Source organism: Actinoplanes sp. NPDC023801 (assembly GCF_040639655.1).
In the GTDB taxonomy this organism is placed as follows: domain Bacteria; phylum Actinomycetota; class Actinomycetes; order Mycobacteriales; family Micromonosporaceae; genus Actinoplanes.
The window spans coordinates 171669-229339 of the sequence record NZ_JBFAAI010000013.1 but is presented as its reverse complement, the minus strand read 5'-3'; the positions used below and the strand labels follow the sequence as shown (position 1 = coordinate 229339).

Below are 57671 nucleotides of genomic sequence, written 5' to 3'. Positions count from 1 at the left end.
CCCGGCTCGGGCGGTGGATCGTCGAGGGTGGTGAGTACCTGATCGAGGTCGGCGCGTCGTCACGCGACGTGCGGGCCTCGACGACCGTGCACGTGGCCGGCGACCCGGCCCGGGTACCGCTGACCACCGAGTCGAGCGTCGGGGAGTGGCTCGCCGACCCGCGCGGCGCCGAGGTGCTGGGTGCGGCGTTCGCCTCGGCCGCCGGTGACGGCCCGACGGCGGCGATGACCGTGAACCCGGAGATGCTGATGATGCTCGGGAGCCTGCCGCTGAGCCGGATGGCGGCGTTCCCGGGCAGCCCGCTCGACGCCGCCAGCCTGGACAAGATGGTCGAGGCAGCGAACTAGGACGTCAGATCACGCGCGAGCCCGCGTGAGCAGGGCCTGGATCCGGGACACCAGCTCACGCGGGCTGAACGGCTTGGTCACATAGTCGTCGGCGCCGGCACTGAAACCGCCCTCGACGTCCTGTTCCTGGACGCGGGCGGTGAGCATGATGATCAGCATTCCGGCGGTGGCCGGGTCGGCACGCAACGTCCGGCACACGTCGATGCCCGAGAGCCCCGGCATCGACACGTCCAGCACCGCGAGCGCCGGAAGGCGACTACGAGCCGTCTCCACGGCGGCCTGACCGTCACCGACCGCAAGCACCTCGAGTCCGGCCTGTTCCAGTTTGAAGGCCACCAGATCCCGGATGTCGGCGTCGTCGTCGGCCACCAGAACGGTCGTCACGCGGTTTCCCCCGATCCGTTGGCTATGTGTGATCGGACCATATCCCGATATACCGCATGGTGCGGGTGATGTCTACAAATCTGGCCCGCAACCCGTCCGCAACCCGAAGGGGCCCGGCCTGCAGCCCGCAGACGGTGTGCTGAATCCCGAACACGCCACCGCGCACGACAACGGCTGGGAGGAACCGATGAACGCGACGATCGACCACATCCGCTGCGAAGCCCTCTTCGCCTCCGATCTTCAGCGCTCCTGGAAGCCGACGCCCGAACTGATCCGGGCCGCGGTGACCGACGTAGTGGACCGGATCGGCGAGACGGGATGCGCCGAACGGGTCGCCCAGGAATTCGGCGAGCACCCCGACTGCGCGATCGGGCGCATGCGGTGGGCCCGCGACGCCGTCCGGCTGGCCTTCGCCGCCTGAACGGACCTTTCATCTGTACGGGCCCGCGACGCCCGTACAGATGAAGGGTCTGGCGCCGGCCCCCGGCCCGCCGTAAGCTTCCCGCCATGCGCGTGAACTTGACCATCCCCAACTTGACCATGTGGTGGCCCGCCTGACCGGCGGCCCACCTTCCGCGCGCACCACACGCGGCCGCCTCGCTGAGGCGGCCTTTTTCATGGCCGGATCTCGGCCCGGTGGCCCTCACCGAAACGAGGGACCATGCCATTCGCCCTGCTGCACCGCGACGGCGCCGACCACGTCGAAGTCCTCACCGGCGACGTCGTCACCGTCGCCACGCTCGACGAGATCCCGATGAACCCCGGCACGCCCGTGCTCGCCGTCATCCCGTACCGGCAGATCACCGAACGTGGTTTCGACTGCGTCGACGACGGCGCTCCGCTCGAGTGCCTGCTGGTCAGATCGCGGCACCGTGAGCCGCTGGCGAACTTCCCGGCCGGCGACATCACGCTGAGCGACGGCGGCTTCGACCTGTCCGACGACGAGTACGGCCGGATCGTCGAGGAGGTGCTCCGTGACGAGATCGGGCACGGCGAAGGCGCCAACTTCGTCATCCACCGCACCTACACGGCCAGGTTCTCCGGGGACCCGCGTGCCGCCTTCGGCCGGCTGCTCGCCGGTGAGCAGGGCACCTACTGGACCTTCCTGGTCGACACCGGGAACCGGATCCTCGTCGGCGCCACCCCGGAACGGCACGTCAGCGTCCTCGACGGCATCGTCATGATGAACCCGATCAGCGGCACCTTCCGCAACGGTTCCGGCGACATCCTCGACTTCCTGCGCGACCCCAAGGAGATCGAGGAGCTGTACATGGTCCTCGACGAGGAACTCAAGATGATGGCATGCGTCGCCGAGCACGGCGGTCAGGTCGCCGGCCCGTATCTCAAGGCGATGGCCCGCCTCACCCACACCGAATACCTGCTGGCCGGCCGTGGCTCCCTCGATGTCCGCGCCGTCCTCCGCGAGACCATGTTCGCCCCCACCGTCACCGGCAGCCCCATCGAGAACGCCTGCCGGGTCATCGCCCGCCACGAGCGCCGCGGCCGCCGCTACTACGCCGGCGTCCTCGCCCTCCTCGACCACGACGCGGCCGGCCGGCAGACCCTGGACGCGCCGATCCTCATCCGTACCGCCGAGATCACCCCCGACGGCGTGCTGCGGGTGCCGGTCGGTGCCACCCTGGTCCGCCATTCCACCCCGGCGGGCGAGGTCGCCGAGACCCACACCAAGGCGGCCGGCCTGCTGTCCGCGCTGGGCGCGGTTCCGTCCACCCCACTTCCGGTACGCAGTGCCACGCGCTCGGCGGAGGTCCAATCCCTCCTGGCCGCCCGCAACGACGAGCTGGCCCGCTTCTGGCTCGACTCCCGTGCCCCCGGCGCGCTGACGGTCCCGTCCCTCGCCGGGCGGCACGCCGTCGTCGTCGACGCCGAGGACACGTTCACGGCGATGCTCGCCCACCAGCTCAAAGCACTGGGCCTGACGGTCACGGTCCGCCCCTGGAACACCGTGACGACTCTGACCGACGCGGACCTCGTGGTGTTCGGCCCCGGCCCCGGCGACCCGTCCGACCTCGCCGATCCGAAGATGGCGGCGCTCCATCGCATGATCGGCTCGGTACTGGCAGCGGGCCGCCCGCTCTTCGCGGTCTGTCTCGGCCAGCAGTTGCTCGCCTCGCTGCTCGGCCTGCCGCTGGCCCGCCGGGACTCCCCCTACCAGGGTCTGGCCCGCGACCTCGAGCTGTTCGGCACCGTCCGGCGGGTCGGCTTCTACTCGTCGTTCTCCGCGGTCGCCACCGCCCCGCCCACCGGGCCCGCGCCCTCCGGCACCACCATGCGGGTATCCACCGCTCATGGACCGGTGGAGCTGGCCGTCGATCCCGTGGATCGCACCGTCCACGCACTCCGCGGTAACGACTTCGCCGGTGTCCAGTTCCACCCCGAGTCGGTGCTCAGCCGCGACGGCGTCGAGATTCTCCGTGAACTTCTGCCGCCACTTCTGTCGCGGGCGGTTAGCCCCGCGATTCCCGGGTAGCGAAAGGATGTCGGTGGTCCAAGGCGATCGAGAGCCTCTCCTTGGACCACCGACCCGTCTCTCCGGCGGCTTGTTCACCTCTTACCGACGGCTTGTTTACTTCTTAGAGGTGAAACACGGGCGGAGCAGGCTTGCGCGGGTTTACCGTCGCCACGTGTACGGGTATCGGGGCTGGCGTTGCTGACCACCGGAGGACAACCTTGGCCGAGCCGCATGTGACTCTCGACCCGCAATCCCTCAACCCCGTGGAGCAGAAGCTGCGCGGCCCGTTGGAGGATCAGCTCAGTTCCGCACTTCAAGCCGCAACCGTCAAGGTCGAGCAGCACTACGCCGGGGAGAGTGTCGAGCAGGTCGTCTCGATGCTCCTGGAGCAGGCGAAGGCCGGTCTGCACCCGGACATCGCCGCCGGTTTCCACCCGGACCACGAGCAGTTGCGCCACGTGGCCGAGGTGATCGTGACCCGCTCGCACTGACCTCTGCGCGGATTCCGGGTGTACCGCACCCGGAATCCGCACAGACAAGATCAGGAGCGCAGTATGTCGGCGGCGGGCGGCGCCTTGACATCCACGGGAGCGACGCCGAAGTCCGTGAACTTCACGGCGGACTTGGCGGCCACCTTCGCCGCGTCGCCCTTCGGCGTGAACCGATAGTCCACCAGCCGGCCCGTGCCGTCGAAACTCGCCTCGAACGGCATGCTCCGCAGAGCCGGGTCGTCAGGGGCGCCAGGGTTCTGGCCCATCGACTGGGCCAGCTTCGTCAGGTCGATCGTGCCCGTGACGGTGTCGGCGTCGACCCACTGCACGTCGGCGGCCATCTCGAGGCCCTTGGTGGTCTGGGCCGGGTCGAAGTCGGCGAGCGGCCCCATCGGACCGGAGGCGGCGACCTTGCGCCACTTCCTGCCGTCCAGGCCGGGCCCGCCCTTGCCGTTCGCCATCTCGATCTTCACGTAGGCCGCCCCGTCGACCACCCGGACGATGGTCGTGGCCTCCTTCCCGGGGGTCGTGCTCGTGAGCACGAACTCAGAGTTCCGGCTCGACGGATCCACCACGCCGGTCATCGACCCCTGCCCGCCCATGGTCGTGGTGAACCGGTAGCTGTCCTTCTTCAGCGCTTCGAGGGACGCGGCGAGTGCGACGGCCGCGTCAGCCCGCTCCACCGCTGCGCTCGTCGGCGCACTGACGACCGTGGCGCCCGGCTTCACCGCCCCGTTGCCGTTCCCGGCATCGCCGGCAGCACAGCCACCGGCCGCAAGCATCGCCACCAGCAGCACGCCGGCACCGCCGCCGCTCATGGTGCGCCCACCCATTCGTTCCTCCCCCGCTGACGCTCCGGTCGACCCCGCCGGCCGAGCCGAACTGTATGCCGCCCACCGACTCACCGGCCGCGGGGCCGATTGCCGTCCGTGGCCCCTTGCGGACCACCGTTGCGCGCGCAGCCGCCGGCCGCGAGTCCGCGGCCAGCACGACGGCAATCAGCACCCGGCCGTTCATGATCCTCCCCGTCCGAAGGGGCCACTCCAGCGACGACCCGGTGGACGGAGTTGAGCCGTTCAGGACTTCATGACGTCCTTGGCGGGCGGGGCCTTGATGTCGACGGGCGTACCGAAGTCGGAGTACCTCATGTCGAACTCGTAGGCCGCCTGGTTCCCCACGGCCGGCATCGTGAACTTGTAGGCGACCAGGCGCCCGTCGGCGATGTCGGCCTGGAACGGCAGCTTCGTGGAGGACAGCTTGCCGAGGACCTCGGTGCCCATGCCGAGCTGCTTGGCCGACTTGGCGAGGTCGATCGTGCCCTTGACGGTGTCGTCGTCGACCCACTCGACCTCGGCGGCGGAGTTCAGGCTCTTGGTCATCTCGGTGGCGTCGAAGTTGCCGACGGTGCCCATGGCACCGGAGTTCTCCAGCTTGCGCCACTTCTTGCCGTCGAAGCCGGGGAGCCCGGACGACTCCTTCAGCTTGATCTTGATGTACGTGACCCCGCCGACGACCCGCAGCGTCGTGGTGCCCTCGGCGCCGGCCGACGTGCTCTCCATGACGAACTCGGCATTCTTGCTGGCCGGGTCGGCAACACCGGTCATCGTGCCCTGGTCGCCGAGGTTCACGGTGGTCTTGAAGGTGTCCTTCTGCAGTTCGGCGGCGGCCGCGGTGAGCGCCGCGGTCGCGTCCTTCTTCGCCGGAGCCTCGACGCCGGTGCCGGTGCCGGTGCCGGTGGTGCCGCTGTTGCCGGCACAGCCACCGGCAGCGAGCAGCGCGGCCAGCATGACGGATGCCATGGTTCGCTTGTTCATGCGTCCTCCCCGTTGAGGCACGGCCCGTACGACCGGCCTCCGAGTTGGCCACTTTAGCGACAAATGCCGATCTCTAGCGCGCGGGGCCGGACCTCAGGTTGAAGACGAGGTCGAGCACGAGCGCCGACCATCCGGTCTGATGCCAGGCACCGAGCCCCGCGCCGTTGTCGCCGTGGAAGTACTCCGGGAAGGCGATCAGATCCTTCCAGTCCGGATGGGTCTGGAACAGTTCGGTGGCACCGTAGATGGGCCGCCGCCCTTCGGAGTCGGGCACGAAGAGGCCGATCAGCCGGCGGGACAGGTCGTCGGCGATCTCACCGAGGCCCCGCTTGCACTGTGAACCGGTCGGATACTCGGCCTTCAGGTCGTCACCGTAGAACTCGGCGTACTCGCGCAGCGCCTGCACGAGCAGGTAGTTGACCGGCATCCACACCGGACCACGCCAGTTGGAGTTGCCGCCGAACAGGCCGCTGGTGCTCTCGGCCGGTTCGTAGCCGACGGTGAAGTCCGAGCCGCCGAGCGAGACGGTGAACGGCTTCTCCAGGTGGGCGCGGGAGAGCGTGCGCAGCCCGTACGGCGAAAGGAACTCCTCCGGGTCGAGGAGTCGGGCCAGGATCCGCAGCAGCTGGTCCTGGCCCACCATGCTGAGGAGGCGCTGCTGGCGCCGGTCGGCGCCGCCGAGCCGCCGCGCGCTGATGACGTCGCCGAACTCGCCCTGGTGATGCAGCATCCAGCGGACCCGGGCGTTGATCTCGGGCAGCCGGTTGAGGGTTTCCGAGGTGAGCCGGGTGGTGGCGGCGAGCGGCAGCAGGCCGACGATGGACCGCGCCTTGAGCGGCAGCCTGTGACCGTCGGGCAGGCGCAGCACGTCGTAGAAGAAGCTGTCCTCCTCGTCCCACAGGCCCTGGCGGTAGGCCGCCTCGGCGATGTAGGTGAAGTGCTCGAAGAACTTGGTGGCCATGTCCTCGTAGGCCCGGTCGTGCCGGGACAGCAGGATCGCGATGTCCAGCAGGTTGAGCGCGTACATCGCCATCCAGCCCGTGCCGTCGGACTGTTCGAGCACACCGGCGACCGGCAGCGCCGCGGACCGGTCGAACGGGCCGACGTTGTCGAGGCCGAGGAAGCCGCCCTCGAAGACGTTGTTGCCGCCGACGTCCTTGCGGTTGACCCACCAGGTGAAGTTGAGCAGCAGCTTGTGCATCACCCGGGACAGGAAGTCGAAGTCGCGCGAGCCGTCGATCTTGAACACCTGCAGGGCGGCCCAGGCGTGCACCGGCGGGTTGACGTCCGAGAACGACCACTCGTACGCCGGGATCTGCCCGTTGGGGTGCATGTACCACTCGCGGAGCAGCAGCGTGAGCTGACCCTTCGCGAAGCCCGGGTCGACGCGCGCGATGCTCACACAGTGGAACGCCAGGTCCCACGCGGCGTACCAGGGGTACTCCCACGGGTCGGGCATGCTGATGACGTCGAAGCTGTTCATGTGCCACCAGCCGTTGTTGCGCCCGTAGCGCCGGCCCGGTGGCGGCGGCGCGTTGCCCGGGTCGCCGCGCAGCCACTGCTTGACGTCGAAGTGGTAGAACTGCTTGCCCCACATCAGACCGGCGACGGCCTGCCGCGCGACCTCCTTCTCGTCGTCGGTCGCCGCCTCCGGCAGCACCTCGTCGAAGAACTCGTCGGCCTCGGCATGCCGGGTGCGAATCACCTCGGCCCAGCCGTCCCCGAGGTCGGCGGGCGGCAACGGGCGGTCACTCTGGGTGAGACGAAGCCGGAGGGTACGAGTCTCCCCCGAGCCCATCCACAACCGGTAGTGCAGCGCGCCCTTGGTTCCGGTGCCGGCCGGGTTGACGGTCGGCGTCCGGTGGATCAGGTGGTCGTTGATGCCGTCCTTCGGGTACGGGCTACGGCCCGGCAGACCCCACAGGCGCTGGGCGTTGGTCTCGTTGTCGCACATCAGCGCGACCGGTGCGCCCTGTCCGTCGAGGGTGATGTGGCCGAGCGACCGGTGTTCCCCGGCGAGGCGGCCGGGTGTGCCGGTCATGGTCGGCTCATGCCGGTTCGGCAGCCCCCACGACCACGTGTTGCGGAACCACAGGGTGGGCAGCACGTGCAGGGTCGCCGGGTCGGGCCCGCGGTTGCTCACCGTGATCGCGATGCAGACGTCCTGCGGCCCGGCCTTGGCGTAGTCGACGGTGACCGCCCAGAACCGGTCGTGGTCGAAGACGCCGGTGTCGACGAGTTCGTACTCGCCCTCGTTGCGGGACCGGGCCCCGTTGACCCGGACGAGCTGGTCGTACGGGAACGCGGCCTGCGGGTAGTGGTAGCGCCAGCGCATCCACGAGTGGGTGGGCGTGGAGTCCTGGTACCACCAGTACTCCTTGGCGTCCTCGCCGTGGTTGCCGCCGTCACCGCCGAGGCCGAACATCCGCTCCTTGAGGATCGGGTCCTTGCCGTTCCACAGGGCGAGCGCGAATGCGAACGTCTGCCGGTCGTCGCAGAGGCCGGCCATGCCGTCCTCGTTCCAGCGGTACGCCCGGGAGCGCGCGTGGTCGTGCGGGAAGTAGTCCCACGCCGTGCCGTGCTCGCTGTAGTCCTCGCGAACCGTCCCCCAGGCACGCTCGGCGAGGTAGGGACCCCACGCCCGCCACGGCTGCTCCCCGGAGTCGGCCTGAGCCAGGCGCACCCGCTCCGACACGTCCGTTCTCACCCCCACTATCCCGGAGTCGATCACACTGAAGACTGTCACGCTCATGTGTCAAGTGAGGGTTGTTCGCGACCAACCTTGATTTCGCCCACGGGAAACCAATGTACGTAGGCCTCCACCGTCGCGAACAATCCTCATCGTGTAAGGCTCCACGCGATTGAGGGGTTTTCCGTGTCCACGGCCCGCCCGATCACTTTCGGTCCTCAGGTTTGCGCCCGCCTCAACGAGGGCGCCACACGGGAGTGGTTGGTACCCGACGGGGTCGGCGGCTATGCCATGGGAACGGTCAGCGGTCTGCGGACGCGCCGCTATCACGGCCTGCTCGTGGTGGCCGGAGACACACCGGCGTCCCGCCATCTGGGCCTCGCGTCCCTCGATCCGGTCGTCACCCTGCCGTCCGGCGCGGTGGTCCGCCTCGGCGTGCACGAGTGGGCCGACGGTGCGATCGCCCCGGCCGGGCACCGGCTGCTGGCCGGTTTCGCGCTGATCGACGGGGTACCCCGGTGGCGGTGGCGGCTCGGCGGGGTGGTGATCGAACGGGAGATCGCCGCGGTGCACGGCCGGCCGGCGGTCGCGATCGTGCACCGGCTGGTGTCCGGCGGCCCGGTCCGGCTCACCCTGGAAGCCCTCTGCACCTGGCGGGACGCGCACGGCGAGCGCACCGCGAGCGGCCCGCCTCCGGCGGTCACCGCCACCGCGGATGGATGCGTCGTCGAGAACGCCTACCGGATCAGCGGGCCCGGCTTCATTCCCGGAGGCGCATGGTTCCGCGACGTCCGGTACCGGACGGAGGACGAGCGAGGCCTCACCTCGACTGAGGATCTCTGGTACGCGGGAAGCTTCCACGTCGGCCTGACCCGCCCCGGGGAGATCGCCGAGGTGTCGGCCTGGGCCGGTGATCCGGACGATCCGCCGCCACCGGCCGGGCCTGCCGTGGCCGCCGCCCGGGTCCGCAACCGGGCGGTCGTCCTGGCCGCCGCACCGGCCGACGAGACACAGGCGACCCTGGCGCTGGCCGCCGACGCGTTCGTGGTCCGCACCGGCAACGGCCCGGACGTGGTCGCCGGGTACCCCTGGTTCGGGGCCTGGTCCCGGGACACGATGATCAGTTACGAGGGGCTGTTCCTGGCCACGAACCGGGCCGGGCAGGGCCGGCAACTGCTCCGGGCGTACGCCGGCACGTTGTCGGAAGGCATGCTGGCGAACACCGCCGACACCGGCGCCGTCGAGTACAACACCGTCGACGGCACCCTCTGGTTCCTGCACGCCGTCGGCCGGCACGTGACGGTCACCGGCGACGACGACCTGGGCGCCGAACTGCTGCCGTTCCTGCGTGACGTAGTCGACTACCACCTGTCCGGCACCCGGTACGGCATCCGCACCGACCCGGCCGACGGCCTGCTCCGCGCCGGTGCCCGGGGACAGGCGCTGACCTGGATGGACGCGCGCGTCGACGGGATCCCGGTGACCGCTCGTGCCGGCAAACCGGTCGAGGTCAACGCGCTCTGGATCAACGGGCTGGCCACCGTGCTGGAGCTGTCCGCGCGTACCGGGATCCCGCCCGGAACCGCCGAACGTGCCTGCCCGCAGGCCCGGGAAGGATTCGCCCGGCTCTTCCCGGCGCCCGGCGGCCTGCTCCACGACGTCGTCGGCGGCACCGGGGACGACCCGGTGCTGCGCCCCAACCAGCTGCTCGCCTGGTCGTTGCCGCACGCCCCGGCACGCCCGGACCGGGCCGCACTTGACCGGCTCGGCGCCGCCCTGCTGACGCCGCTCGGGCCGCGCAGTCTCGCGCCCGGTGAACTCGGCTACTCCGGGCGGCACCGCGGCACACCGGCCGAACGCGACCGGGCGTACCACACCGGAACCGTCTGGCCGTGGCTGACCGGCCCGTGGGTGACCGCCCTGCACCGGGCCGGGGCGAGCGGCGAGGACCTCCTGGCCGACGCCGAGGCCCACCTGTCCGAGCACGGGCTCGGCTCGATCTCCGAGACCGCCGACGGCGACCCCCCGCACCGGGCCACCGGCTGCCCGTTCCAGGCCTGGTCGGTCGCCGAGCATCTGCGCGCCCGCCGTCTCTGACCCTCCGCACCCGGACAGATCGCGATCCGCACCCGGAAAGCAACCCGATGCCGGGATGCTCGGAGGGTGCGACGTGATCAGTGGGCCGCCCTCACCTGGCCGGGTGTGCTGGCGGTCTGTGTCGCCCTGCGGGTGTACCTGGGGGCTACCGACGCTCCCTACCTGGTCATGAGCATCCCGTACATGGCCGTCAGCGCGATCACGCCGGTCGTCGTCCTGATCGGCATCCTGTGGCACCGTCCTCCGCACCGGGCCGGCTGGTTCCTGCTCTTCGCCGCCCAGGTCGTCTACGCGATCGCGGACGGGATGACCGTCGTCAGCAACTGGCTCGGTGACTTCCTGGAACCCACCCCCGCCGACGTCGCGTACTTCCTGTACTACCTGTTGCTGTCCGCCGCCGTGCTGTTGTTCGTCCGGCGCCGTGCGCCCGGCTGGGACATCCCGAGCGGCGTCGACGCACTCGTCGTGGCGATCAGCGCCGGCCTGCTCAGCTGGGTCTACATCCTTCAGCCGCTCACCGCCGACTCCGAACTGCCGCTCAACGCGAAGCTGACGCAGGCCGCTTACCCGGTCCTCGATCTGATGGTCTTCATCCTGGCGATCCGTCTCGTGATGGGCACCGGTACCCGGGGGCCGGTGCTGTATCTGCTGCTCGGCAGCATGTCGCTGATGTTCGTGGTGGACACCGCGTACGCGGTCGAGGGCATCGCCGACGGCAGCGCGGTCACCGAGTCGTACCTGGACGCCATGTGGATGACCTCGCTCGGCATGCTCGGCTCGGCCGCCCTGCACCCCGGCATCCGCCGTTTCGACCAGCGCAGCGACACCGCGCTGCCGGACGCGTCCCCGGCCCGGCTCGCCGTGCTCGCCGTCGCCGTGCTGATGGCGCCGGGCGTGCAGTTCATCCAATGGCTGCGCGGCGAACCGATCAGCGTGCCACTGATCAGCGCCGCCTGCGCGGTGATGTTCCTGCTCGTGCTGGCCAGGATGTCCGGCCTCGTCGCCGCCCAGCGCCGGGCCGCCGTCACCGACTCGCTCACCGGGCTGCACACCCGGCGGCACTTCACGCACGCGCTGGCCGTCGAGTGCCGCAGGTCCTCGCGTACCGGACATGGGGTCGGTCTTCTCGTCATCGACGTCGACCATTTCAAGCGGGTCAACGACGGGTACGGCCACCCGGCCGGCGACCGTGTGCTGCGCGAGGTGGCCCGCCGGCTGACCGCGGGCAGCCGGGCCGGTGGCGCCGTGGCCCGGTACGGCGGCGAGGAGTTCGTGGTGCTGGCCCCGCACACCGGCCCCGGCGAGCTGATGGCCCTGGCCGAACGCCTGCGCACCGAGGTGTCCGGCATGCCGGTCGACGTCGGCGGTGAGCTGCTGGCGGTGACCGTCTCGATCGGTGCCGCCGCCCGGACCCGTCCCGACCCGGAGTCGCTCATGCGCGCTGCCGACGAGGCGCTGTACGCCGCGAAGGCGGCTGGCCGCAACCGCTCCGTCCTGTCCCCGCCGGCTCCTCTGGCCGCCGGCCGTAGCCCGGCCGGGTGACCGCGACGCCGATCGGTGGCTGAGGTACGGCCGTCGGGGCCGGTCAGCCGAGCCAGCCCGGACGGATCAGGCCGGCCTCGTAGGCCTGGACGACCAGCTGGGCCCGGTCACGCGCACCCAGCTTGATCATCGTCCGGCTGACGTGGGTCTTCGCGGTCGCCGGGCTGATCACCAGGCGGGCGGCGATCTCGTCGTTGGACAGCCCTTCGGCGACGAGCACCATCACCTCGCGCTCGCGGTCGGTGAGCTGGCCGAGTTCACGGGGCGGCTCGGGCTGCCGGCCGGTGGCGGCCGCGGAGACGAACGAACCGATCACCCGCCGGGTCACGCTCGGCGACAGCAGGGCGTCGCCGGCCGCGACCGCCCGCACCCCACGCAGCAGATCCACCGGTTCGGTGTCCTTCACCAGAAACCCGGACGCGCCGGTGCGCAGCGCCTCGAACACGTACTCGTCCAGCTCGAACGTGGTCAGGATGACCACCCGGGTGGCGGCCAGCTCCGGATCGGCGGTGATCCGCCGGGTCGCCTCGAGGCCGTCGACGCCGGGCATCCGGATGTCCATCAGTACGACGTCCGGCCGGGTCTGCCGGACCACCTCGACCGCCCGCAGGCCGTCGGCTGCCTCACCGACCACCTCGATGCCCGGTTCCGCGTCGAGCAGGGCCCGGAAGCCGGCCCGCACCAGCGCCTGATCGTCAGCCAGCACCACGGAGATCATCCGGCCGCCTCCCGGGGAGGGTCGGGAACGAGGTCGTCGCGGCGCGGGGCGCACGGCCGGGGGACCGGCCCGGTGGCGGTTCGGGGGCACGCGCCACCGGCGTCTCGATCGGTTCGGCCGGCGGGACGGGGACGGGCACCCAGGCCGGCGTCTCCACCCGCTCGGCAGCGGCCGGCGGGGCCGCCTCGTTGACGCCGGGAGTTCCCCACGGCGACGGTGCCGGACCGGTCGACTCGGGCAGCGAGCCCTCCGGGGGCGGGCCGGCGCCGGGCACCGGCGGGGCCGGCAGGAGCACCGTGACACCGAAGCCGCCGGCCGCGTGCGGGCCGGCGGCGAGTTGTCCGCCCAGGCTCTCGGCGCGGGCCCGCATTCCGGTGATGCCACTGCCCGGGGTGAAGCTCTCGGGGGAATCGCCGGTGCTGGTGATCGACAGGGCCAGGGCGTCCCGCTGGTAGGTGATCTCGACCAGCACGTGCGGGCCGGGGCCGGCATGACGCCGGACGTTGGTGAGCGCCTCCTGCACGATCCGGTAGGCCGCCCGGTCCACCTCGGCCGGCAGCACCCGCGGATCGCCGCCGATCCGGGTACGCACCGGGAATCCGGCGTCGGCGGTCAGACCGGCGAGCCGGCTCAGCCCGAGGGCCGGCTGTCGGGGCGCCGCCTCACCCTCGGTCCGCAGTACGCCCAGCACCGACCGGACCTCACGCAACGCCTCCGCGCTCGCGGCCTTGATCGCCGACAGCGCCTCCCGGGCCTGTTCCGGCCGGTTGTCCATCAGATGCAACCCCACTCCCGCCTGTACGTTGATCAAGGACAGGTGATGGCCGAGGACGTCGTGCAGCTCCTGTGCCATCCGCAGCCGCTCCTCCGAGGCCTGCCGCCGCTCCTGCTCGTCGTGGGCCCGCTGCTGCTCCGCGCGGGCCCTGGCGATGGCGGCCAGCTGCTCGTGGCGCACCTTCGACACCGTGCCGAGCAGCACGGACGCCGCGATCCCGACCGCGGCCAGCATCGCTTCGCGCAGGTCGGGGCGGGCGTCGGCGGGCAGCCCGAGCGGCCCGGCCAGGCCCACGGTGATCAGCAGGTAGACCGCCCACGCGACGGCCCCGGCGATCGCCGCCTCGGTCCGCCGGCCCAGCTTGGCCAGGCTGAACAGGGCCAGCGCGGGGGCGACCGCGTACATCCAGTAGGGCTGGGCGTGGCTGGCGAACGCGATCGACGCGGCCGCGGCGACGCCGAACGCGACCATCGGAGCCTTGCGCCGCCAGAGCAACGCGACCGGGCCGGCGAGCAGGAGCAAAAAGTAGAGCGGCGCCGGGCCGATGTGGACGAGGCCACGGTCGGCCAGGTCGTCCGTACCGGCCAGGTGGAAGATCGAGGCCGCGATCGCACTGCCGGGCGGCCAGTCGCTGTGCCGCCGGGCACGCGAACGCCGCCCGGGCCGGGCAGCCCCGGGCGGGTCGCACGCGTCCACTCGGCCGACCGGCTTCATGCCCCGAACCTACGGCACCGGCGCCCTCGCCGGCATCGGCCCGCGGGCGTCCCCGGCGGGTACCACCACGGGCGCATCCGGACCGTGCCGGGTACGCCTCCGGGCGTACCCGGGCCATCGGGTCCGGCGCCAGCTGCGCCCCGCGGATGGTTCCCCGGGCCGACGCGCCGAGCCGCCGGGCGGCCGACTCTGGAGGCAGGCAAGAACGCCCGTCCAGCTAAGGAGAGACCCATGCAACCCCATGCGAGCGTCCCCGGTACGGCCCTGCTGCGAACCTCCGATGCCGAGCGCGAGACCGTCGCCGAGATTCTGCGCGCCGCCATGGCCGAGGGCCGGCTCGACCTGACCGAGGGTGAGGAGCGTCTGACCGCCGCGTACGCCTCGAGGTACCGCGACGAGCTGGCCCCGCTGACCGCCGACCTGCCGGACGGGGGACGCCGGGCGCTGGCCCGTACCCCGCAGGCCAGGGCCGCGACACGCCGGTCACTCGGCCGGCACGCGAGCGTCGTCCTGATCGCCGCCGGTGTTCTCACCGCACTGTGGATCGTGTCCGGCGCCGACTTCTTCTGGCCGGTGATCCCGCTGTCGTTCCTGGTGATCGGCCTGATCAAGCACGCCCGGTACGGCCGATGGCACCCGGAGTACTCCTTCGGCCACTGGGTCCGGCACTGAAAGTCCGCTGTCGGGTGGCCGACCCCACGGCCGACACGCTCACCAAGTCGTTGATCTTCTTCGTTCTCTCTGCCACAGTGGCCGAGTTTTGTTCGGGGAGGGACAACGCACATGATGGGTCCGTCGCACGCGTTATCCGGCGCGGCCGCCTGGCTGGCCGGCAGTTGGGCGCTCGACCAGTTCGCCTACGTGAGCCAGACGCCGCTGGAGGTGGCGGTCGGCACGGCGATCTGTGCGGGTGGCGCGCTCCTGCCCGACCTGGACATGTCCGGCAAGGTCACCCGCAACCAGGGTGGTGCGACGGTGGCGCGCACCTTCGGTGTGGCGTCGCTGTTCGTCGCCGAGGTGGTGGAGAAGTTCTCGCTCGGCGTCTACACGGCCACCAAGCTGAAGCGGGACCCGCGCCGTGACAACGGCCACCGCACCTTCACCCACACACTGCCGTTCTGTGCGCTGATCGGCTGGGGCACGACCTCGCTGGCCGACAGCTACGGGTACTGGGCGGTCATCGGCATCGTCTTCTTCATGAGCGGCCTCGCGCTGCGCGGCCTCTTCGACGACTGGGCGGAGCGGGCCGGCTGGGTCATCGTGACCCTGGCGTCGGGCGTGATCGCCTGGTTCACCGCGGCCAACCTGCCCAGCGACCGCGGCTACCCGTTGCTGGGGCTGGCGGTCGCGGTCGGCTGTTTCGTCCACATCCTCGGCGACATGATCACCAAGAACGGCGTGCCGATCCTCTGGCCGGTCCCGATCAGGCGCCGCATGTGGCTGATGATCGGCATCCCGAACAGCATGGCCGTGAAGGTCGGCGGCAAGGTCGAGGTGGTCGTCCTGCGGACCGCCTTCACGGTGATCTCGCTGCTCTCGATCGGTGGCCTGTTCGTCCCCGGTGTCCTGGAGCGGTTCAACCTGGACATCTGGGCGAGCAGGTAACCACGCGGGAGGTCCGGGCGCGAGCGCACCCGAACCTCACCCGCCGTCAGGGCTTGAGGACGACCTTGATGCAGCCGTCCTCCTTCTTCTTGAAGGTGTCGTACGCCTGCGGCGCCTGCTCCAGCGGCAGCCGGTGGGTGACCAGGTCGTCGACACCGAGCGGGTCGTCGTCGCCGGTGAGCAGCGGCATGATGTCGTCGACCCAGCGCTTGACGTGGGCTTGACCCATCCGCAGGGTGACGCCCTTGTCGAACAGTTGCATCATCGGGAACGGGTCGGCGTTCCCGCCGTACACGCCGATGATCGAGACCGTGCCGGCCCGGCGGACCGCGTCGAACGCCGTGTGCAGCGCCGCCATCCGGTCCACGCCCATCGTCTCGGTCGCCTTCCGGGCCAGCGGGCCGGGCAGCATGCCGGCCGCCTTCATCGCGGCCGACTGGATCGGCGAGCCGTGTGCCTCCATGCCGACCGCCTCGATCACCCCGTCCGCGCCCCGGCCGTGGGTGAGCTGCCGGACCGCCTCGGGAACGTCGTCGGTTGCACCGGAGTCGATCGTCTCGATGCCGTGCCGCTGCGCCATGGCCAGTCGCTCGGGCACGCTGTCGACCGCGATCACCCGCTCGGCGCCGAGGTGCCGGGCGATCCGGGCGGACATCTGCCCGATCGGGCCCAGGCCGACGACCAGCACCGTGTCGCCGGGCACGACGTCCGCGTACTTCGCCGCCTGCCACGAGGTGGTCAGCACGTCGGAGAGGAACAGGTACCGCTCGTCGGGGTGGCCGTCCGGCACCTTGATCGGGCCGAACTGCGCCTGCGGCACACGCAGGAACTCGGCCTGACCGCCGGGGACCTGACCGTACAGTTTGGTGTATCCGAACAGCGCGGCACCGGTCCCCTGCTCCCGCACCTGGGTGGTCTCGCACTGGGCGTAAAAGCCGCGGCGGCACGTCCAGCAGTGTCCGCAGGAGATGTTGAACGGGATCACCACACGGTCGCCGGGGCGGATGTGGGTGACCTCGGGGCCGATCTCCTCGACGATGCCCATCGGCTCATGACCGAGGACGTCGCCCTTCTCCAGATACATGCCGAGGACGTCGTAGAGATGCAGATCGGAACCACAGATCGCGGTCGACGTGATCCGGACGACGGCGTCCGTCGGTTGTTCGATCTTCGGGTCGGGAACGGTCTCCACCGACACCTTGCCGGTGCCCTGCCAGGTCAGTGCTCGCATACCTCCGCCATGCCCACAGCGGAGCCGTCCAATCGTCACCGGGCGAACCGGCCCTCACCGGCGCAGATGCCGCCGCGCCTCCAGGGCCTCGACGGCCGCCTCCCGCACGAAGCCGCTCGGGTCCGCGGCGAGGATCTTCAAGACCTGGTCCGGGTACGGGTGAAGGTGCGCCACCGTGCCCACGACACGATGCCGGACCGTCACGTCACCATCAGCGGTCAGGTCCGCGACCAGCGACGTCCAGCGCCCGGTGATGTCCCCGGCGGTCGCGAGTCCACTGAGCACCGCCGCACGCACCGCGGCGTCGCCGTCGGCCGCCAGCGCCCGCAGCCGTTCCTCCGCCCGCGGATCGTCGACGACCTGGGCCAGCGCCTTGGCGGCCCGGACCCGCTGCCGTGGGTCGGCGGCCCCCGACTCGGTCAGCAGAGCGTCGATCGCCGGGTCGCCGCCGATCCGCCCGAGCGCCTCACCGGCACGCCCGCGGACCCGTTCGTCGGTGTCCCGCAGGAGGTCCCGCAGGACCGGTTGCGCCGCCGGGTCGCCGAGCCGGCCGAGGGCGTACGCGACCCTGGCCCGTACGCGCGGCTCCGGGTCGCCGGCAAGCGCGGCGAGCGGCCCGCCGGCGTCGCGGCGCCGGATCTCGGCGAGACGGCGGACCGCGGCGATCCGAACCTCGGGATCGGCGTCACGCAGGATCGCGATCAGCACCTCGAACGCCCGGTCGTCGCCGGCCGGGCCGGGCAGCTGCCTGGCCACCAGCGCCCGGATCGCCGGATCCGGATGGGTGGCCGTCGTGGCGAGCAGCGGCACGTCCTCGGCGCGGGCGACGGGTTCGAACCACTGGAGGGCGGCGCGGCACTCCCGCGGTGAACCTCCGGCGATCATGCCGAGCAATTCGCCGCGGGCGCCGTCGCCGTGGCGGACGAGACCGTCGATCAGCTCCCGCAGGTCCCAGGAGACGTCACCGAGGTCACGGTCGCAGGCCATCAGCAGGGCGGGCAGCGCGGCCGTCCCGGCAACGTCGGCGAGCAGCAGCGCGGTCAGGTCGCGGCCGTCGTGGTCCTGCTCGTCCACGAAGGCGGCGAGCAGGACCCGCAGCTCGCCGGCCGGCCCGGTGACCCCGGACGCGGCCACCGCACCGGCGATCCGCTCGACGGTCCGCGCATCGGCGTCGAACTGTCCCGCATGCCCGTGCAGCCGCCGCAGCGCCTCACCCTTGTCAATCACCGCAGCCCCTCCAACACCCAACCCCCGGCTGGAGACAGGACGGTCAGTCGATGGAGTAGGCGAGGTTGGGGCGCAGCCACCGCTCGACCTCGGCGACCGGCATGCCGCGGCGGGCCGCGTAGTCCTCGATCTGGTCCTTGGCGAGACGGCCGACGGTGAAGTACTTGGCGTCCGGGTGGGCGAAGATCAGGCCGCTGACGGCGGCGGCCGGGGTCATCGCGAACGACTCGGTGAGCCCCACCCCGATCGCCGAGGTGCCGAGCAGCTCGAACAGGTCGCGCTTCTCGCTGTGGTCGGGACAGGCCGGGTAGCCGAGCGCCGGGCGGATGCCCCGGAACCGTTCGGCGTGCAGGTCCTCGAGCTTCGGCTTGGCGTCCGGCTCGAACCACTCGCGGCGGGCCTTGAGGTGCAGGTACTCGGCGAACGCCTCGGCCAGCCGGTCGGCCAGCGCCTTGACCATGATGGCCCGGTAGTCGTCGTTCTCGGCCTCGTACTTCGCGGCGAGCTTGCCGGCGCCGTGGATGGCGACCGCGAAACCACCCAGATGATCGCCCGAGCCGGCCGGGGCGACGTAGTCGGCAAGGCAGCGGTTGGCACGGCCGGCCGGCTTCTCGGTCTGCTGGCGCAGCATCGGGAAGGAGGCGCCGCCGGCCAGCTTGATGTCGTCGCCGTCGGCGTGCGCGGGCCAGAAGCCGTAGAGCCCGCGGGCCTGGAACGAGCCTTCCGCGATGATCTGGTCGAGCAGCGTGTTGGCGTCGTCGAACAGTTCCTTGGCGACCGGCTGCTGCAGGATGGCCGGGTACTTGCCCTTCAGCTCCCAGGCCAGGAACAGGAACTGCCAGTCGATCATGCGGCGCAGTTCGGCGATGGTCGGCGCGACCTCCCGTACGCCGGTGAACGTCGGGGTGGGGATGTCCTCGAAGTTGATCTTCTCCCGGTTGGCGCGGGCCTGGGCGAGGGTGAGCAGCGGCTGCGAGTGCCGCTTCTCGTGCTGCTCGCGGAGACGCTGCTGCTCGTCGCGGTTGGCGTCGTCGAGCTTCACGGCCCGCTCCGGGTCGAACAGGTCGGAGACCACGCCGACGACCCGCGACGCGTCGAGGACGTGCACCGTCGAGCCGTCGTACGCCGGGGCGATGCGCACCGCCGTGTGCTGCTTGGAGGTGGTGGCCCCACCGATCAGCAGCGGCAGCTTGAGGCCGCGGCGCTGCATCTCGGCGCCGACCGCGACCATCTCGTCGAGCGACGGGGTGATCAGGCCGGAGAGCCCGATCGCGTCGGCGCCCTCGGCGATCGCGGTGTCCAGGATCTTCGCGGTCGGCACCATCACGCCGAGGTCGATCACCTCGTAGTTGTTGCAGCCGAGTACCACACCGACGATGTTCTTGCCGATGTCGTGGACATCGCCCTTGACCGTGGCGAGCACGATCTTGCCCTGCCCGCGGTCGGCTTCGACGCGCCCCTCCAGGCGGGCCTGCTCCTTCTCGGCCTCCATGAAGGGCAGCAGGTAGGCGACGGACCGCTTCATCACCCGGGCGCTCTTGACCACCTGGGGCAGGAACATCTTGCCGGAGCCGAACAGGTCGCCGACCACCTTCATGCCGTCCATCAGCGGGCCTTCGATGACCTCGAGCGGGCGGGGCAGCTTCTGCCGGGCCTCCTCGGTGTCCGCCTCGATGAAGTCGACGATGCCGTGCACCAGGGCGTGGCTGAGCCGCTCCTCGACCGGCGCCTCCCGCCAGGACAGGTCGACCTCCCGCTTGGCGCCCGAGCCGGTGACCGTGGACGCGAACGTGACGAGCCGGTCGGTGGCGTCCGCGCGCCGGTCGAAGATCACGTCCTCGACGAGTTCCAGCAGGTCGGCAGGGATGTCCTGGTAGACGGCGAGCTGTCCGGCGTTGACGATGCCCATGTCGAGCCCCGCCTTGACGGCGTGGAACAGGAACGCCGAGTGCATGGCCTCGCGCACGACGTCGTTGCCGCGGAAGGCGAAGGACAAATTCGAGATGCCACCGGACGTACGGGCTCCGGGGCACCTTTCCTTGATGAGCGGGAGCGCGTCGATGAAGTTCTTCGCGTATCCGTTGTGCTCGGCGATGCCGGTGGCGACCGCGAGCACGTTCGGGTCGAAGATGATGTCTGTCGGGTCGAAGCCGTCCCCGACCAGCAGGTCGTAGGCGCGGCCGCAGATGGCGACCTTGCGCTCGGTGGTGTCGGCCTGGCCCTGCTCGTCGAACGCCATCACGACGACGCCGGCGCCGAAGTCCCGGATCCGCCGCGCCTGGGCGAGGAACTGCTCCTCGCCCTCCTTGAGGCTGATCGAGTTGACCACGCCCTTGCCCTGCACGCACTTGAGACCGGCCTCGAGCACCGAGAACTTCGAGCTGTCGATCATGATCGGGATCCGCGCCACCTCGGGCTCGGTCGCGATCAGGTTCAGGAAGGTGACCATGGCCCGCTCGCTGTCGAGCAGGTCGGCGTCCATGTTGACGTCGAGCAGGTTGGCACCGCCGCGTACCTGCTCGAGGGCCACGTCCACGGCGGCCTGGTAGTCGTCGGCCTCGATGAGCCGGCGGAACTTGGCCGAGCCGGTCACGTTGGTCCGCTCGCCGATCATCACGAAACCGGTGTCCGGGCCGATCTCGAACGGCTCCAGGCCGCTGAACCGGGTGGCGGGCGCCGGCTGGACGACCGCACGCGGCCGGGCGCCTCGCACGGCCTCCGCGACGGCGGCGATGTGCGGCGGGGTGGTGCCGCAGCAACCACCGACGATGTTGACCAGGCCGTCGGCCGCGAACCCGGCGAGCAGCTGCCCGGTCTCGGCCGGCTGCTGGTCGTAGCCGCCGAACGCGTTGGGCAGGCCCGCATTCGGGTGGGAGGCCACGTAGGTGTCGGCCAGCCGGGCCAGTTCGGCCACGTGCGGCCGCATCTCGGCCGCGCCGAGCGAGCAGTTGACGCCCACCACCAGCGGCTTCGCCCGCTCGATGGAGCGCCAGAAGGCCTCGACGGTCTGCCCGGAGAGGGTACGGCCGGAGATGTCGAGGAACAGCGAGATCCACAGCGGCAGGTCGGGGGCCACCTCGCGGGCCGCCGCGATGGCGGCCTTCGCGTTCAGCGAGTCGAAGATCGTCTCGATCAGCAGCAGGTCGGCCCCGCCCTCGGCCAGCGCCGAGATCTGCTCCTCGTACGCCGCCTTGACCTGGTCGAATGTCACCGCACGGTACGCCGGGTCGTCGACCTTGGGCGAGATGGAGAGCGTGACGTTGAGCGGACCCACCGAGCCGGCGACGAACCGCGGGCGGCCGTCCTCGGCGGTGGCCTCGTCGGCGGCCTGCCGGGCCAGCCGGACACCCTCCAGGTTCATCTCGCGGACCAGGTGCTCCAGGCCGTAGTCGGCTTGGGCGATGCTGGTCGCGGTGAACGTGTTGGTGGTGGTGATGTCGGCGCCGGCCGCGAGGTACTGCCGGTGGACGTCGAGGATCACGTCGGGCCGGGTGAGGATCAGCAGGTCCGGGTCGCCGGTGACGTCCTTCGGGTGGTCTGCCGGGATCAGATCGCCACGGTAGTCGGCCGGGGACAGTTTCGCGCCCTGCAGCATCGTGCCCCACGCGCCGTCCAGCACGAGAACGCGCTCGGCCAGCAGGTCACGCAGTTTCGTGACGGTCTGAGTCAACGCCAACACCTCCGATAGTGAGTCGGAGGCGCCCTTGTTTCGGGTGGATCACCGGTCGAGCGTGACGGGTGGGCCCGCTGCAGCGCCTCTCGGCCGGACCGTCAACGATACCGACTCTTTCACTTGGCGTCGGCGTAGGCACCAACCACTGAGACGTCCAAGGGAAAACGCACCGTGGTGGCGCCGAACAGCAGCCGTCCGGCCGTGACCGCGCTCTCATGGACCGCCGTCACCACCGACTCGGCCTGGTCGGCGGGACAGTGCACCACCACCTCGTCGTGCACGAACAGGACGAGTTCCGCAGGCGTACCGGCCAGCCGGGTACGCAAAGTCGCCAGAAGCACCAGCGCCCACTCCGCAGCCGTGGCCTGGATCACGAAGTTGCGGGTGAAGCGGCCACGGGCCCGGCCCGGTGGTGGCGCCACCTCGTCCGGCGGATCGAGGCCGGCATCACGCCAGGCACCGGCCGCCGGTGGGCAGGTCCGGCCCAGCCAGGAACGGACCAGGCCACCCGCCTCACCGGTACGGGCGGCGGCCTCCACGTACTCGAAGGCGGTCGGATAGTGCCGGCGCAGCACGGCCAGGGCCGGGATCGCGTCGCCGCCGGTCTGCCCGTACATCGCCCCGAGCAGGGCGATCTTGGCCTTGGCCCGGTCGCCGTCGAACGAGTCGGCCGCCAGCGCCGCATACAGGTCACCGGCGGCCGCGGCCCGGGCCAGGCGCTCGTCACCGGAGACCGCGGCCAGCACGCGCGGCTCGAGCTGACCCGCGTCGGCGACCACGAACCGCCAGTCCGGATCGGCCATCACCGCGCGGCGCACCACTTTCGGCACCTGGAGGGCCCCGCCGCCGCGGGTCGCCCAGCGGCCGGAGACGACACCACCCGGCACGTACTCCGGGCGGAACCGGCCGTCGCGCACCCAGGCGTCGCACCAGGCCCAGCCGTGGGCCGTCCAGATCCGGTAGAGCTCCTTGAACTCCAGCAGCGGGGCGACCGCCGGATGGTCGACCTGGCGCAGCACCCAGCGCCGGGTGTTCGGGATCTCGATGCCGGCCCGGTGGAAGGCGCGCACCACCTCGGCCGGCAGGTCCGGGTGCAGACCGCGAGTGCCGAACGCGGCGTTGATCTCGGCGGCCAGCTCGGCCAGGCGGCGGGGCGGGCCCATCGGCTGGGGCGGACCGAGCAGCTCGCGCAGCAACTCGTCGTGGATGTCGGCGCGCCACGGCAGGCCGGTGTGGCCCATCTCGGCGGCGATCAGCGCCCCCGCCGACTCGGCCGCCACCAGCAACCGGAAACGGCCCGGGCTGCCGAGCTCGGTGATGCGGCGCGTCTGGTCCGCATACACCTCGAGGAGGTCCGACAGTTCCACGTGGTCGGCCGCGACCGCGTCGAAGAGGGCGGCCTGCGCGAAACCGGGTGGTTCGGCGTCCGGCCGGGGCCGGTCCGGCGGGACGGGGAGCCCGCGGAGGCGGGCGACGGCCGCCGCGAGCCCGCGTGGCTCGCCCCAGCGGCCGGCATGGCCGAGCAGCAGCGCCTCGGTGAGTTCCAGGTCGTGGCAGCGGGCGACCCGGACCCCGGCGCGCAGCAGGGGCGGGTAGACGTCGCCCGTCGAGGTCCAGAGCCATCGTGGCTGCTCGGCGGCCTCCCGCTCGGCGACGGCAGCGGCGAGATCGGGCACCCGCTCGGGTGGGGAGCCGGTGAGCCCGGCCAGGCGGCCACCAGGACCGTCCGGGTCGGGCACCACCGCGATCAGCACCGGATCATTGTCACCCGCGGGTATGACACTTCTCCGGACGCCCGGCCAACGAAAGGCCGGTCGCCCGGCCAACGGAAAGCCGGCTGGCCGGCCAACGGAAAGCCGGTTGGCCGGCTAAGGAAAAGCCGCGTGTCCGGGGCCCGGCACCCGGCCGAGCGGAGGCCGGCCGTCGCCTACTTGACGGCTCCGGCGGTCAGACCGGCCTGGATCTGACGCTGGAAGACCGCGTACACGATGATCATCGGGATGATGCTCAGGGTCAGCGCGGCGAAGAGCGTCGACCACTCGGCGTGATAGCCGGCCTGGGTCGAGATGTTCGCGATGCCCTGGGTGAGCACCCACTTCTGCTCGGCATCCTGACCCTGCATGATCACCAGCGGCAGCAGGTACTGGTTCCACTGCCCGACGATGTTGAAGATCGTGATGCTGACCAGGCCGGACTTCGCCATCGGCATCATGATCTGGAAGAACTTGCGGGTGTGCGACGCCCCGTCCATGGTCGCCGCCTCGTCGATCTCGTGCGGCAGCGTCTTGAAGAACGCGGCCAGGAAGAACACCGTGAACGGCAGCGAATAGGCGATGTAGACCAGGATCAGCCCGACGTACGAGTTGAGCAGTCCCATGTTGCGCAGGATGTAGTACAGCGGCCCGAGCGCCATGAACGTCGGGAAGGCCAGCCCGGACACGAACAGGTAGTACAGGATCCGGTTGCCGAAGAAGGTGTACCGGGCCAGCACGTAGGCGGCCATCGACCCGAACAGCATGGTCCCCGCGGTGCTGATCACGACGACGAAGACGCTGTTGAGGAAGTACCGGCCGATGTGCGCCTGGTCCCACGCGGAGAAGTAGGTGTCCAGCGAGAACGAGGACGGCAGCGCGAACGGCTCGCCCAGGAAGATCTCGGTGTTGCTCTTGAACGACGCGAGCATCACCCAGATCAGTGGGCCGGCGGTGACCAGCGCCCAGACGAACAGGGCGAGGTGCGCCAGGCCGCTGAACGCCCGTACCTCCCGATGGGTCTTCTCGGTCCTGGTCTTTCCGGCGGCCTTCACGGGCGCGGCGGCAGTGGCGAGGTCGGTCATGTCCACACGCCTCTCAGACGGCGTCGCGGCGCGTGACCCGCAGGGTCAGCGCGGCGAAGGTCAGGGTCAGGAAGAACAGCACCACGCCGAGTGCGGAGGCATAGCCGACCTGCGAGTACTCGAAGGTGTTGCGGTAGATCATCATGGCCAGCACCGACGTCGCCCCGTCGGGGCCACCACGGTCCACGGTCATGATGTTGACCAGGGCGAACGCGTCGAACGCGGCGATGCCCAGGTAGATCCAGCCGGTCTGGATGGTGTTCCAGAGCAACGGCAGGGTGATCTTGAAGAACAGCGTGATCTTCCCGGCGCCGTCCAGGTCGGCGGCCTCGTAGATCTCCTCGCCGATCGAGCCCATGCCGGCCGAGAAGAGCACCACGTAGAAGCCGACCGACTGCCAGACCAGCACCACCAGGATGCAGGTGAGCGCCCAGCGCTCGTCGGCCATCAGCAGCCAGGGATCCCAGCTCGCCGGGAGCAGGCCGTTGAGCATGCCGCTCTTGTCCGAGGAGAACACCCGGCCGAAGATCACCGCGACGATGGCGAGGGCCATCAGCTGCGGGAAGAAGAAGATCACCCGGTAGACCTTGGAACCCCAGATGCCCCGGGTGACGCCGCCCCTGGTCCCGCCGCCCACGTTCAGCAGGAAGGAGAAGAACAGGGCCAGCGCGATCGTCACGATCGGCAGCAGGAGCAGCAGATATCCGTTGTGGCGCAGCGACTTCCAGAAGAGCTCGTCGTTCCACAACTTCTCGAAGTTGGCCATACCGACGTACTTGATCGGTCCGAACCCGGACCAGCTGGTCACCGACAGCTGGAAGGTCTGGATGTACGCCGCCACCACGAAGATGGCGTAGAGCGCCACCGGCACGGCAAGAAAACCGATGATGAAGGGGTACTTACCGTGCCGCATGACGCTCTACCTAACCTCGGCTACTAGCTACGGGTCTGCTTCTGGACCGTGGAGTCCTTGGCGACCGCCTGGGAGGCCGCCTCCATCCGGTCGCAGAACTTCTGCGCGTCGCCGCCCTTGAACATCAGGTCGTTGACCGCGCTCAGCGACTCGTCGTTGAGCTTCTTGTACCAGGTGTCGAACAGGTAGCCCATGAAGGCTTCCTTGCCGGCCTTGTTCAGCGCCTCGTTGGCACTGGTCAGGCCGGGCGAGAGCTCGACGCCCTCGGCGGCACCGGTCACCACGGTCAGCGACTTGGTGAGGTTGGTGAACTCCTTCGCCGCTTCCTTGGACAGCATGACCCGCAGGTACTCCATGCCGCCGCGCGGGTTCTTGCCCTTGGACGAGGCGAAGTAGATCTCACCGGCGGCGGCGTTGATCGCCGCGGCGCCGAGCTTGTCCGAGGTGGTGACGCTCGGGTACGCCGCGACGGCGTACTTGAAGGTGGGCGGGGTGTCCTTGGCCTGCTCGTTCTCCAGCCAGGAACCGCACGGGTAGAAGGCCAGCTTGTCCTGGTTCTGACGCAGCTGGACCTCGGTGTGCTTGAGGCCGAGGAACGACTTGTCCAGGTACTTGTTGCCGACCTCGCCCCAGGCCTTCGCGGCCTCGAGCACGGCCGGGGCGGTCCACGCGCCCGGCTTGAGGTTGTCGATGTCCTTCAGGACCTGCTCGGTGCCGATCTTGCCGGCGCTGGTGAGCAGGGCACGGACCATGTAGTACGCCGCGTTGTTGCCGGCGTAGCCGAACGGGACGATGCCCGCGGCCTTGATCTTGTCGCAGAGCGCGATGAAGTCGGCCCACGTGGTCGGCACGGTCCAGCTGTTCTTCTCGAACAGGGTGGCGTTGTACCAGAGGCCGAAGACGGTGTACGAGTAGTTCACCGCGTACGGCTTGCCGTTGTAGGAGCCCCACTCGACAGCGCCCGGCACCAGCGTCTCGGCGACGGTCTTGCCCGGGACGTCGAAGGACGGGGCGGCGAACAGGTCGGTCAGGTCCTGCGCCTGGCCGGCGGCGACGATGGCACCGAAGTCCATCATCTTGGCGCCGGAGTTGTTGATCATGTCGGGCGCGTCACCGGCGTTGAGCCGCGGCTGCACGACCGTCGCGATCTCCTGGGTGGCCGAGAACTTGACCTCGGACTCCGGCCACTTCTTCTTGTAGATCGGGGTGTCCACGTCGGTGGCGTACTTGGTGCCCAGACCGCCGTCGAAGATCACGATCTCGACCGGGGCCTTCGGGTCGAGGCCGAGCGGGTTGTCCGCCGACTTCGTACCGGTGGCCTGCTTGGCCGGCTCCTCGGAACCGCCGCCGACGCACGCACTCAGCATGCCCACCGCCGGGGTCGCCGCCAGGCCGACCGCGGCGGCACGACGCAGCAGACTACGACGGTCCAGCTCAGAGTTCGTTATGTGAGACATCGATGCCCTTTCCTTGGAGAGAAACTGTCAGCCCTTGACCGCACCGGCGGTGAGGCCGGACGCGATGTTGCGCTGAACGGCGAGGAAGAAGATCACCACTGGGATGGAGGTCAGGATCGCACCAGCCATCAACGGGCCCCAGTACGTTCCCCGGCTGGTCTGGTTCTGCATCAGCCAGGCCATCAGGTTCTGGTTCTCCGGGTTGTTCAACGTGTTGATGATGATGAACTCGTTCCACGCCTGGATGAATCCGTAGACCGACGTGGCGACCAGGCCCGGACCGGTGAGCGGCAGGATGATCCGCCAGAACACCTGCGCCCGGGTACAGCCGTCGATCATGGCTGCCTCGTCGAGCTCCCGGGGGATGCCGGCGATGAAGCCGCGCAGCGTCCAGACCGTATACGGCAGCAGCAACACCACGTAGACGATGGTCACGCCGATGATGCTGTCACCGGTCAGCTCGGCCCTCTGCAGCATCAGGAAGATCGGGATGAGCAGAGCCACGAACGGCACCAGCTGTACCGCCAGCACCACCAGGATGATCGCCCGCCGCCCGTAGAACCGGAACCGTGCCACCGCGAGGGCGGCCAGGAAGCCGATGACCAGGGAGGCCAGGACCGCAACCGCCGTGATGAGGATGCCGTTGACCAGCGACTGCTGGAAGTTGGGCGCGTTGAACGCCGACTTGAAGTTGTCCAGGGTGGGCTGGTCCGGGATGAACGTCGGGGTGAAGCTGGACCACTCGGTCTGCGGCTTGAACGAGGTGATGAGCACCCAGTAGACGGGGAAGAACATCACGATCGCGAAGACCGAGCCGCTGAGGTTGGCGAAGAAGCTTCCCACCGGGCTGCGCCCGACCGTCAACGTCTGATCGCTGGCGTCGCGGGCCATCAGTCCACCTCTCCGATCTTGAACATCTGGCGGATGTAGACCGCCATCGCGCCGAGCAGCAGGATCACGGTGATCACCGCGATCGCCGAGCCGAGGCTGTACTTGTTCTGGGCGAACGCCTGGAGGTACGAGTACGTGGCGAGCGTCTGGAACTCGGGTTCCGGCTTACCGTCGCGCAGCACCCAGTTCTGGGTGAAGAGCCCGAAGTTCCAGATGACCGACAGCGTCGTCACGATCACCAGCAGCGGCTTCAGGATCGGGATGGTGATGTTGCGGAACGACTGCCAGGCGTTCGCGCCGTCCACCGTCGCGGCCTCCAGCAGCTCCTTGGGCACCTGGGTGAGGCCCGCGTTGAGGGTGATGGCCAGGAACGGGATACCGGCCCACAGCACACACGCGGTGATCACGATCCACCCCTGGGCGGGGGTGAAGAACCAGGAGTGGTTCTGGAACTCGACACCGGGCAGCTTGTCGATCAGATAGTTCAGGACACCGATGTTGGAGTCGGTCATCATCTTGAAGGCCTGCGCCTGGACCAGGGCGGGCAGCGCCCAGACGAACATCATCGCGACGATCATGGCCATCCGGACGGCCTTGTGCACCCGGCGCATCAGCAGCGCGATCATCAGGCCGATGAGGACCGTGAGGGTCACCGACACCACGGTGAAGAGGACCGTGCGGCCGACGACCGCCCAGAACACGGAATCGCCGAGCACCTTAGTGTACTGGTCGAGTCCGACCCATGGCGGGGCGGCGCCGCTCCACAGCTCCCGCAGCTGCATGTTCTGGAACGACAGGACGACCATCCGGCCCATCGGGTAGGCCAGCAGAGCGGCCAGGAGCAGCAGGGCCGGCGCCGCGAGCAGCCACGGCAGGCGGGAACTCTCCGGGTTGCGACGCTTCCGGCGCCGGGCGCCCGGTCGGGTGGAGCCCGGTCCGCCCGGTCCGCCCGGCGCGCCCGTTGCGCGGGTGGGCGGGGTGTCGACGGCGTGCATCAGCTTTCCTCTCTCACCGAAGGAACCGCTGCCCGCCCGCCTCGCGGCGGGCGGGCAGCGTCTGGATCAGCCGTTGAGCGTGGCGGCGATCTGCTCGTCAGCGGCCTTGGCGGCGTCCGCGACGGACTTCTTGCCGGTCAGGATGTCCGACAGCATGTTCTGCAGGACGCTGGCCTTCTCGACGTCGGCCCACTTGCCGGAGGCCGGCACGGCCCAGCTGTTCTTGGCCGCCTCGGCGCCGACGGCGAGCGCCGGGTTGTCGGTGGCGGCGGCGTCGAGCAGCGCGGTGGCGTTCGGCAGCGCGCTGGCCTTGATCAGGCCCTTCATCGAGGTGCTGTCGGTGAAGTGCTTGATCCACTGAGCGGCGAGCTCGGTGTTCTGGCTCTTGACCGGGACACCGACGTTCGAGCCGCCGAGCAGCGACGGGATGCCCGGCATCGGGGCGGCGGCCAGCTTGCCCTTGACCTTGGTGTCGACAAGCGCGGAGTTCGGGTCGTTCGGGTCCTTGCGGACCTGCTCAGCCGAGCCCAGCTCCCAGCCGTTGCCGTAGAACATGCCGGCGTTGGCCTGGCTGAAGACCAGGTACTGGTCGGCCTCGTCCTTGGTGACGTCCGCCTTCGAGTACTTCTTGACCAGCTCGACCCACTTGTTCAGGCCCTCCTGGGAAGCCGGCGAGGAGAGCTGGCCGACCCACTTGTCGCCCTCCTTCTTGGCGATGTCGCCACCGCTGGCCTTGACCCAGGACATCGCGGCGTACCAGTAGCGGCCCGGCATGTAGACGGCGCCGAACTTCGGGTCCTTGTTCGCTGCCTGCACCTTGTCGGCAGCGGCGAGGAAGTCCTCGTAGGTCTTCGGGGCGGCCGTGATGCCGGCCTTCTCGAAGAGGTCCTTGCGGTAGATGAGGACCCGGGCACCGGCGTAGTACGGCACACAGAAGGTCTTGCCGTCGACCTCGCAGGCGCCGGAGAGACCGGGCAGCCAGGTGGCGGAGTTCTCGAAGGTGTCCTTCTTGACCTCGGCGAACGCACCCGCGTCGACGTACTTGGAGAACTGGGTGTTGCCGAGCTCCACCACGTCCGGTACGTCGGTGCCGGCCAGCGAGGCGTCCAGCTTGGTGAGCACGTTCGCCCACTGCTGGTACTCGACGGTCACGTTGGCGCCGGTGGCGTCGGTGAACCGCTTGCTGGCGTCGTCGACGACGCTCTTCCACCCGCTCTGGGCGTCGACCATGAGCCAGACCTTGATGGTCTTGCCCTTGCCGTCGACGGTCTTGTCGGCCGAGACCGTGCCCCCGTCGCCGCCGGAGCTGCTGCTGCAGGCGGCGGCGGCCAGCATCGACGCGGCCAGAGCCGCGGCGACCGCAATCTTGCGCTTCACTTTTCCTCCCGAGGGGAATTCATTCGTAGAAAGGGGTTCAGCTGTCTTTCGCGGCCTTGTGCCCGTGCACCGCCTGGGCGGTCCGCTGGAACGCGGCGTGCGAACGTTCGTGGGTTCGTTGTGCGACGGCGACGTACAGCAGGTCGAGAACGACCAGCTGCGGGTGCCGTGCGCTGAGCGCGTCCGGCCGGAAGGTCGTCGCCTGGGTTGCGGTGAGCAGGACGATGTCCGCCAACTCGGCCAGCGGGGATCGGGGGAAGCTGGTGAGCGCGATCGTGGTGGCGCCCCGGCTGTTCGCTTCCGCGAGCAGCTCGATCGTCTCGCCGGTCTCGCCACTGTGCGAGATGCCGAGCGCGACGTCGCCGGGCCTCGACAGCGCGGCGCTGGCCAGACCGTTGTGCACGTCGGTCCAGGCCCACACCGGGATGCCGATGCGGTGCAGACTGAACTGCATCTCCTCGCCGACCAGCGCACTTCCGCTGGCGCCGAAGATGTTCACCCGCGGCGCGACGGCAATAGCCCCCGCGGCCCGCTCCACCTCGCCCAGGTCCAGCAGCGTGGCGGTGTCGTGCATGGCCCTGGTGTCAGCGGCCATGATCTGGCCGAGCACGCGCTCCAGGGGGTCCTCGGGCTGGATCTCGCGGCCGATGTCCACGGTCCAGCCGGCCGAGCGGGCCCGTCCGGTCTCCGACGCGATGCCGAGGCGGAGGTCCGCGTACCCGTCGAAACCGACCGCCCGGCAGAACCGGGTGATCGTCGCCGGCGAGGTTCCGCTGCGCTCGGCAAGCTCGACGATGGTGGCCCGGGAGGCCGCCGCCGGGTCAGCGAGCACCTGCTCAGCGACTCGCTGCAGGGCCCCGGTGAAGTCCGGCAGCAACGTCCTGACCCGAGCGAGCACCCCATCGGCGGGTGAGTGGTTCACACCGTTCGTGATGATTCGCTCGCTCCCGTGGTCGTTCCCGGTTCGGGCGGCGCCGCGAACCAGCGAGTCGGCAGCCGCGCTCCACGCGATGCCGTCCATCTCCGGCTCAGCCATCGGACACCCTTTCAGGAAGGACTGTTTACTGTCGCGGTAAAAGTTCTTACTAACGGCCCCCTGCTGTCAAGACTGTGAAGGATGTTTTCAGAACCGTTACCGGCCAGCGCGAATGAACCGATGTTTCGGGACGGCCGGATGACGACCATCGATCCCCAAATGGCCGTTACGACGTGACCGCCATCACATGTCCGAATTACAGCCGTTTTCTACCCGTCCTTTCAGGTTGCGGCGGCAGGCCGATCAGGCATCGACGGCTAGCCCTTTCGGCCGGTCTCCGTGACACGGCGAAACCTCTCCGTTACTCCGGAAACAAGATCAAAAAAATTTCCGGTACGGCATGAGCACCGCCCCCACCACGGCAGTGACGTCGGCTCATCCGAATGGCCGGAATTCTTACCTTTGGTCAGCGCACGTGCGGGGTCGTGGAAGCATCAGGTGACCGCATTCGCAAATCAGGAGAAAAGGGCATGCGACTGCTTCCCGTTTTGATCAGCTCGGCCGTCGCCGGCAGCCTCGTGAGCGCCGCACCGGCCCGGGCGGCGGTCACCTTCGACTTCCACACCAACACCGGATACGTCGACGCCGAGGACCTGCTGCTGGGCTTGAAGTGGGACGGCGCGAAGCTGTCGAAGAAGAGCGCGAAGATCGAGTTCGAGCACAACACCCACATCGTCGAGACGTGGTCGGTCACCTGCGACGACGACCGCCCCTTCGACGCGACACGCAGCGCCCAGGCGATGACGGAATTCCTGACCGCCGCGGCGACCTACCGCGCGGGCGGAACCGAGATCGCCGGGTTCCGGATCACCGGCTCCGACAGTGCGATCTCCGCCACCACCATGAACTTCCTGCCCGGCGCCCCGTGCCCCCACGACGGACACGGCAAGACCGTACGGGAGTCACGCCTGCTGGCCGTCACGACCACCGAGCGCCTGATCGCCGAGCTCGGCAGGACGTACGCCTCGCTCGCCGAGCTGCGCACCGGCCCGGAGGTCGGCGCATGATCAGGCCCCTGGCACTCGCCGCCGCGATCCTGGCCGGCGGCGCCCTCGCCCCGGCACCCGCCTCCGCCGCCGTCCGCTTCGATCCGGCCACCAACACCGGGTTCGTCGACTCCGAGGACGTCCGGAAAGCCTTCGGCTGGGACGCGCAGACCCTGGTGCGCAACGCCCCGGAGATCGGCTTCACCTACCACGTGGGCAAGGAGGAGATCTACTCCCTGCTCTGCGATCGGGAGGTACGAGCCGGGGCCGGCCGGAATCCGGGCAGCACCAGCGCGGGCCTCGTCGCGGTCGTCACGGTCGACCTCGGCAGCGGGGAGCTCAGCGGCTTCCGCATCACCGGTACTTCGTCCGGCGCCTCCAGCATCGGCGTCCCGCCGGCGATCGGGCAACCCTGCCCGGTCGAGGGCGGAGGGGTCGTCCGGAGGGTCACCTACGTGCACACGACGACGACCGAGGCGCTCTCCGCCGAGTTCCGCGATGTGCAGGTCTATCTCACCCAGAAGCGGACCGTCAGCAAGTCACCACCGCCGGCCGCCGGCCGCTGAGCCGCACGCCGGACGAGCCGGCTGTCGCACACCGCTGTCTCAAGTCCCTTCAGACAGCGGTGGCGTCCAGCCGTGGGGGGCCGGGCGTCAGACGGCGGTGTCGCGGACGGCCTGGGCGAAGACCTCGGAGCGGTGCTCGAAGTTCCGGAACCGGCCGTAGCTCGGGGCGGCCGGCGACAGCAGCACCACTCCCCCGGCCGGCGTGATCTTGCGCGCCAGGCGAACGGCGTCGACCAGGTCCTCGGCCGGTTCGGTACGCACCCGGGGCAGCCGGGCCAGCGCCTCCAGGATCCGTGGCCCACTGTCCGGCAGGCCGATCACCGTGAGTTCCCGTTCGGCGAGAAATTCTCGTAACGGCGTGTAATCGAGGCCGCGATCGGTGCCGCCGACCAACACGGTGAGTGGCCGGTTCTCGTACGCCTCGATGGCATGCATGGCGGCGTAGGGACTGGTCGACAACGTGTCGTCGACGAACGTCAGCCCGGACGGGTCCTCGATCTCGGTGAGCCGGTGCGGCAGCCCCCGGAAGGCCCGCACCGCCGTCTCGAGCGTCCCGCGGATCCCGGCCACGTCCACGCCCATCCCGTCCAGCACGGCCAGGGCGACGCACAGGTTGCCCTCGTTGTGCCGGCCCTTCAGGACGAGCGCGTCCCGGCTGAACAGGGCCTCGTCACCGCACCAGAACCGGCCGTCCTCGACCCGGAACCGGGAGTCGGCGGCGGCAGCCGGGACGGGCGGGACCCCGTTCGCTGCGGTGACCCCGCGGATCTCGTCGTGCAGCCGCCGGTCCGTCCCGTTCACCACGATCAGCTCGGGGCCGTACCCGAGAATATTCAGCTTGTCCCGGTAGTACTCGCGTTCACCGCCGTGCGCGTCCAGATGCTCCGGGAACAGCGAGGTGACCACCGCCACCCGCGGCGAGTCGGTCAGGTCGGCGCACTGGTAGCTGGACAGCTCCAGCACGTACAGCTCCGCCTCGGGCATGTCCAGCAGCGGCACCCCGATGTTCCCGCCGTAGGCGTTCGGCCTGCCGACCGCCGTCAGCAGGTGGCTGATCAGGCTGGACGTGGTGCTCTTGCCCTTGCTGCCGGTGACCCCGACGGTCCGGGCGGCGTTGTCGGCCATCCACAGCGCGGTGCCGCCGGTCACCGTGATCCCGCGGTCCCGGAGATCGGTCATGTACGGGTGGGTCGACGGCACCCCCGGCGAACGGACCACCACGTCCGCGCTGACCAGGGCGGCGTGCGCGTGTTCCCCGCCGGCCAGCGGCGCCAGCCGGGCCAGCGCGCCGGTCCATTCGACGGACAGGTAGTTGGGGCTGTCCTCGACCACGATGAGACGGGACGGCTCGTACCGGGCGATCGCGGCCACCGCGGCCCGGCCCTCCCGGCCGGTGCCCCAGACCGCAACCGATCGGCCCCGCAGGTCTGCCAGGCGCACGTCGTCTCCCTGCTCGCGTCGAATCTCGTCGGACCGAACTAATATTGCCCGTCGGCCATAGGCAAGGAGACTCCGGGTGCAGTTCGACGTCATGCGCTTCCCCTCGTACGCGTTCGATCCGGCGACGGGGGTGGCGACGTTCGACTACCTGCTGGACGGCCCGTCACCACTGCGCTTCACCGAGACGGTCACCCTGCCGGTGCCCGCCGACCCGGCCGTGCCGGAAACCCTGACCAGGGTGCTCGACCTGCTGCACGTGGTCGCCGGGGTGAGCTACTTCAAGGTCGGCGCGCCGGCCCGGGTGGTCGCGCCGAAGCCGGTGCCCGCCGAGGCCGCCACCTTCTTCACCGCCGTCTACACCAGGGGCATGGCCGAGTACGCGTACCGCAACCAGCTGCCGCACGTGCTGGAACTCACCGTCGAGACGCCGGGAACCGTCCCCGCCGTGGCACCCGCCGACACCCCGGCCGGCGGGCCGCTCTCCGCGGTCGGCGGCGGCAAGGACTCCATCGTCACGCTGGAGATCCTGCGCGCGGCCGGGCTCGACCCGGTGCCGTTCTCGGTCAACCCGAACCCGGTCATCCAGAACGTGAACGCCGCCTCCGGGCTGCCCGCGCTGGCCGCCCGCCGCAAGCTCGACCCGCTGCTGTTCGAGCTGAACAAGGCCGGCGCGCTGAACGGGCACATCCCGGTCACCGCGATCAACTCGCTGATCGCGATCGCCACCGCGGTCTGGCACGGGCTCGGGCCGGTGGTGATGTCCAACGAGCGGTCCGCCTCCGACCCGAACCTGATCTGGAACGGGCACGAGGTCAACCACCAATGGTCCAAGGGCGTTCTCGCCGAAGGGCTGCTGCGGGACGCGGTCACCGCCTACGCCGGGGTCACCGACGCCTACTTCTCACTGCTGCGCCCGCTGTCCGAGCTGCACATCGCGCAGCTGTTCGCCGGTCACACTGCGTACGATGACGTTGTCACTAGCTGTAACAAGGCCTTCAAGCTCCACGACCCGACGGCCCGGTGGTGCGGTGATTGTCCGAAGTGCCGTTTCGTCTTCCTGGCGATGGCACCGCACATGCCCCGCGAGCGTCTCGCGCACATCTTCGGCCGCGACCTGTTCGCCGATCCCGCCCAGACGCCCGGTTTCCTGGAGTTGCTCGGCGTCGACGCGCACAAGCCGTTCGAATGCGTCGGGGAGGCCGAGGAGTGCCTGGTCGCGCTCTCCATGCTGACCGACGACGCCCCGGTGCTGGTCGCCCTGCGCGCCGCCGTCCCGGATTCGGCCTGGGCCGACGCGTCGCATTCGAACGTCTTCACGCCGGGCGGGCCGCACCACATCCCGGCCGCCTACCGCAAGCTGCTCGACGAGGCGGTCGCTTGACGGTCAGGCCCGCCGGCCGTACCCCGGGGCGGTCGTGACGACCGCGAAGCCTCGCTGAGGTCCGGCCCGCGGGCTCAGGTACGGCCGGCGGGCTCAGGTACGGCGTAGCCGGGGACGGACGGCCAGCGAACGGTCAGCACCACCGACTCCTCGGCGGCGAACCAGGAATGGTCGACCCCGCGAGGCCACACCACGTAGTCGCCCTGCTTGTCGAGAACCACCGTGCGGTCCGGGAACTCCATGTGGAAGCAGCCGCTGATCAGCACCAGCAGCGCGGTACGTGCCTCGCCGCGAACCCACTCGGCCCGCCGGTCGCCACGCGGATGCCGGCCCCACTTGATCTCGACGTCGGTGCTGTGCCTGGGATCGCCCTCCGGCTTGAAATGCCCGAGCAGCCAGCCCCGGTCGGCCAGCGCGTCCGGGTCGGCGTTCCCCACGTAGATCTCTTCTGCCACGCCCCGGAACGCTACCGCCCGCCCCGGCCCGCTCCCGCGGCACCGCAGCCGGCGGCTCGATCCGCGCCTCGGGTGACCACGCTGCCGGGTGGTCCGTGAGCCGCCCGCTACTCCGGCGGGTCGTGGTGGATCCGGGCGGCCGGGACGCCGAGCTGCTGCAGGGCCGCGCTGGTGCTGGCGATCATCAGCGGCGGCCCGGCCACGTAGACCTCGTGGCGGCTCCATTCGCCGTAGGCGGCCACCGCGTCGGTGACCAGCCCGCCCGGGTAGGGGCCGGGGTCGCCCTCGGCCACGACCGGGACGACCGTGGCGCGGGGCGCCGCGGCGGCGAGGGCGTTGAGATCGTCGATGTCGTAGAGCTCGGTGAGGTCGCGCACCCCCCAGAAGAGGACCGCCTGGCGGGTGTCGGCGGTGGCGGCGAGTTCGGCGAGCATCGCCTTCATCGGGGCCACGCCGGTGTCGCCCGCGATCATGAGGACGCCGCGACCGCGCTCCGCGGGGAGGGTCATGGTGCCTTCGGCCCTGGTCACGCGGATGCGGTCGCCGGGGCGGGTGTGGTGGACCAGGGTGCCGCTGACGCCGGTCTCGGTCTTGGCGCGGACGTGCAGTTCGATGAGGTCGTCGCGGTGCGGGGCGCCGGCCAGCGAGTACGGCCGCCAGACGCCGGGGACGGCGGGAACCTCGAAACGGGCGTACTGGCCGGGGCGGTACGGCAGCGGCAGGAACGGCCGGAGCCGGAGCACGGCGAGGTCGTCGCGGCGCAGGTCGTGCTCGACGACCTCGGTGTCCCAGACGGTCGGCTGGTATGCGGTGAGCGTGCCGCCGTGCACGATCCACTCGTAGGTGTGCTGCCACGTCCAGCGCCACGCGTGGTCGAAGTCCTGCCGCCAGGCGCCGGGGGCCATGCCGGCACGCATCGCCTCGGCCAGGGCGGCTCCCACGACGTGCATCTGGTTCCACTGGATGCCGCACTCGGCGAGGGCCGCGCCCAGCTGGGAGCAGCCGGTGACCAGCAGCGGCGGGTTCTCCATGTGGTGGACCAGCCAGGTGATGGCGGCGGCCAGCCGGGCACGCTGGGCGGCCGGGTCGCCGGGCAACGATGCGAGCAGTTCCGGGCGGGCCTGTCGCAGTGCCTGCCACAGCCGGCCGGCGACCTCGTCGGGGCCGCCGGCGAACGTCAGGCTGGTGCTGAGCAGTCGCTGGGTGTCGCGCAGCGCCTGGTCGTCGGCCGGGTCCATGCCGTCCCGGGAGGGACCGGAGGCGGTCGGTTGCAGACGCGGGATGGACGGGTAGACCTGGGCCGGTGGGAACTCGGTGCCGGGGGCGCCGATCGGCCGGGCCCCGGCGACGGGCGGGATGTTCGGCACCGGGGTCGCCGGCCCGGACGGGTTGACGCCGCCGACCGGTGGTATCGACGAGCGGGACGCCCGTGGCTGCAGGCCGGCGCGGCCCAGGGTGGCTCCGGGGTCGCCGCGCCAGAGCAGGCCGGAGTCGGCGTGGCGGGTCCGCTCCGGTTCGGCGTCGGAGGATCGTCCGCGGGCAGCGAAGTACGGCGTCTCGGCGACGGTGGTCTCCTCCGACTCGTCGTCGTCGGGCTTCTTCTTGCGTGCCGCCATCTCGGAGAGTGCGGCCGCGGCGTCATTGGCACCGGCGTTCGCCGCCTCGGGAGCGTTCTGGCGCAGCCGGATCGCGCGCAGCAGGGAAAGCAGATGCGGATCCGCCCCCTGTCCCGAACCAGACGACACCGACACCTCCCGGTTCCTTAGACTCCAGAACCCTACCCGCAACCGCATGACGGCACCCGGCGAATAATGCCGTTGTGCCAGCACTGACCATCACCAGCCCGGACGATCCGCGGATCGGTGACTACCGCGCCCTCACCGACGTCGAACTGCGCACCCGGTGGGAACCGCCGAACGGGCTGTTCATCGCCGAGGGTGAGCTGGTCATCGAGCGGGCGCTGCGGGCCGGGTACACCATGCGGTCGGCGCTTGTCGACGAGAAACGCGTGGACCAGCTGACCGGGTTGCCGCCGGAGGCGCCGCTGTACACCGCTCCCCCGGCCGTCCTCGAGTCGATCACCGGCTTCCATGTGCACCGGGGGATCCTGGCGTCGTTCCACCGGCGTACGCTGCCGGATCTGCCGGAGGTCCTGCGGAACGCACGGAACCTGGCCGTCCTGGAGGGGCTCAACACCCACACCAACCTGGGCGCGCTGTTCCGGAGCGCGGCAGCCCTCGGTATCGACGCCGTGGTGCTGTCGCCGAACTGCGCGGACCCGCTCTACCGGCGGGCCGTGCGGGTCAGCATGGGTGAGGTGTTCGCCATTCCGTACGCGAAATCGGACGACTGGCCGGCGACTCTCCGGGAGATCCGCGCCGCCGGGTTCACGCTGCTCGCCATGACCCCGGCACCGGACGCCGTGGCGATCGCGCACCTGAGCCCGGAACAGCGGGAGCGGCCGGCGCTGATGCTCGGTGCCGAGGGTCCCGGGCTGACGCGTACCGCGCTGGAGGCGGCCGACGTGCGCGTGGTCATCCCGATGCACAACAACGTCGACTCGCTGAACGTCGCGACCGCCGCCGCGGTGGCCTTCTACGAGCTGACCCGTTAGCCGCGCGGGACGAGACGGCCGCCGGTCCAGGCCAGGCCCATTCCGGCGGCCAGCAGGAGCAGCGCTCCGACGGTCGGCACCGGCTGCGCCATCGTCGTCCCGGCACCCATCGTGACGGCCGCGAGCATCAGCAGCACGCCGTCGGCCGGGTTCACCAGCTTCGAACGGAAGACCGCCCAGCCGAGCAGGAGTACCCCGGACGCCGCGATCGCCACGGCTCCGGTGGACAGCTCGTCGATGCGTCCGTCGGCCAGTGGGGCGCTCGCCACGACGGTGGCCTCGGGGAGACCGGTGAACCCCACCAGCAGGACCGCGCCCGCCAGGGTGACGAGCAGGCCGGCCAGCGCGCAGCCACGGCTCCGGGAGCCGGCGAGCAGGCCCGCCAACGCGATCAGGGCGATCAGCGCGAGCCACCCGGCGAGCAGGCCGACGACGAGCGGGCCGGGCAGTCCCTGGGCGCCGAGGGTCAGCCAGCCGTAGAGCACGGCCGCGGCGGGCAGAGCCCAGAGGGCGAGTCTCGCGTACCTCCGGACGGACCAGATCCAGATCGCGTCCCGGACCGGCAGGAAGTGGCTGTCCGGCTCCGCCCGGGCCGCCGCGCCGACCCAGGCGGGTGCGACCCGCAAGGGCCGTCCGCTAGCCGTCTGATGATGGCTGATGCTCATGGCTCCGCCTCGGTAGCAGGGGCAACAAGCCGAGCGGCCGGGGGCACCGGTCGGGAATCCTGCTGCGAAGCATGCCAAAAAGACACGGCGGGATGCGGCAGATCTCACAAAGTCAGCGTTTCTCCACCTGCGTCCGGCCGGCGTAGTTGGCGCCTCCGAGGGCCGCCGTCGGAGGAATGACGTCCGGCGCCGGGAGGCCGGGCCGGGTGCCGGTCGCGTCCGCCTCGGCCTGCCGCACCTCGGCGTCCACCCGCTGCGCCTCGGCAGCGGCCGCTTCGGCGGCCTCCGCCGCCTCACGTTCGACGGCGCCGGCGTCGACGCCCGGCCGGGGCTGGTCACCGACCATGTTGCCGAGGCCGCCGAGCGCGCCGCCAAGACCCTCGAGGGCCTTGCTCAGCTCGGTCGGCAGGATCCACACCTTGTTGGCGGTGCCGTTGGCGATCTGCGGCAGCGACTGCAGGTACTGGTAGGCGAGCACCTTCTGCGACGGGTTGGCCTGGTGGATCGCGTCGAAGACGGTGCGGATGGCCTTGGCCTGACCCTCGGCCTGCAGGATCCGGGCCTGCCGGTCCCCGTCGGCACGCAACACCTGGGACTGCTTCTCGCCCTCGGCGGTCAGGATGGCGGCCTGCTTGTGACCCTCGGCGTTCAGGATCGTGGCCCGGCGTTCCCGCTCGGCGCGCATCTGCTTCTCCATCGAGTCGCGGATGCTGGGCGGCGGCTCGATGGCCTTGATCTCGACCCGGGTGACCTTGATGCCCCAGCGGCCGGTGGTCTCGTCGAGCACGCTGGAGAGGTGCTTGTTGATCTGGTCACGGCTGGTCAGGGCGCGTTCCAGGTCGAGCGAGCCGATCACGTTCCGCAGCGTGGTGACGGTGAGCTGCTCGATGGCCTGCAGGAAGTAAGAGATCTCGTAGGTGGCCCGCACCGGGTCCACGACCTTGAAGTAGAGCACCGTGTCGATCGAGACGACCAGGTTGTCGGACGTGATCACCGGCTGGGGCGGGAACGAGACGACCTGCTCCCGCATGTCGACCTTGGTGCGCACCGCGTCGATGAACGGGACCAGCAGATTGAGGCCGGGTGACAGGGTCCGCTTGTACTTCCCGAGCCGTTCGACCACGTCCATCCGCTGCTGCGGGACGATCCGCACCGACTTGGCGACCGTGATCACCACGAAGAGAACGATGACTACACCCAGGACTGCCAATATTGCTTCCATGACGTCTCCCTAGACATTGGGTAGGTCGTCGTGCCATACCAGAAGCGTTGCGCCGCGTAACCGGACAATCCGGACGTGCTCGCCCGGCGCGAAGGTCTCCCGTTCGTCGACCGAGCGGGCCTGCCACAGCTCGCCGTCGATCTTGACCATGCCGCGGTCACCGGTCACCTCGTCGATGACGGTCGCCTGAGAACCCTCGATCGCCTCGATGCCGAACGGCCTCTCCCCAGTCTCCAGCGCCGGCCGGGCGTGCCGCAGGATCACCGGGCGCAGTGCCGCCACCGAGACGCCGGAGACCATGGCGAACACGATGACCTGGATCAGCGGACCGGCGCCGAGCGCGGCGGCACCCGCCGCGGCCAGGGCACCCGCGGCGAAGAACACGACCAGGATCGTCGCGGTGAAGGCTTCGGCGATGGCTAGGACTACGGCAAGGACCACCCAGAGAACGGCTTCCACTCCTCGATCGTGGCACGCCCGAGCACTCTGAGGGAGTAGCCGAACACGGTCCGAACAGTTAGACCCATCAGTTCCTAGTCGGAAAGGACCCCACCGTGTCGTTGCTTCCGGAGACCTGCCGCCGGATCGATGAGATCGCATTCCGGGCGCAGTCCGCCGGTCGGGTGCCGTCCCTCGCTCTCGCGATCGTCCGCGACCGCGCGGTTCTGCACTTCACGGGCGCCGGCGAGCAGCCCCGGCCGGACCCGAAGACCCAGTACCGGCTCGGCTCGATCACCAAGACCGTCACCGCGACCCTGGTGATGCAGCTGCGCGACGAGGGCTTCTTCGCCCTCGACGACCTGCTCTACCGCCATCTGCCGGGCACCCCGATCGGCGGCGTGACCCTGCGCCAGCTGCTCGGGCACGTCTCCGGCCTGCAGCGCGAACCGGACGGGCCGTGGTGGGAACGCCGCCCCGGCGGCGATGTGGACCAGCTGCTGGCCGAGCTGACGTACGAGAAGCTGGCCGGCGCGCCGTACCGCCGCTACCGCTACTCGAACCTGGCCTACGGCCTGCTCGGCGCGGTCCTCGAACGGGTCACCGGTACGCCCTGGGGCGAGCTCGTCGGCAAACGCGTCCTCGACCCGCTCGGCATGAAACGCACCACCTACCACCCGGTCGAACCGTACGCCCGCGGCTATGTCGTCCACGCTCTCGACGGCAGCCTGCACGAGGAGCCGCGCCCCGACACCGGCGCCATGGCCCCGGCCGGACAGCTCTGGTCCACGATCACCGACATGGCCAAGTGGGCCGGATTCCTGGCCGACCCGGCTCCGGCCGTACTGGCCCGCGAGACCGTCGACGAGATGTGCGCCCCGGTCGTCATCGGCGACCTCGAGTCCTGGACCGCCGGGCACGGCCTCGGGCCGCAGCTGTTCCGGGTCGGCGAACGCGTCTACGCCGGGCACGGCGGCTCCATGCCCGGCTACGTGTCGCACCTCGCCGTGCACCGCCGCAGCCGGCTCGGTGTCGTCGTGCTCGCCAACGGCTACGGCCTCGACGGCGCCGGGATCCAGCAGGTCAGCCTGGACGCGCTGACCGCCGCCCTGGACAGCGAGCCGGTACCGGTGGCGCCCTGGCGCCCGCCCGCGCCGCCGCGCGGTGAGGCCGCCGAGATCGGTGGCCGCTGGTGGTGGATGGGCCGCGAGTACTCGATCACCGCGGACGGCGACACGCTGCTGATGACCGGGCCACGCCATGCGACGTGCTTCGCACGGGAGGCCCCGGACCGCTGGCGCGGCCTGCGCGGCGACAACGAGGGCGAGGTGCTGCGAATCCTGCGCACTCCCGATGGCAGCCCCGGACGCCTGGACATCGCCACCCACCTCTTCAGCCGCGACCCCGGCCAGCTTGCCTGAAAGATCCCCATATCGTACGGGCCACGCCCGCCCCGACCGCATCAAGCGCGTCCTCAGGTCGCGCCACCGCGACACCCGGAGCCACTCCCGCCCATCAGCGCGCCGCAAGGGCTGCGGCGCCCCCGGGCCGGCGAGCCGTACCCCCGGCACGGCACGCGCATCACATGCCTGACGTACGGCCGGCGGGCGTGGGTGTACGGCCGGTGGGAGCGGGCGGACGGCCGGCCGGTGAGGGGGCGGTCCGGGTGGAGAGGCCGAGGGCCAGGCCGGCGGCGACCGCGGCGATGCCCAGCCACACCGGCGGGGCCGGGGCGGGCCCACCCAGGGCCACACCGGTGACCGCGGCGGCGATCGGCGCCACGCCGGTCAGCAGACCCGAGGGGCCGGCACCGATGCGGGCCACACAGGTGTACCAGAGCAGGAACGCGACGGCGGTCACCAGGACGGCCAGGTAGGCGCCGGCCAGCAGGTCGTCGAGGCGAAGGGCGGCGACCGCGCCCGGACCTTCGAGGGCGAGTCCGAGGACAGCGAAGATCGCGGCGCCCATCCAGGTGGCGTGCACGGACACTCCCAGCGGGCCGTGCCGGCCGAGGACCGGCACCGCGAGCAGGGTGAACGCCGCCTCGCAGCCGAAGGTGACGGCCGCCCAGAACAGGCCGGTGGCGTCGGTACGGCCGAGTCCCTGGACCAGGATGGCGCCGACGGTCACCACGACCGCGGCGGTGAGGATCCGGGCGGCCGGGCGGCGGCCCTCCAGCAGTGGCCCGACGGCGGCCAGGATGATCGGCACGCAGGCGACGGCGACGCCGATGACCGCGGGTTCGGCGTGGCGGGAACCCTGGACCAGCGCCACGTTGAAGATCAGCAGGCCGGTGACGGTCACCCCGAGCAGCCAGAGCCACTCGGCGCCGCGCGGCCGGGTCAGCGCGGCGGCGGGACCGGCGGAGCGGGACCGGGACCGCCCGCGACCGGCGAGCCGGAAGCGGTGGGCCCAGGCGAGCAGCAACAGGCAGGCGGCGGTGTAGCGGAGTGCCTGGACGGTGAGCATCGGCGCGTCGGCCAGGTGTCCAGAGACGGCGACGCTGCCACCGACGAACGCCATTCCGAGCGCGCCGGCCAGAGCGGGGAGAGCTTTCATGACTTGATGCTCGACCAGAGTATGGTCCGGTTCGAGGACCAATCCGGCGGCTATCGGGAGGACCAATTTCCGGCTCGGATTTTCTGCAGCTACGCGCGGGCGGCGCTCCGGCCAAGGGGCTGACCTCCTGGCTGACCGAGGGACTGCGCTCGGCGGTCGCGGCCGGCCGGCTGGCTCCCGGATCACGGCTGCCCGCCACCCGGCTGCTCGCGGGTGAGCTCGGCGTCTCCCGCGGTGTGGTGGTGCAGGCCTACCAGCGGCTCGTCGACGAGGGGCTGGCCGAGGCACGGACCGGCTCCGGCACGGTGGTCACCGGGCGCGGCGTGGACCGTACCGCCCGGCCGGCCGGTGACCGGCGGCGGACCCTCGACGAGCTGCGCCTGCCGATCTCCACCCCGGACGGCATCGACATCGACCTGTCCCCGGGCATCCCCGACCTGTCGGCCTTCCCGCGGGCGGCCTGGCTGCGGGCCGAGCGGGCGGTGCTGGACCGGGTCACCGGGGCCGATCTGCGGTACGGCGATCCGGGCGGCGCACCACGGTTGCGTGCGGCGCTGGTGGACTGGCTCGGCCGTACCCGGGGAGTGCGGTGCGAAGCGGACGACGTCGTGGTCACCGCGGGCGTCGCGCAAGGGCTCGCCCTGCTCGCGCAGGTGTTGCGGCGCCGGGGCACGAACGCCGTAGCGGTGGAGGACCCCGGCTCCCGGGGCGCCGCGGACCAGCTGGCGTTCTGGCGGGTACGGCAGGTGCCGGTGCCGGTCGACGAACACGGTATGCGGGTCGGTGAGCTGACCGCCTCCGGGGTGGACGCGGCCGTCCTCACGCCGGCGCACCAGTTCCCGACCGGAGTGGTGCTGTCACCGGAACGCCGCCGGGAACTGCTCGCCTGGAACGGTCTCGTCATCGAGGACGACTACGACGCGGAGCACCGGTACGACCGGGCACCCGTCGCCGCGCTGCAGGGTTCGGCACCGGACCGGGTCGCCTACCTCGGCAGCGTGTCGAAGTCACTGGCTCCGGCGATGCGGACCGGCTGGCTGATCGCCCCGCGCGGGCTGCAGGCCGAGCTGCTCGCCGCCAAGCACGCCACCGACCTGGGCAACCCGGCCATTCCCCAGCTGGTGCTGGCGCAGCTGCTGTCCTCCGGAGACCACGACCGACATCTGCGCGCGGTCCGTACCCGCCAGAGGTCCCGCCGGGACGCCCTGCTCGCCGGACTGCGCGCGCATCTGCCGGAGGCCCGCGTCGCCGGGGTCGCGGCCGGGCTGCATGTGCTGGTGCTGCTGCCCGGCACGGCCGACGACGTGGCCCTCGCCGAGCGGGTGGCCGCGGCGGGCGTACTGGTGCAGCCGTTGTCGTGGCATCGGCACCGCGCCGGACCGCCGGGCCTGGTGATCGGCTACGCCGCACACCCGCCGGACCGGCTGGCCGAGGCCGCCGCCCGCATAGGCCGCGCCCTGAACAGGCCTTCCGAGACCCGATGACCGCATCGCGCCCGCTCAGGTCGAGGTGCCCTCGACCTGAGCTTCCCGGGGCGCGATGCCCGCGAGCCGGAGGCGAGCCATCCTACTCAGTGACGAAGTCGATGAGCCGCTCCATCGAGTTGATGAGCGGCGTCTCGACGTCCTTGTAGGAGCTCACCGAGGCCAGGATGCGCCGCCACATGTCGGCCGGCTCACGCACGCCGGCCGCCTCGCAGACGCCCTCCTTCCAGGGCCGGCCGGGCGGGATGACCGGCCACGCGCGCAGCCCCACCCGTTCGGGCTTCACCGCCTGCCAGACGTCCACGTAGGGATGACCGGTGACCAGCACGTTCGGGTCGGTGACGGCGGCGACGATGCGGCTCTCCTTGGACCCGGGGACCAGATGGTCCACCAGGACGCCCAGCCTGCGATGACGGCTCGGACCGAACGCGGCGACCGCACCGCTCAGGTCGTCGATGCCGTCGAGCGGCTCCACGACGACACCCTCGATACGCAGGTCGTCGCCCCAGATCCGTTCGACCAGAGCCGCGTCGTGGATGCCCTCCACCCAGATCCGGCTGGCCTTCGCGACCTGCGCCTTCACGTCGTCGAGGGCGATCGACCCGGACGCGGTCACCCGGCGCTGCCGCTGCTGCTGCCGCGGAGCGGGCCTGACCAGCGTGACCGTCTCCCCGTCGAGCAGGAACGCGGCCGGCGTGAGCGGGAAGTTCCGGCGCTTGCCGAACCGGTCCTCGAGCACCACGGCACCGAGCTCGAACCCGACGACCGCCCCGCAGAAGCCGGAGTCCGCGTCCTCGACGACCAGATCCGGTTCGGCCTCCACCTCCGGGATCACCTTGCGGCGGCGCCAGTTGCCCGCCATCACATCCTCCCCATACATGTCCCGCACTGTATGCGCGATCACGGACACACCCTCGGTGACGCTCCGACCCGAGACAACTCTCACGACCTCCACGTACCCTTGCTCGCATGTCACCCGCAGCCGATGCGGCCACCCGTACCGCACGCCGCTCCACCCGGTTCGTGACTTGGGTGCGCGCCTGGCGCGCCGGTCTCGTCCCGTTCGACGAGCTGGCCGACGAGATCGCAGCGGACGAGGAGCACCTCGTCGCCGACGCACCCGGCACGTGGACGGACGTCCCGCTCAGCCAGGGCCTGCCGGTCTTCGCGAAGCTGCACCCCGACGAGATCCGCCTGGTCCTTCCGGTTCCCGGCGATCCGCGCGGCCTGCCCGGCCCGGGCGAGCTGACCGGCGCCGCGATGCTCGCCGGCGAGGCGGTGATGACGCCGCAGTTCGGGGTGGTACCCGAGGTCCGGCGGCACACCTCCGGCTCCGGTGTGGAGTTCGAGACGGTGCTGTGGCGGGTGCATCCGGCGCCCGAGCACCGGGCCGTCTTCCAGATGGGCGCCGCCGAGGCGGAGGCGCAGCTGACGGCGGCTCTCGGCGAGGCCACCGCCCGGCTCACCAAACTCGACGTGGCGCAGTGGAAACCCGAGCTGGCCGGCGCACTGCAGGCGTTGCGCCGCCCGGAGAGCACCGACACGCTGCCACCCGGCTTCGACCCGCGCTCGCGGCGGTTGTTCGCCCGCGCCGGCGTTCTCGACCAGGTGCTGGCCCTCGCCGGTTCGAACGCGCCGGGCGGCGCGGTCAACGGTTACGAGGCCCAGCAGCGCGACGAGGCCCTGCGCCCGCTCACCGCGGCCTGCCGCCAGGCGCTGGTGGCGGCCTGCAACTCCCCGCTGCAGCCGTGACGTCCGTGCAGGACCGTTACGCGCACTGCACGTTCTGCGGTGCCCGGTTCACCTCCGGTCAGCCGTGGCCACGCCGGTGCGGTGCCTGCGGCGAGACCAGCTATCTGAACCCGAGTCCGGTGGCGGTCGCGGTGCAGCCGGTCGGGACCGGCCTGCTGGCGGTACGCCGCGGCATCGCCCCCGCCCGGGGGCTGCTCGCACTGCCGGGCGGGTTCATCGACGTCGGCGAGACCTGGCAGGCGGCCACGGTCCGCGAACTGTTCGAGGAGACCGGGGTCAAGTCCGATCCGGCCGAGGTACGCCACTACGACACGGTCAGCGCCCCGGACGGGACGATCCTGGTGTTCGGCCTGCTGCCGGCCCTGGCGAGCACGCGTCACCTGCCACCGCCCCCGGTGGAGGACGAGACGCTGAGCCGCGAGGTGCTCCGCGGGCCCACCCAGCTGGGTTTCAGCATCCACACCGCGATCGCCACCCGCTGGTTCGCCGGGCGGTAGGGCTAGCCGTCCCCGGACGCACCGTCAGTCGATCAGGCCGCCCCTGACCAGTTCGTCGAGCAGCAACTGGATCGCGGGGGCGCAGCGGTCCCGGTCGGCCGACGTGAACCAGCCCAGTTCGGCGATCTCGGCGGCCGGTGCCGGCTCGCCGGTCGCGCCGCCGCCCCGGAAACAGACCAGGCGCACGCGGGTGCCGGGCGGCCGGTTGTGCGCCGGGGCGTCGATGGTGACGTACGGGCTCAGGCCGGCCGGATCGACGACCAGGCCGACCTCCTCGGCCACCTCCCGGGCGGCCGCCTCAGCGTCCGTCTCACCGGGCTCCGGCTTGCCGCCGGGCAGGTAGAACGCGTCCGACCCGGTGGCCCGGACGGTCAGGACCCGCCGGTCCCGCACATGCACCCAGGCGGCCGCGACGACCACGCCGGCGACCGTCATGCGAGCACGAACGGTTCGCCGGCCTCGAAGCGGGCCAGGTGGTCCAGGGTCATCGGCACCGAACCGGCGAGGTCGGCCGGCATCGCCTCGGGCGCGAAGAACCCGGCGTCCACTGTCTCGTCGGTGACCCGGAGCAGGTCACCGGACCACGAGTCGACCCGGACGGCCAGGGACACATGCTGGTACGTCGCCCCGAACACGTTGGTGTGCAGGTGTTCTCCGGAGTGGAGGGCGAACGGGGTGACGCTGTGCGCGGTGAGGCCGGTCTCCTCGTACACCTCCCGGATCGCGCATTCACGCAGCGTCTGGCGCAGCTCCATGGTGCCGGCCGGCAGCGCCCAGCGGCCGTTGTCGGCGCGCCGGATCAGCAGGACCCGCCCGTCCGGGTCGCGGAGCACCGCCCGCGCGCCCATCGTGAGCAGAACCGGCTCGTCCCCGGTCATCGCCCGCAATCTGCCGAGGTACGACTCTTCCCACGATGGCACGCACGGACGCTATCAGGACCGGCCTCAGATCTCGTCGATCAGGTCGGCGACCGAGTTGATGATGCGCGACGGCCGGTACGGGTAGGTCTCGGCCTCCATCCGGCTGCTGATTCCGGTCATCACCAGGATCGTCTCCAGCCCCGCCTCGAGGCCGCACAGCACATCGGTGTCCATCCGGTCGCCGATCATGGCGGTGGTCTCGCTGTGCGCGCCGATCGCGTTCAGCGCCGACCGCATCATCATCGGGTTCGGCTTGCCGACGAAGTACGGCTTGACCCCGGTCGCCTTGGAGATCATCGCGGCGACCGAGCCGGCCGCCGGGAGCAGGCCCTCGTTGGACGGCCCGGTGGCGTCCGGGTTCGTGCAGATGAACCGGGAACCGGCGCTGATCAGCCGGATCGCCTTGGTGATCGCCTCGAAGCTGTAGGTGCGGGTCTCGCCGAGCACCACGTAGTCCGGCTCGAACTCGGTGAGGATGTACCCGGCCGCGTGCATGGCCGTGGTCAGGCCGGCCTCGCCGATCACGTAGGCGGTGCCGCCGGGCCGCTGGTCGGCCAGGAACTGCGCGGTCGCCAGCGCGGCCGTCCAGATCGAGTTCTCGTCGACGTCGAAGCCCATCCGGTAGAGGCGGGCCTGCAGGTCGCGCGGCGTGTAGATGGAGTTGTTGGTGAGGATGAGGAACGGCTTGCCCGACTCCTTCATCCGGTTGACGAACTCAGGTGCGCCCGGCACCGGCTCTCCCTCGTGGACGAGGACACCGTCCATGTCGGTGAGCCAGCTCTCGATCGCCTTGCGCTCCTTCATCGGGGGGCTCCTCGTCGCGCGGGTGGGGGGCAGCAGTCCGCGGGGCAGACGTCCCAGACCGGGAGCGTACCGAGTGCGCTCCGGGAATGATCATCGGTCCGTTCCTGGACCATCCGGCGGATCATCGACACGAAGTCCGGGTGAACACCGGGGGTGGCGGCGCGGGCGTACCCGAGACCGAGCCGTTCGGCGGTCTCCTTCGCCTCGTTGTCCAGGTCCCAGAGGACCTCGAGGTGATCGGAGACGAAGCCGATCGGGCTGACCACCACGTCGGTCACGCCCTTCTCGGCGAGAGCCTCCAGGTGGTCGTTGATGTCCGGTTCCAGCCACGGCACCTGCGGCGGGCCGGAACGGCTCTGCCAGACCAGGTCGTACGGAAGGTCGGCGGCCGCGCCGGCGTGCACCAGCCGGGCCGTCTCCTCCAGCTGGGCGTTGTAGCGCCCGCCGGTGGGCCCCGCGGTCTCGGCCATGCTGACCGGGATGGAGTGGGCGGTGAACACCAGGCGGGTGGTCGCCCGGCGGGCCGGCTCGAGCCGGCCGAGAGCGTCGCGGACGGCCTCGGCGTGCGGGCCGACGAAGCCCGGGTCGTCGTGGAACTGCCGCAGCTTGGCGATCCGCGGAGCCCGCGGGCCGACGTGCGCCCGTGCCGCGGCGATGTCCTCCCAATACTGCTTGCAGGAGGAATACCCGCCGTACGCGCTGGTGGCGAAGCCGAGAGCGTTCTCGACACCGTCGTCGCGCATCTGCGCCACCGTGTCGGCCAGCATGGGATACCAGTTGCGGTTGCCCCAGTACGCCGGCAGGCCGATGCCGTGCGCGGCGAACTCGGTCTCGACCGCGGCCAGCAGGTCACGGCACTGCTGGTTGATCGGGGACACCCCGCCGAAGTGCATGTAGTGCTCAGCCACCTCGGCGAGGCGCTCGTCGGGGACGCCACGCCCGCGGACCACGTTCCGCAGGAACGGCATCACGTCATCGGGCTTCTCAGGGCCACCGAAGGAGAGCAGGACGAACGCGTCGTAAACCACTCGCCCATCCTGCCACCGGGCTGTGCCGCAACGGCCTTTGCCTGCCCTTCAGGCCCTCGCCTGTGACGTGGTCGACAGCCCGCCGGGGCCGCCGCCCCGATCCGGGCGGTCAGGCCCCGATGGCGTGGTAGCCCCCGTCGACGTGCACGATCTCGCCGGTGGTGGCCGGGAACCAGTCGGACAGCAGCGCGCAGATCGCCTTGCCGGCGGCCGCGGTGTCGTACAGATCCCAGCCGAGCGGTGACCGCTCCGCCCACGCGTCCTCGAACTGCTCGAAGCCGGGGATCGACTTGGCCGCCATGGTGCGCAGCGGGCCGGCCGCCACCAGGTTGCTGCGGATGCCCTGCTTGCCCAGGTGCAGCGCGAGGTAGCGGGAGGCGGACTCGAGTCCGGCCTTGGCCACGCCCATCCAGTCGTAGACCGGCCACGCGCTCGTGGCGTCGAAGGTCAGGCCGACGATGCTGCCGCCGTTCGGCATGAGCGGAAGGCAGGCGGTGGCCAGCGACTTGTACGAGAACGTCGACACGTTCAGCGCGGTGGCGACGTCCTCCCACGGCGCGTCCAGGAACCCGCCGCCGAGGCAGGTCTGCGGCGCGAAGCCGATCGAGTGGACCACGCCGTCCAGCCCGTCGACGTGCTCGCGGACCTTGTCGGCCAGTCCGGCCAGCTGTTCCGGGTTCGTCACGTCCAGTTCGATGACCGGCGCCGGCTCCGGCAGCCGCTTGGCGATCCGCTCCACCAGGGAGAGGCGGCCGAAGCCGGTCAGCACGACCGTCGCCCCCTGCTCCTGGGCGATCTTCGCCGCCGAGAAGGCGATCGAGGCGTCGGTGATGACACCCGTGATGAGCAGCCGTTTACCGGCCAGCAGTCCAGACACTTTGATTACTCTCCTGAAAAAGTTCCCGAGCTTTCAGTGGCCCATTCCGAGACCACCGTCGACCGGCAGCACGGCGCCCGAGATGTAAGCCGCACTGTCGCTGGCCAGGAAGGTGACCGCCGCGGCGACCTCGTCGGCGGCGGCGAGACGACCGGCCGGAACGGCCTTGATGATCTCCGCCTTGCGGGAGTCCGGCAGGACGGCGGTCATCTCCGTCTCGATGAAGCCGGGCGCTACGACGTTGGCGGTGATGTTGCGGCCGCCCAGCTCACGCGTGATGCTACGGGCCATGCCGACGAGGCCGGCCTTGCTCGCCGCGTAGTTCACCTGGCCGGGTCCGCCGTACAGGCCGACGACCGACGAGATGAAGATGATCCGGCCCCACTTGGCGCGCAGCATCTTCATGCTGGCCCGCTTGGCGACCCGGAACGAGCCGGTCAGGTTGGTGTCGACGACCCGCTCGAACTGCTCCTCGGTCATCCGCATGAGCAGCGTGTCGTCGGTGATGCCGGCGTTGGCCACCAGGACCTCCACCGGGCCGAGCTCGTTCTCCACGAAGGTGAACGCCGCGTCGATCGCGTCCGAGTCGGTGATGTCGCACTGCACGCCGAACAGGCCGTCCGGAACCCCCGAGCCACGGTGGGTGACAGCGACACGGTCACCCTGCTTCGCGAACGCCTGCGCAATGGACAGGCCGATACCGCGGTTTCCTCCGGTCACCAGAACGGTGCGAGCCACAACACACTCCTTCGACAGGCGTCACGGGTTCACTCAGGGTCACAGCGGCCCTCTGAGGAGCGAGACTATCGGCCCGCCGTCCCACGACCGAGGGACGGGCCCGCCGACTTACACGCCGTTCAGTGTGGGGCCGATTTTCTTAAGTTGCGATTAAGGAGTACGCTCCCAACCGGTCCCAGGCCCGACGACGTATGGAGGTGATCGCTGTGCGAGATAGCGATCCTCCCAGTCGTGGCCGGGACGCTCGTCAGCGTTTCTGACCGCTGACCAGATCTCCCTCCGCATGCCACCGGCCCGGAAAAGGCCGGCGTCGTAGCGTGCGGTGGTTCCGGCCGCGAAGTGACCCAGCCTCAGCAAAGTCACCAGCGGAAGACGGTTTCATCATGAAGAACTTCGTCGCGCCCCTCGGTTTCACCCTGCTCTCGGCGTGGGTGGTCGTGCTGTTCGTCCTTGCGCACAACACGCCCTAAGGCAACCGGGACGTCCACAACAGGCTCATCGCGGCGCCGGCCAGCCCCAGCAGCAGGCCGGCAGCGGCGTACCACTGCGTCACCTCGCGCGGCTCGGTGCGGTGCCCGATCGAGCTGCCCATGTCCTCGTACACCTGCTTCAGCTCGCTGACCGACGCGGCCTCGTAGAAGTAGCCCTTCGTCTGCTCGGCCAGATCCTGCAGCGACAGCCGGTCCACCGGCACCTTCTGCACCGAACCGCGGATGTCGACCACACCGTTGTCGGTGCCGAACGCGATGGTCGACACCGGCACGTTGGCCTGCGCGGCCGCGGTCGCCGCGTCCTCGATCGACCGGCCCGACGTGCGGTAACCGTCGGAGAGCAGCACGATCCGGGCCGGCGGCGCACCGTCGGCACCGTCCGACGGCACCATCCGGATCGCGTCGAGCGAGGTGAACACCGCCTCCCCGGTGGCGGTCGCCTCGGCCAGTGTCAGCCCGTCGATCGCCGCGATCACCGCGGACCGGTCCTTCGTCGGCGCCACCTGCACGTTCGCCGCTTTCGCGAACGACACCAGCCCCAGGTTGTACGTGGGCGGCAGCTCGCTGACGAACGCCTTCGCCGCCTCCTGCGCCGCCTCGATCCGGCTCGGCTCCACGTCCTCGGCCTGCATCGACAGCGAGACGTCGATGGCCAGCATCACGGTGGCCCGCTCGAGCGGCTCCTCGGTGTCGACCGACGGGCGGGCCGTCGCGGCCGCCAGCGCACCGAGCATCAGCAGGAACGCGCCCGCCGACGCGTGCCGCCGCCAGCCCAGGCCCTTCGGTGCGAGCGTGCGCAGCAGGTCGACGTTGGTGAACCGCATCGCGTACTGCCGCTTGCGGAACTGTCGCCAGACGTACGTCCCGGCCATGGCCAGGACCGGCAGCAACATCAGCAGCCACCACGGCTCCAGGAAACGGATCATCGTGTGGTCCCTCGGGTACGGGCGTGGCGCTGAGCGGCCACGAAGCGGACCATGTCGAGCAGCCAGTCGGTGTCGGTGCGCAGCCGCAGATGAGCGGCACCGGCCGCCCGCAACGCGCGGGCGATCGCGGCACGCTGCTCCCCGGCCGCTTCCGCGTACCGCCGGCGCAGTTTCGGATCGGACGTCTGGACCTCGTGCAGCATCCCGGACTCCGGGTCGGCGAGCGTCAGCACACCGACGTCCGGCAGCTCCAGCTCACGCGGGTCGACCACCTCGATGGCCAGCACGTCGTGGCGCACCCCGAGTTTCTTCACCGGCCGGGCCCAGCCCTCCACCGGCGCCAGGAAGTCGGAGATCACCACGGCCACGCCACGCCGCCGGGGTGGCCGGTTCAGCATGTCGATCAGGGCACCCAGGTCGGTGCGGCCGGGCCGGACTCTGGTCCCGGCGATCGCCCGCAGCAGGCCCTGCGCCTCCTTGCGGCCGGGCCGCGCCGGAAGACGCAACACCGGGGACGAGGGCGGCGGCTCGGCCTTGGCGGCCGCCTTACGGCGCCACCAGCTCCCGCCCGGTTCCTTCTCGGGTACGCCGGAGCCGGTGCCCACCACGGCGCCGATCCGGTTGCCGCCCCGGACGGTGAGGTGAGCCATCGCCGTGGCGGCCGCGATCACCAGGTCCCGTTTCAGCCATTTCGCGGTACCGAAGTCGAGACTCGCCGACAGGTCCACCGCCAGCCAGGTCTCCAGTTCGCGGTCGGCGACGGTGCGGCGCACGTGCGGCATCGTGGTCCGGGCCGTCACCGGCCAGTCCATCCGCCGCACGTCGTCGCCGGGCCGGTACTCCCGGGACTCGCCGGCCTCACTGCCCGGCCCCGGGAGCAGGCCGGCGTAGTCACCCTGGAGCAGGCCGTCGAGTTTGCGGGTGACGAGCAGCTGCAGCTTGGCCAGGACAGCCTCGGCCCGCGCCGCCTCGTCCGGGGCGACGGGCATCGGGGCGCCCGGTGCGGTCATGCGGACTGACCGGGCCAGTTGCCGCCCGGCTGTTGCGGGCGGCCGTTCTCGTAGACCACGGCCGGGACACCGCTGGTCGGCTGCACCCCGCCCGGCCCCTGGGGACCGGGTCCCTGCGGAGCCGGTCCCTGAGGGCCGGCGACGAAGTGCGTGGCCGAGGGCTGGCCGGCCGTCACCGGGGTCAGCGGGCCCGGGTGCGCCGGGACCGGCTGGCCGGGCTGCCCGGGCTGCCCCAGCGGACCGAACGGGCCGGGCTGCCCCGGCTGCGGCTGGCCGTTCGGCGAGCCCTGCCGGGAGGAGACCTGCGGCGGCGGGACCATCTGCATGATCCGGGCCACGATGTGGTCGGCCGGGATGTCGTCGGCCAGCGCGTCGTAGCTGAGCACCAGCCGGTGCCGCAGGATGTCCGGCGCGATGTCCTGCAGGTCCTGCGGGAGCGCGTAGTCACGGCCGCGCAGCAGGGCCAGAGCGCGGGTGGCCCGGACGATGCCGAGCGATGCACGGGGGCTGGCGCCGTACTGGATCAGCTGGGCCACGTCGGGCATGCCGTGCTGCGCCGGGGCCCGGGTCGCGAGCACCAGCCGGACGGTGTAGTCGACCAGGGCGTTGTGAACGAACACCTGGTCGGCGCGGCGCTGCAGCGCCAACAGGTCGGCCGGGGTGAAGATCTGCTTCGGCTCGGGGGCGCTCACGCCCATCCGGTAGACGATCTCGCGTTCCTCGGCGTCGGTCGGGTAGCCCACGACGATCTTCATGAGGAAGCGGTCCCGCTGCGCCTCCGGCAGCGGATAGACGCCCTCCTGCTCGATCGGGTTCTGCGTGGCCATCACCAGGAACGGGTCGGGCACGTCGTAGCTCTTGCCGCCGATCGACACCTGGTGCTCGGCCATCACCTCCAGCAGCGCCGACTGCACCTTCGCCGGCGCGCGGTTGATCTCGTCGGCGAGCAGGAAGTTGACGAACACCGGGCCGAGCTCGACGTCGAACTGCTCACTCGACTGCCGGTAGATCCGGGTGCCGACGATGTCGGCGGGCACCAGGTCGGGGGTGAACTGCACCCGGGAGAACGTGCCGCCGACCACCTTGGCCAGGGTTTCCACCGCGAGGGTCTTGGCCACCCCGGGCACACCCTCCAGCAGGCAGTGACCGCGGGCCAGCAGGGCCACGAACATCCGCTCGACCATCCGGTCCTGGCCCACGATGACCCGCTTGACCTCGAACATGGCGCGCTCGAGCTGCGACGCGTCCCGCGCCGGCGGCACCGGCACGCCGGACTCGGCGCTGGTCTCGGTCTCGGGCGTGCTCGGCTGCGCCACCGGTCCTCCACAACGATCGAGATCGCCGGCACGTCATTGCCGACGCTCAAGACTTACACGACACCCAACAACACACGGCTGAGAGGTTCCTAAGAGCCCGATCGCCGGGCCCACTGCACGGCAGCATAGGGACCCCTGTCGCCGTCCGGGCGTCATCACCGCCGGATCCGGATGTCTTCGCAGCCCAGAGTGCCATGGGCCGAAGGTGTGGATCTTTCTGCGCGATCCGCCGGATCGGGCACCGTCACCGGGTACTCACGCGACCTTGCGAAGCGTGTAGCATTTGCCTCGTCGCCGGGCGGCTTCCCCCGTGGCCGCCCGGCGCTCAAACTTTTCCGCTCCCATCCGTACTGTTACGGCATGGTCGAGGACTTCCTGCAGATCCAGCCCCAGCTCACGCCACCGATCGCACCGCAGTGCTCGGCCAAGGGCTGCCGGGCCGCGGCCGAGTGGAAGCTGCACTGGAACAACCCGAAAATCCACACGCCGGAGCGCCGGAAGACCTGGCTGGCCTGCGGCGATCACCGGTCCACCCTGGGCAGCTTCCTCGAGGCGCGCGGTTTCCTGCGTGAGGTCACTCCCTTCGCCTCGTCGGACGGTGCGATCGTCTCCTAGGCTTCAGGTGTGAGCGAGCCGTCTGCGTCAACCGCCGTCGATGCACTGGAGCCCTGGCCCGGCACCGTCGCATGGCGCCCGGTCTCCCCCCGCCTGATCGTCGTCCACCTGATCGGGATCGCCGCCTGGACCGTGGCGTTGTTCGGCGGCCTGCTCGCCGGATACCTGATCGTCGGTGGGTCGCCCTGGTTCTACGGCATGGGGGCGGTGGTGCTGCTCGGTGTCTGGCGGGCCGTCGTCGCCGTCCGGGCCGTCCGGGCCTGGGGCTACGCCGAACGCGACAAGGACCTGCTGGTCCGGCACGGCCTGGTGGTCCGGCACCTGTCCATCGTCCCGTACGCGCGGATGCAGTACGTCGACGTCACGGCCGGGCCGCTGGAGCGGGCGTTCGGGCTCGCCACCGTCCAGCTGCACACCGCCGCCGCGGCAAGCAACGCCCGGGTCCCCGGCCTGCCACCGGACGAGGCGTCCCGGCTGCGCGACCGGCTGACCGCCCTCGGCGAGGACCGGGCCGAGGGCCTGTGACCAGCGCCGGGCTCCCCCACCCCACGCCGCCGGACGCTGATCTGCCGGCCGGGCCCGCGCTGGGCGGGCCGGCGACTCCGGACGTACCGGCTGAGGGTCTGCCGCAACCGGGACCGGCAGCGGACGCCGCGCCTTCCGCCGTGCCTTCCGCCGGGCCGGACGCCGTGCCTTCCGCCGGGCCGGACGTGCCTTTCGCCGGGCCGGACGCCGAGGCCCGTCAGCGGCTCCACCCGCTCAGCCCGCTGCTGAAAGGTGCCAAGAGCATCGCCGTGATCGCCGCGGCGCTCTCCTGGAACACCCTCGGGCGGGTCGGGGCCACCGACTTCGCGCTGATCGTCCTCGGCCTCGCGGTCGCCGTGGTGGTCGTCTCGGCGATCGGGTGGTGGAACACCGGCTACCACGTCGTCGGCCGCGAGCTGCGCATCGCCGAGGGACTCGTGTGGCGGCGCAACCGGGCCATCCCACTCGACCGGCTCCAGGCCGTCGAGGTGCGCCGGCCGCTGCTCGCCCAGCTCAGCGGGCTCGCCGAGCTCCGGCTCGAGGTCGTCGGCGGCAGCAAGACCGAGGCGCCGCTCGCCTACCTGACCGTCCGGGACGCGGCCGCGCTGCGCGAGCGGCTGCTCTCCCTGTCCGCCCGCGCGGCCGCCGCCTCATCGGGCCCCGCCACCCATCCGTCCTCCGTCGCGGCGCCCGCCATGCCCGTAGCGGAGCAGCCGCCGCTCTTCCAGGTCCGCAACCGCAACCTGCTGATCAGCCAGTTGCTCACGCCGCAGGCGTTCTTCCTGCCGTTCGGTGTGGCCTGGGTGATCACGCAGTTCGTGATGGAGGGCACGTGGACGTTCATCGGCATCGCCAGCACCGTCACCGCGATGGCCGGTGTGCTCCTGCAGCCGATCCGGCGGGTGCTGCGCGACTGGAACTTCCGGCTGTTCCGCGGGGAACGGCTGATCGTCAACTACGGGCTGCTCGAGACCCGCAGCCAGGTCGTGCCGCCGCACCGCGTGCAGACCGTGCGGATCATCTGGCCGCTGTTGTGGCGGAGCAAGCGCTGGCTGTACCTGACACTGGACGTGGCCG

The 57671-nt window shown here is 70.7% G+C and carries 51 protein-coding genes and 2 pseudogenes (2 of these 53 cut by a window edge); 19 read left to right on the top strand and 34 right to left on the bottom strand.

All coding sequences use genetic code 11. The features are described from left to right. Positions 1–347, top strand: the 3' end of a protein-coding gene (locus tag AB0G04_RS23885; RefSeq protein WP_360986584.1) for a glycoside hydrolase family 3 C-terminal domain-containing protein. It extends 1840 nt beyond the left edge of the window; the window shows 347 of its 2187 coding nt (coding positions 1841–2187); the start codon falls outside the window, past its left edge; its stop codon occupies positions 345–347. 9 nt (positions 348–356) lie between these two features. Here AB0G04_RS23885 and AB0G04_RS23880 read toward each other — a convergent pair whose 3' ends face one another. Next, positions 357–731, bottom strand: coding sequence for a response regulator (locus AB0G04_RS23880; RefSeq protein WP_360986581.1), 375 nt, complete (start codon positions 729–731; stop codon positions 357–359). Between the two features lie 136 nt (positions 732–867). Here AB0G04_RS23880 and AB0G04_RS23875 point away from each other — a divergent pair, with 136 nt between their 5' ends. From AB0G04_RS23875 to AB0G04_RS23865, 3 genes are all read left to right on the top strand, one after another. After that, the gene (locus AB0G04_RS23875; protein ID WP_360986578.1) at positions 868–1152 is read left to right on the top strand and encodes a hypothetical protein; all 285 of its coding nucleotides are present in this window, start codon (positions 868–870) and stop codon (positions 1150–1152) included. A gap of 240 nt (positions 1153–1392) precedes the next feature. Next, positions 1393–3222, top strand: a complete 1830-nt coding sequence (locus AB0G04_RS23870; protein WP_360986575.1) for an anthranilate synthase family protein — start codon at positions 1393–1395, stop codon at positions 3220–3222. Positions 3223–3422: 200 nt separating this feature from the next. Further along, positions 3423–3695: a hypothetical protein gene (locus tag AB0G04_RS23865; RefSeq protein ID WP_360986572.1), complete on the top strand. Its 273-nt coding sequence runs from the start codon at positions 3423–3425 to the stop codon at positions 3693–3695. Positions 3696–3745: 50 nt separating this feature from the next. Here the strand turns inward: AB0G04_RS23865 and AB0G04_RS23860 are convergent, their stop codons facing one another. From AB0G04_RS23860 to AB0G04_RS23850, 3 genes are all read right to left on the bottom strand, one after another. After that, complete coding sequence (locus tag AB0G04_RS23860; protein WP_360986569.1) at positions 3746–4528, bottom strand: hypothetical protein; 783 nt, start codon at positions 4526–4528, stop codon at positions 3746–3748. Positions 4529–4771: 243 nt separating this feature from the next. Further along, the gene (locus AB0G04_RS23855; RefSeq protein WP_360986566.1) at positions 4772–5509 is read right to left on the bottom strand and encodes a hypothetical protein; all 738 of its coding nucleotides are present in this window, start codon (positions 5507–5509) and stop codon (positions 4772–4774) included. Positions 5510–5582: 73 nt separating this feature from the next. Further along, positions 5583–8261, bottom strand: coding sequence for a glucosidase (locus AB0G04_RS23850; protein ID WP_360986564.1), 2679 nt, complete (start codon positions 8259–8261; stop codon positions 5583–5585). Positions 8262–8384: 123 nt separating this feature from the next. Between AB0G04_RS23850 and AB0G04_RS23845 the strand changes: the two genes are divergently transcribed. After that, the gene (locus AB0G04_RS23845) at positions 8385–10295 is read left to right on the top strand and encodes an amylo-alpha-1,6-glucosidase (RefSeq protein ID WP_360986561.1); all 1911 of its coding nucleotides are present in this window, start codon (positions 8385–8387) and stop codon (positions 10293–10295) included. A gap of 66 nt (positions 10296–10361) precedes the next feature. Then, positions 10362–11837: a GGDEF domain-containing protein gene (locus AB0G04_RS23840; protein WP_360986558.1), complete on the top strand. Its 1476-nt coding sequence runs from the start codon at positions 10362–10364 to the stop codon at positions 11835–11837. Positions 11838–11880: 43 nt separating this feature from the next. Here AB0G04_RS23840 and AB0G04_RS23835 read toward each other — a convergent pair whose 3' ends face one another. Both AB0G04_RS23835 and AB0G04_RS23830 read right to left on the bottom strand, forming a co-directional pair. Next, a complete protein-coding gene (locus AB0G04_RS23835) occupies positions 11881–12555 on the bottom strand; it encodes a response regulator transcription factor (protein WP_360986555.1) in 675 nt (224 codons plus the stop codon). After that, a complete protein-coding gene (locus AB0G04_RS23830) occupies positions 12533–14044 on the bottom strand; it encodes a sensor histidine kinase (RefSeq protein ID WP_360986552.1) in 1512 nt (503 codons plus the stop codon). Before AB0G04_RS23830 ends, AB0G04_RS23835 begins: the two co-directional genes overlap by 23 nt. Positions 14045–14275: 231 nt before the next feature. Here AB0G04_RS23830 and AB0G04_RS23825 point away from each other — a divergent pair, with 231 nt between their 5' ends. Together AB0G04_RS23825 and AB0G04_RS23820 are read left to right on the top strand one after the other, a co-directional pair. Continuing rightward, positions 14276–14716 carry a DUF1707 domain-containing protein gene (locus tag AB0G04_RS23825; RefSeq protein ID WP_360986549.1) on the top strand — a complete coding sequence of 147 codons (441 nt, stop codon included), beginning with the start codon at positions 14276–14278 and terminating at the stop codon, positions 14714–14716. Between the two features lie 111 nt (positions 14717–14827). After that, positions 14828–15649, top strand: coding sequence for a metal-dependent hydrolase (locus AB0G04_RS23820; RefSeq protein WP_360986547.1), 822 nt, complete (start codon positions 14828–14830; stop codon positions 15647–15649). A 46-nt stretch (positions 15650–15695) separates the two neighbouring features. Here AB0G04_RS23820 and AB0G04_RS23815 read toward each other — a convergent pair whose 3' ends face one another. The 11 genes from AB0G04_RS23815 to AB0G04_RS23765 all read right to left on the bottom strand — a co-directional run bounded on the left by AB0G04_RS23815 (position 15696) and on the right by AB0G04_RS23765 (position 31285). Further along, entirely contained in the window at positions 15696–16880 is a 1185-nt protein-coding gene (locus AB0G04_RS23815) for a zinc-dependent alcohol dehydrogenase (RefSeq protein WP_360986544.1), read from the bottom strand. Between the two features lie 54 nt (positions 16881–16934). Next, positions 16935–18107 (bottom strand): HEAT repeat domain-containing protein, encoded by a 1173-nt coding sequence (locus tag AB0G04_RS23810; protein WP_360986541.1) that lies wholly within the window; start codon positions 18105–18107, stop codon positions 16935–16937. Positions 18108–18150: 43 nt separating this feature from the next. After that, the gene (metH, locus tag AB0G04_RS23805) at positions 18151–21777 is read right to left on the bottom strand and encodes a methionine synthase (protein WP_360986538.1); all 3627 of its coding nucleotides are present in this window, start codon (positions 21775–21777) and stop codon (positions 18151–18153) included. Positions 21778–21896: 119 nt separating this feature from the next. Next, the gene (locus AB0G04_RS23800) at positions 21897–23528 is read right to left on the bottom strand and encodes a bifunctional 3'-5' exonuclease/DNA polymerase (protein ID WP_360986677.1); all 1632 of its coding nucleotides are present in this window, start codon (positions 23526–23528) and stop codon (positions 21897–21899) included. A 179-nt stretch (positions 23529–23707) separates the two neighbouring features. Beyond that, entirely contained in the window at positions 23708–24616 is a 909-nt protein-coding gene (locus tag AB0G04_RS23795) for a carbohydrate ABC transporter permease (protein WP_360986535.1), read from the bottom strand. 13 nt (positions 24617–24629) lie between these two features. Then, positions 24630–25529, bottom strand: coding sequence for a sugar ABC transporter permease (locus AB0G04_RS23790; protein ID WP_360986532.1), 900 nt, complete (start codon positions 25527–25529; stop codon positions 24630–24632). Between the two features lie 23 nt (positions 25530–25552). After that, positions 25553–26986 carry an N-acetylglucosamine/diacetylchitobiose ABC transporter substrate-binding protein gene (gene ngcE / locus AB0G04_RS23785; RefSeq protein WP_360986529.1) on the bottom strand — a complete coding sequence of 478 codons (1434 nt, stop codon included), beginning with the start codon at positions 26984–26986 and terminating at the stop codon, positions 25553–25555. 27 nt (positions 26987–27013) lie between these two features. After that, on the bottom strand, positions 27014–27877 hold the full coding sequence (locus AB0G04_RS23780) for a carbohydrate ABC transporter permease (protein ID WP_360986526.1): 864 nt from the start codon (positions 27875–27877) through the stop codon (positions 27014–27016). Next, complete coding sequence (locus AB0G04_RS23775; RefSeq protein WP_360986523.1) at positions 27877–28872, bottom strand: sugar ABC transporter permease; 996 nt, start codon at positions 28870–28872, stop codon at positions 27877–27879. Before AB0G04_RS23775 ends, AB0G04_RS23780 begins: the two co-directional genes overlap by 1 nt. A gap of 66 nt (positions 28873–28938) precedes the next feature. Next, complete coding sequence (locus AB0G04_RS23770) at positions 28939–30249, bottom strand: extracellular solute-binding protein (protein ID WP_360986520.1); 1311 nt, start codon at positions 30247–30249, stop codon at positions 28939–28941. Positions 30250–30286: 37 nt separating this feature from the next. Beyond that, positions 30287–31285, bottom strand: a complete 999-nt coding sequence (locus AB0G04_RS23765; RefSeq protein WP_360986517.1) for a MurR/RpiR family transcriptional regulator — start codon at positions 31283–31285, stop codon at positions 30287–30289. 470 nt (positions 31286–31755) lie between these two features. Between AB0G04_RS23765 and AB0G04_RS23760 the strand changes: the two genes are divergently transcribed. Both AB0G04_RS23760 and AB0G04_RS23755 read left to right on the top strand, forming a co-directional pair. Beyond that, positions 31756–32292, top strand: coding sequence for a hypothetical protein (locus AB0G04_RS23760; RefSeq protein WP_360986514.1), 537 nt, complete (start codon positions 31756–31758; stop codon positions 32290–32292). After that, the gene (locus tag AB0G04_RS23755; protein ID WP_360986511.1) at positions 32289–32837 is read left to right on the top strand and encodes a hypothetical protein; all 549 of its coding nucleotides are present in this window, start codon (positions 32289–32291) and stop codon (positions 32835–32837) included. The genes AB0G04_RS23760 and AB0G04_RS23755 overlap by 4 nt, the downstream gene beginning before the upstream one ends. Positions 32838–32924: 87 nt before the next feature. On the opposite strand, the gene murD is transcribed toward AB0G04_RS23755, so the two are convergent. Beyond that, complete coding sequence (gene murD, locus AB0G04_RS23750) at positions 32925–34277, bottom strand: UDP-N-acetylmuramoyl-L-alanine--D-glutamate ligase (protein ID WP_360986508.1); 1353 nt, start codon at positions 34275–34277, stop codon at positions 32925–32927. A gap of 91 nt (positions 34278–34368) precedes the next feature. Between murD and AB0G04_RS23745 the strand changes: the two genes are divergently transcribed. Beyond that, positions 34369–35658 (top strand): hypothetical protein, encoded by a 1290-nt coding sequence (locus tag AB0G04_RS23745; protein ID WP_360986674.1) that lies wholly within the window; start codon positions 34369–34371, stop codon positions 35656–35658. 74 nt (positions 35659–35732) lie between these two features. Here AB0G04_RS23745 and AB0G04_RS23740 read toward each other — a convergent pair whose 3' ends face one another. Both AB0G04_RS23740 and AB0G04_RS23735 read right to left on the bottom strand, forming a co-directional pair. After that, on the bottom strand, positions 35733–36113 hold the full coding sequence (locus AB0G04_RS23740) for a signal peptidase I (protein WP_360986505.1): 381 nt from the start codon (positions 36111–36113) through the stop codon (positions 35733–35735). A 107-nt stretch (positions 36114–36220) separates the two neighbouring features. Beyond that, positions 36221–37858: a flavohemoprotein gene (locus AB0G04_RS23735; RefSeq protein WP_360986502.1), complete on the bottom strand. Its 1638-nt coding sequence runs from the start codon at positions 37856–37858 to the stop codon at positions 36221–36223. Between the two features lie 74 nt (positions 37859–37932). Here AB0G04_RS23735 and AB0G04_RS23730 point away from each other — a divergent pair, with 74 nt between their 5' ends. After that, a complete protein-coding gene (locus tag AB0G04_RS23730; RefSeq protein WP_360986499.1) occupies positions 37933–38727 on the top strand; it encodes an RNA methyltransferase in 795 nt (264 codons plus the stop codon). Here the strand turns inward: AB0G04_RS23730 and AB0G04_RS23725 are convergent. The 3 genes from AB0G04_RS23725 to AB0G04_RS23715 form a co-directional block, all read right to left on the bottom strand. Continuing rightward, a complete protein-coding gene (locus AB0G04_RS23725) occupies positions 38724–39353 on the bottom strand; it encodes a hypothetical protein (protein ID WP_360986496.1) in 630 nt (209 codons plus the stop codon). The genes AB0G04_RS23730 and AB0G04_RS23725 overlap by 4 nt on opposite strands. A gap of 151 nt (positions 39354–39504) precedes the next feature. Then, positions 39505–40614 carry an SPFH domain-containing protein gene (locus tag AB0G04_RS23720; protein WP_360986493.1) on the bottom strand — a complete coding sequence of 370 codons (1110 nt, stop codon included), beginning with the start codon at positions 40612–40614 and terminating at the stop codon, positions 39505–39507. A gap of 9 nt (positions 40615–40623) precedes the next feature. Then, the gene (locus tag AB0G04_RS23715; protein WP_360986490.1) at positions 40624–41073 is read right to left on the bottom strand and encodes an NfeD family protein; all 450 of its coding nucleotides are present in this window, start codon (positions 41071–41073) and stop codon (positions 40624–40626) included. Between the two features lie 95 nt (positions 41074–41168). Between AB0G04_RS23715 and AB0G04_RS23710 the strand changes: the two genes are divergently transcribed. Further along, positions 41169–42473, top strand: a complete 1305-nt coding sequence (locus AB0G04_RS23710; protein ID WP_360986487.1) for a serine hydrolase domain-containing protein — start codon at positions 41169–41171, stop codon at positions 42471–42473. 160 nt (positions 42474–42633) lie between these two features. Here AB0G04_RS23710 and AB0G04_RS23705 read toward each other — a convergent pair whose 3' ends face one another. Then, the gene (locus AB0G04_RS23705) at positions 42634–43611 is read right to left on the bottom strand and encodes a DMT family transporter (protein ID WP_360986484.1); all 978 of its coding nucleotides are present in this window, start codon (positions 43609–43611) and stop codon (positions 42634–42636) included. Between the two features lie 41 nt (positions 43612–43652). Between AB0G04_RS23705 and AB0G04_RS23700 the strand changes: the two genes are divergently transcribed. Continuing rightward, positions 43653–45095 carry a PLP-dependent aminotransferase family protein gene (locus AB0G04_RS23700; protein ID WP_360986671.1) on the top strand — a complete coding sequence of 481 codons (1443 nt, stop codon included), beginning with the start codon at positions 43653–43655 and terminating at the stop codon, positions 45093–45095. Positions 45096–45177: 82 nt separating this feature from the next. Here AB0G04_RS23700 and AB0G04_RS23695 read toward each other — a convergent pair whose 3' ends face one another. Further along, positions 45178–45975, bottom strand: a complete 798-nt coding sequence (locus AB0G04_RS23695; RefSeq protein WP_360986481.1) for a DUF3097 domain-containing protein — start codon at positions 45973–45975, stop codon at positions 45178–45180. Positions 45976–46064: 89 nt separating this feature from the next. Here AB0G04_RS23695 and AB0G04_RS23690 point away from each other — a divergent pair, with 89 nt between their 5' ends. Together AB0G04_RS23690 and AB0G04_RS23685 are read left to right on the top strand one after the other, a co-directional pair. After that, positions 46065–46847 (top strand): hypothetical protein, encoded by a 783-nt coding sequence (locus tag AB0G04_RS23690; protein WP_360986478.1) that lies wholly within the window; start codon positions 46065–46067, stop codon positions 46845–46847. Between the two features lie 5 nt (positions 46848–46852). After that, positions 46853–47344, top strand: coding sequence for an NUDIX domain-containing protein (locus AB0G04_RS23685; protein ID WP_360986668.1), 492 nt, complete (start codon positions 46853–46855; stop codon positions 47342–47344). A gap of 24 nt (positions 47345–47368) precedes the next feature. Here the strand turns inward: AB0G04_RS23685 and AB0G04_RS23680 are convergent, their stop codons facing one another. The 9 genes and pseudogenes from AB0G04_RS23680 to AB0G04_RS23640 all read right to left on the bottom strand — a co-directional run. Next, positions 47369–47779, bottom strand: a complete 411-nt coding sequence (locus AB0G04_RS23680; protein ID WP_360986475.1) for an NUDIX domain-containing protein — start codon at positions 47777–47779, stop codon at positions 47369–47371. Beyond that, positions 47776–48222 carry an NUDIX domain-containing protein gene (locus AB0G04_RS23675; protein WP_360986666.1) on the bottom strand — a complete coding sequence of 149 codons (447 nt, stop codon included), beginning with the start codon at positions 48220–48222 and terminating at the stop codon, positions 47776–47778. Before AB0G04_RS23675 ends, AB0G04_RS23680 begins: the two co-directional genes overlap by 4 nt. Before the next feature lie 66 nt (positions 48223–48288). Next, positions 48289–49068, bottom strand: a complete 780-nt coding sequence (locus tag AB0G04_RS23670) for an HAD-IIA family hydrolase (protein WP_360986472.1) — start codon at positions 49066–49068, stop codon at positions 48289–48291. After that, positions 49065–50096: a ferrochelatase gene (locus AB0G04_RS23665; protein ID WP_360986469.1), complete on the bottom strand. Its 1032-nt coding sequence runs from the start codon at positions 50094–50096 to the stop codon at positions 49065–49067. The genes AB0G04_RS23670 and AB0G04_RS23665 overlap by 4 nt, the downstream gene beginning before the upstream one ends. A gap of 109 nt (positions 50097–50205) precedes the next feature. After that, positions 50206–50973, bottom strand: coding sequence for an enoyl-ACP reductase FabI (gene fabI / locus AB0G04_RS23660; RefSeq protein ID WP_360986466.1), 768 nt, complete (start codon positions 50971–50973; stop codon positions 50206–50208). Between the two features lie 33 nt (positions 50974–51006). Continuing rightward, the gene (gene fabG, locus AB0G04_RS23655) at positions 51007–51711 is read right to left on the bottom strand and encodes a 3-oxoacyl-ACP reductase FabG (RefSeq protein ID WP_360986463.1); all 705 of its coding nucleotides are present in this window, start codon (positions 51709–51711) and stop codon (positions 51007–51009) included. A 466-nt stretch (positions 51712–52177) separates the two neighbouring features. Further along, positions 52178–53128: a VWA domain-containing protein gene (locus AB0G04_RS23650; protein ID WP_360986460.1), complete on the bottom strand. Its 951-nt coding sequence runs from the start codon at positions 53126–53128 to the stop codon at positions 52178–52180. After that, the gene (locus AB0G04_RS23645; protein ID WP_360986457.1) at positions 53125–54138 is read right to left on the bottom strand and encodes a DUF58 domain-containing protein; all 1014 of its coding nucleotides are present in this window, start codon (positions 54136–54138) and stop codon (positions 53125–53127) included. The genes AB0G04_RS23650 and AB0G04_RS23645 overlap by 4 nt, the downstream gene beginning before the upstream one ends. Before the next feature lie 287 nt (positions 54139–54425). Then, positions 54426–55454: pseudogene (locus AB0G04_RS23640) on the bottom strand (MoxR family ATPase); the annotation flags it as partial. Positions 55455–55814: 360 nt separating this feature from the next. Between AB0G04_RS23640 and AB0G04_RS23635 the strand changes: the two are divergent. The 3 genes and pseudogenes from AB0G04_RS23635 to AB0G04_RS23625 form a co-directional block, all read left to right on the top strand. Beyond that, positions 55815–56069: a hypothetical protein gene (locus tag AB0G04_RS23635; RefSeq protein WP_360986454.1), complete on the top strand. Its 255-nt coding sequence runs from the start codon at positions 55815–55817 to the stop codon at positions 56067–56069. A 9-nt stretch (positions 56070–56078) separates the two neighbouring features. Continuing rightward, complete coding sequence (locus AB0G04_RS23630; protein WP_360986451.1) at positions 56079–56594, top strand: PH domain-containing protein; 516 nt, start codon at positions 56079–56081, stop codon at positions 56592–56594. A 164-nt stretch (positions 56595–56758) separates the two neighbouring features. Next, positions 56759–57671: pseudogene (locus AB0G04_RS23625) on the top strand (PH domain-containing protein) (its annotated part continues 434 nt past the right edge of the window); the annotation flags it as partial.

Coding starts and splice junctions, on each gene's coding strand:
- AB0G04_RS23870 (WP_360986575.1), top strand. CDS start 1,393: ATGCCATTCGCCCTGCTGCACCGCGACGGCGCCGACCACGTCGAAGTC.
- AB0G04_RS23860 (WP_360986569.1), bottom strand. CDS start 4,528: ATGGGTGGGCGCACCATGAGCGGCGGCGGTGCCGGCGTGCTGCTGGTG.
- AB0G04_RS23855 (WP_360986566.1), bottom strand. CDS start 5,509: ATGAACAAGCGAACCATGGCATCCGTCATGCTGGCCGCGCTGCTCGCT.
- AB0G04_RS23850 (WP_360986564.1), bottom strand. CDS start 8,261: ATGAGCGTGACAGTCTTCAGTGTGATCGACTCCGGGATAGTGGGGGTG.
- AB0G04_RS23835 (WP_360986555.1), bottom strand. CDS start 12,555: ATGATCTCCGTGGTGCTGGCTGACGATCAGGCGCTGGTGCGGGCCGGC.
- AB0G04_RS23830 (WP_360986552.1), bottom strand. CDS start 14,044: ATGAAGCCGGTCGGCCGAGTGGACGCGTGCGACCCGCCCGGGGCTGCC.
- AB0G04_RS23825 (WP_360986549.1), top strand. CDS start 14,276: ATGCAACCCCATGCGAGCGTCCCCGGTACGGCCCTGCTGCGAACCTCC.
- AB0G04_RS23820 (WP_360986547.1), top strand. CDS start 14,828: ATGATGGGTCCGTCGCACGCGTTATCCGGCGCGGCCGCCTGGCTGGCC.
- AB0G04_RS23815 (WP_360986544.1), bottom strand. CDS start 16,880: ATGCGAGCACTGACCTGGCAGGGCACCGGCAAGGTGTCGGTGGAGACC.
- AB0G04_RS23795 (WP_360986535.1), bottom strand. CDS start 24,616: ATGACCGACCTCGCCACTGCCGCCGCGCCCGTGAAGGCCGCCGGAAAG.
- AB0G04_RS23790 (WP_360986532.1), bottom strand. CDS start 25,529: ATGCGGCACGGTAAGTACCCCTTCATCATCGGTTTTCTTGCCGTGCCG.
- ngcE (WP_360986529.1), bottom strand. CDS start 26,986: ATGTCTCACATAACGAACTCTGAGCTGGACCGTCGTAGTCTGCTGCGT.
- AB0G04_RS23780 (WP_360986526.1), bottom strand. CDS start 27,877: ATGGCCCGCGACGCCAGCGATCAGACGTTGACGGTCGGGCGCAGCCCG.
- AB0G04_RS23775 (WP_360986523.1), bottom strand. CDS start 28,872: ATGCACGCCGTCGACACCCCGCCCACCCGCGCAACGGGCGCGCCGGGC.
- AB0G04_RS23765 (WP_360986517.1), bottom strand. CDS start 31,285: ATGGCTGAGCCGGAGATGGACGGCATCGCGTGGAGCGCGGCTGCCGAC.
- AB0G04_RS23760 (WP_360986514.1), top strand. CDS start 31,756: ATGCGACTGCTTCCCGTTTTGATCAGCTCGGCCGTCGCCGGCAGCCTC.
- AB0G04_RS23755 (WP_360986511.1), top strand. CDS start 32,289: ATGATCAGGCCCCTGGCACTCGCCGCCGCGATCCTGGCCGGCGGCGCC.
- AB0G04_RS23745 (WP_360986674.1), top strand. CDS start 34,369: ATGCGCTTCCCCTCGTACGCGTTCGATCCGGCGACGGGGGTGGCGACG.
- AB0G04_RS23720 (WP_360986493.1), bottom strand. CDS start 40,614: ATGGAAGCAATATTGGCAGTCCTGGGTGTAGTCATCGTTCTCTTCGTG.
- AB0G04_RS23705 (WP_360986484.1), bottom strand. CDS start 43,611: ATGAAAGCTCTCCCCGCTCTGGCCGGCGCGCTCGGAATGGCGTTCGTC.
- AB0G04_RS23695 (WP_360986481.1), bottom strand. CDS start 45,975: ATGTATGGGGAGGATGTGATGGCGGGCAACTGGCGCCGCCGCAAGGTG.
- AB0G04_RS23690 (WP_360986478.1), top strand. CDS start 46,065: ATGTCACCCGCAGCCGATGCGGCCACCCGTACCGCACGCCGCTCCACC.
- AB0G04_RS23680 (WP_360986475.1), bottom strand. CDS start 47,779: ATGACGGTCGCCGGCGTGGTCGTCGCGGCCGCCTGGGTGCATGTGCGG.
- AB0G04_RS23675 (WP_360986666.1), bottom strand. CDS start 48,222: ATGACCGGGGACGAGCCGGTTCTGCTCACGATGGGCGCGCGGGCGGTG.
- AB0G04_RS23670 (WP_360986472.1), bottom strand. CDS start 49,068: ATGAAGGAGCGCAAGGCGATCGAGAGCTGGCTCACCGACATGGACGGT.
- AB0G04_RS23650 (WP_360986460.1), bottom strand. CDS start 53,128: ATGATCCGTTTCCTGGAGCCGTGGTGGCTGCTGATGTTGCTGCCGGTC.
- AB0G04_RS23645 (WP_360986457.1), bottom strand. CDS start 54,138: ATGACCGCACCGGGCGCCCCGATGCCCGTCGCCCCGGACGAGGCGGCG.
- AB0G04_RS23635 (WP_360986454.1), top strand. CDS start 55,815: ATGGTCGAGGACTTCCTGCAGATCCAGCCCCAGCTCACGCCACCGATC.